General features: G+C 56.9%; 48 protein-coding genes, 1 pseudogene and 1 riboswitch (1 of these 50 cut by a window edge). Of the genes and pseudogenes, 25 read left to right on the top strand and 24 right to left on the bottom strand.

All coding sequences use genetic code 11. The features are described from left to right. The 7 genes in view from B9Q17_RS12780 to B9Q17_RS12750 are tightly spaced (at most 40 nt apart) and all read right to left on the bottom strand, a layout consistent with a single transcriptional unit that may run on beyond the window. Positions 1-883 carry the 5' portion of a WavE lipopolysaccharide synthesis family protein gene (locus B9Q17_RS12780; RefSeq protein ID WP_232901511.1) on the bottom strand. The gene continues 125 nt to the left of window position 1, outside the view, so 883 of the gene's 1,008 nt are visible here — the first part of the coding sequence; the start codon lies at positions 881-883; the stop codon falls past the left edge of the window. A 20-nt stretch (positions 884-903) separates the two neighbouring features. Further along, entirely contained in the window at positions 904-1,980 is a 1,077-nt protein-coding gene (locus tag B9Q17_RS12775) for a hypothetical protein (protein WP_094625502.1), read from the bottom strand. Continuing rightward, positions 1,981-2,844: an aminoglycoside phosphotransferase family protein gene (locus tag B9Q17_RS12770; RefSeq protein ID WP_094625501.1), complete on the bottom strand. Its 864-nt coding sequence runs from the start codon at positions 2,842-2,844 to the stop codon at positions 1,981-1,983. It abuts the gene before it with no gap. A 40-nt stretch (positions 2,845-2,884) separates the two neighbouring features. Beyond that, positions 2,885-3,439 carry a D-glycero-beta-D-manno-heptose 1,7-bisphosphate 7-phosphatase gene (gene gmhB / locus B9Q17_RS12765; RefSeq protein WP_094625500.1) on the bottom strand — a complete coding sequence of 185 codons (555 nt, stop codon included), beginning with the start codon at positions 3,437-3,439 and terminating at the stop codon, positions 2,885-2,887. Next, a complete protein-coding gene (locus tag B9Q17_RS12760; protein WP_094625499.1) occupies positions 3,436-4,479 on the bottom strand; it encodes a glycosyltransferase family 9 protein in 1,044 nt (347 codons plus the stop codon). The genes gmhB and B9Q17_RS12760 overlap by 4 nt, the downstream gene beginning before the upstream one ends. A 1-nt stretch (position 4,480) precedes the next feature. Then, positions 4,481-5,929: a bifunctional D-glycero-beta-D-manno-heptose-7-phosphate kinase/D-glycero-beta-D-manno-heptose 1-phosphate adenylyltransferase HldE gene (gene hldE / locus B9Q17_RS12755; RefSeq protein WP_413771526.1), complete on the bottom strand. Its 1,449-nt coding sequence runs from the start codon at positions 5,927-5,929 to the stop codon at positions 4,481-4,483. Continuing rightward, the gene (locus B9Q17_RS12750; protein WP_022989915.1) at positions 5,926-6,510 is read right to left on the bottom strand and encodes a D-sedoheptulose-7-phosphate isomerase; all 585 of its coding nucleotides are present in this window, start codon (positions 6,508-6,510) and stop codon (positions 5,926-5,928) included. Before B9Q17_RS12750 ends, hldE begins: the two co-directional genes overlap by 4 nt. A 264-nt stretch (positions 6,511-6,774) precedes the next feature. Here B9Q17_RS12750 and rfaD point away from each other — a divergent pair, with 264 nt between their 5' ends. Genes rfaD through B9Q17_RS12735 form a run of 3 tightly spaced genes read left to right on the top strand, consistent with a single transcriptional unit; the run spans position 6,775 to position 9,466 of the window. After that, entirely contained in the window at positions 6,775-7,716 is a 942-nt protein-coding gene (gene rfaD, locus B9Q17_RS12745) for an ADP-glyceromanno-heptose 6-epimerase (protein WP_022989914.1), read from the top strand. Next, positions 7,713-8,720, top strand: coding sequence for a lipopolysaccharide heptosyltransferase II (waaF, locus tag B9Q17_RS12740; protein ID WP_022989913.1), 1,008 nt, complete (start codon positions 7,713-7,715; stop codon positions 8,718-8,720). Before rfaD ends, waaF begins: the two co-directional genes overlap by 4 nt. Beyond that, positions 8,717-9,466: a glycosyltransferase family 2 protein gene (locus B9Q17_RS12735; RefSeq protein ID WP_022989912.1), complete on the top strand. Its 750-nt coding sequence runs from the start codon at positions 8,717-8,719 to the stop codon at positions 9,464-9,466. Before waaF ends, B9Q17_RS12735 begins: the two co-directional genes overlap by 4 nt. Here the strand turns inward: B9Q17_RS12735 and B9Q17_RS12730 are convergent. Further along, positions 9,450-10,544, bottom strand: a complete 1,095-nt coding sequence (locus B9Q17_RS12730; protein WP_036219916.1) for a glycosyltransferase family 4 protein — start codon at positions 10,542-10,544, stop codon at positions 9,450-9,452. The genes B9Q17_RS12735 and B9Q17_RS12730 overlap by 17 nt on opposite strands. A gap of 70 nt (positions 10,545-10,614) precedes the next feature. On the opposite strand from B9Q17_RS12730, the gene B9Q17_RS12725 reads away from it, so the two are divergent. Beyond that, positions 10,615-11,649 carry a glycosyltransferase family 4 protein gene (locus tag B9Q17_RS12725; RefSeq protein WP_036219914.1) on the top strand — a complete coding sequence of 345 codons (1,035 nt, stop codon included), beginning with the start codon at positions 10,615-10,617 and terminating at the stop codon, positions 11,647-11,649. A gap of 7 nt (positions 11,650-11,656) precedes the next feature. On the opposite strand, the gene B9Q17_RS12720 is transcribed toward B9Q17_RS12725, so the two are convergent. Both B9Q17_RS12720 and B9Q17_RS12715 read right to left on the bottom strand, forming a co-directional pair. Continuing rightward, positions 11,657-12,565: a lysophospholipid acyltransferase family protein gene (locus B9Q17_RS12720; RefSeq protein WP_022989908.1), complete on the bottom strand. Its 909-nt coding sequence runs from the start codon at positions 12,563-12,565 to the stop codon at positions 11,657-11,659. Beyond that, positions 12,562-13,980, bottom strand: coding sequence for a mannose-1-phosphate guanylyltransferase/mannose-6-phosphate isomerase (locus B9Q17_RS12715; protein ID WP_094625535.1), 1,419 nt, complete (start codon positions 13,978-13,980; stop codon positions 12,562-12,564). Before B9Q17_RS12715 ends, B9Q17_RS12720 begins: the two co-directional genes overlap by 4 nt. Positions 13,981-14,099: 119 nt before the next feature. On the opposite strand from B9Q17_RS12715, the gene B9Q17_RS12710 reads away from it, so the two are divergent. Then, positions 14,100-14,903, top strand: coding sequence for a glycosyltransferase family 2 protein (locus B9Q17_RS12710; protein WP_227498357.1), 804 nt, complete (start codon positions 14,100-14,102; stop codon positions 14,901-14,903). A gap of 16 nt (positions 14,904-14,919) precedes the next feature. Here the strand turns inward: B9Q17_RS12710 and B9Q17_RS12705 are convergent, their stop codons facing one another. Genes B9Q17_RS12705 through lpxL form a run of 4 tightly spaced genes read right to left on the bottom strand, consistent with a single transcriptional unit; the run spans position 14,920 to position 18,962 of the window. Beyond that, positions 14,920-15,927 carry a glycosyltransferase gene (locus tag B9Q17_RS12705; RefSeq protein ID WP_022989905.1) on the bottom strand — a complete coding sequence of 336 codons (1,008 nt, stop codon included), beginning with the start codon at positions 15,925-15,927 and terminating at the stop codon, positions 14,920-14,922. Further along, positions 15,924-17,033: a glycosyltransferase family 4 protein gene (locus B9Q17_RS12700; protein WP_094625498.1), complete on the bottom strand. Its 1,110-nt coding sequence runs from the start codon at positions 17,031-17,033 to the stop codon at positions 15,924-15,926. Before B9Q17_RS12700 ends, B9Q17_RS12705 begins: the two co-directional genes overlap by 4 nt. Further along, positions 17,030-17,995 carry a mitochondrial fission ELM1 family protein gene (locus B9Q17_RS12695; protein WP_022989903.1) on the bottom strand — a complete coding sequence of 322 codons (966 nt, stop codon included), beginning with the start codon at positions 17,993-17,995 and terminating at the stop codon, positions 17,030-17,032. The genes B9Q17_RS12700 and B9Q17_RS12695 overlap by 4 nt, the downstream gene beginning before the upstream one ends. A gap of 4 nt (positions 17,996-17,999) precedes the next feature. Then, a complete protein-coding gene (gene lpxL / locus B9Q17_RS12690; RefSeq protein ID WP_199452536.1) occupies positions 18,000-18,962 on the bottom strand; it encodes an LpxL/LpxP family Kdo(2)-lipid IV(A) lauroyl/palmitoleoyl acyltransferase in 963 nt (320 codons plus the stop codon). 102 nt (positions 18,963-19,064) lie between these two features. Here lpxL and waaA point away from each other — a divergent pair, with 102 nt between their 5' ends. Further along, the gene (gene waaA / locus B9Q17_RS12685) at positions 19,065-20,318 is read left to right on the top strand and encodes a lipid IV(A) 3-deoxy-D-manno-octulosonic acid transferase (RefSeq protein WP_094625497.1); all 1,254 of its coding nucleotides are present in this window, start codon (positions 19,065-19,067) and stop codon (positions 20,316-20,318) included. A 46-nt stretch (positions 20,319-20,364) separates the two neighbouring features. Here waaA and B9Q17_RS12680 read toward each other — a convergent pair whose 3' ends face one another. Continuing rightward, a complete protein-coding gene (locus B9Q17_RS12680; protein WP_094625496.1) occupies positions 20,365-21,729 on the bottom strand; it encodes a TolC family outer membrane protein in 1,365 nt (454 codons plus the stop codon). A 137-nt stretch (positions 21,730-21,866) separates the two neighbouring features. Then, positions 21,867-21,980: riboswitch (TPP riboswitch) on the top strand. Positions 21,981-22,060: 80 nt separating this feature from the next. Here B9Q17_RS12680 and thiC point away from each other — a divergent pair. From thiC to cpdA, 4 genes are all read left to right on the top strand, one after another. After that, positions 22,061-23,938, top strand: coding sequence for a phosphomethylpyrimidine synthase ThiC (gene thiC, locus B9Q17_RS12675; protein WP_094625495.1), 1,878 nt, complete (start codon positions 22,061-22,063; stop codon positions 23,936-23,938). 465 nt (positions 23,939-24,403) lie between these two features. Continuing rightward, positions 24,404-25,024, top strand: a complete 621-nt coding sequence (locus B9Q17_RS12670; protein WP_094625533.1) for an NUDIX domain-containing protein — start codon at positions 24,404-24,406, stop codon at positions 25,022-25,024. Then, entirely contained in the window at positions 25,021-25,506 is a 486-nt protein-coding gene (locus tag B9Q17_RS12665) for a DUF1249 domain-containing protein (RefSeq protein ID WP_094625494.1), read from the top strand. Before B9Q17_RS12670 ends, B9Q17_RS12665 begins: the two co-directional genes overlap by 4 nt. Before the next feature lie 165 nt (positions 25,507-25,671). Further along, positions 25,672-26,478 carry a 3',5'-cyclic-AMP phosphodiesterase gene (gene cpdA / locus B9Q17_RS12660; RefSeq protein WP_094625493.1) on the top strand — a complete coding sequence of 269 codons (807 nt, stop codon included), beginning with the start codon at positions 25,672-25,674 and terminating at the stop codon, positions 26,476-26,478. Positions 26,479-26,561: 83 nt separating this feature from the next. Here the strand turns inward: cpdA and metE are convergent, their stop codons facing one another. Then, positions 26,562-28,832, bottom strand: a complete 2,271-nt coding sequence (gene metE / locus B9Q17_RS12655) for a 5-methyltetrahydropteroyltriglutamate--homocysteine S-methyltransferase (protein WP_094625492.1) — start codon at positions 28,830-28,832, stop codon at positions 26,562-26,564. A 111-nt stretch (positions 28,833-28,943) separates the two neighbouring features. Between metE and B9Q17_RS12650 the strand changes: the two genes are divergently transcribed. The 3 genes from B9Q17_RS12650 to B9Q17_RS12640 are packed head-to-tail and all read left to right on the top strand — an operon-like array spanning position 28,944 to position 31,477. Next, positions 28,944-29,834, top strand: a complete 891-nt coding sequence (locus B9Q17_RS12650; RefSeq protein ID WP_094625532.1) for a LysR family transcriptional regulator — start codon at positions 28,944-28,946, stop codon at positions 29,832-29,834. A gap of 47 nt (positions 29,835-29,881) precedes the next feature. Beyond that, positions 29,882-30,274, top strand: a complete 393-nt coding sequence (gene gcvH / locus B9Q17_RS12645; protein WP_094625491.1) for a glycine cleavage system protein GcvH — start codon at positions 29,882-29,884, stop codon at positions 30,272-30,274. Between the two features lie 6 nt (positions 30,275-30,280). Further along, positions 30,281-31,477 (top strand): class I SAM-dependent rRNA methyltransferase, encoded by a 1,197-nt coding sequence (locus tag B9Q17_RS12640; RefSeq protein WP_058341514.1) that lies wholly within the window; start codon positions 30,281-30,283, stop codon positions 31,475-31,477. Between the two features lie 92 nt (positions 31,478-31,569). Here B9Q17_RS12640 and B9Q17_RS12635 read toward each other — a convergent pair whose 3' ends face one another. Next, positions 31,570-32,226, bottom strand: a complete 657-nt coding sequence (locus B9Q17_RS12635; protein ID WP_094625490.1) for a histidinol-phosphatase — start codon at positions 32,224-32,226, stop codon at positions 31,570-31,572. A 171-nt stretch (positions 32,227-32,397) separates the two neighbouring features. Here B9Q17_RS12635 and B9Q17_RS12630 point away from each other — a divergent pair, with 171 nt between their 5' ends. The 3 genes from B9Q17_RS12630 (at position 32,398) to B9Q17_RS12620 (ending at position 36,575) form a co-directional block, all read left to right on the top strand. Further along, on the top strand, positions 32,398-32,910 hold the full coding sequence (locus B9Q17_RS12630; protein ID WP_022989890.1) for an RNA pyrophosphohydrolase: 513 nt from the start codon (positions 32,398-32,400) through the stop codon (positions 32,908-32,910). A gap of 29 nt (positions 32,911-32,939) precedes the next feature. Next, positions 32,940-35,246, top strand: coding sequence for a phosphoenolpyruvate--protein phosphotransferase (gene ptsP / locus B9Q17_RS12625; protein ID WP_022989889.1), 2,307 nt, complete (start codon positions 32,940-32,942; stop codon positions 35,244-35,246). Between the two features lie 87 nt (positions 35,247-35,333). After that, positions 35,334-36,575 carry a patatin-like phospholipase family protein gene (locus B9Q17_RS12620; protein ID WP_094625489.1) on the top strand — a complete coding sequence of 414 codons (1,242 nt, stop codon included), beginning with the start codon at positions 35,334-35,336 and terminating at the stop codon, positions 36,573-36,575. Between the two features lie 77 nt (positions 36,576-36,652). On the opposite strand, the gene hslU is transcribed toward B9Q17_RS12620, so the two are convergent. Both hslU and hslV read right to left on the bottom strand, forming a co-directional pair. Beyond that, entirely contained in the window at positions 36,653-37,984 is a 1,332-nt protein-coding gene (gene hslU, locus B9Q17_RS12615) for an ATP-dependent protease ATPase subunit HslU (protein ID WP_094625488.1), read from the bottom strand. 11 nt (positions 37,985-37,995) lie between these two features. Then, complete coding sequence (hslV, locus tag B9Q17_RS12610) at positions 37,996-38,526, bottom strand: ATP-dependent protease subunit HslV (RefSeq protein ID WP_022990117.1); 531 nt, start codon at positions 38,524-38,526, stop codon at positions 37,996-37,998. 292 nt (positions 38,527-38,818) lie between these two features. Between hslV and B9Q17_RS12605 the strand changes: the two are divergent. Further along, positions 38,819-39,840: pseudogene (locus B9Q17_RS12605) on the top strand (IS110 family RNA-guided transposase). A 324-nt stretch (positions 39,841-40,164) separates the two neighbouring features. Here the strand turns inward: B9Q17_RS12605 and B9Q17_RS12600 are convergent. The 4 genes from B9Q17_RS12600 to B9Q17_RS12585 form a co-directional block, all read right to left on the bottom strand. Further along, entirely contained in the window at positions 40,165-40,800 is a 636-nt protein-coding gene (locus tag B9Q17_RS12600; protein ID WP_094625487.1) for an SPOR domain-containing protein, read from the bottom strand. 7 nt (positions 40,801-40,807) lie between these two features. Further along, positions 40,808-42,493, bottom strand: a complete 1,686-nt coding sequence (argS, locus tag B9Q17_RS12595; protein WP_094625486.1) for an arginine--tRNA ligase — start codon at positions 42,491-42,493, stop codon at positions 40,808-40,810. A 142-nt stretch (positions 42,494-42,635) separates the two neighbouring features. After that, positions 42,636-44,366, bottom strand: coding sequence for an Ig-like domain-containing protein (locus B9Q17_RS18075; protein WP_154707641.1), 1,731 nt, complete (start codon positions 44,364-44,366; stop codon positions 42,636-42,638). 179 nt (positions 44,367-44,545) lie between these two features. Next, positions 44,546-46,762, bottom strand: coding sequence for a primosomal protein N' (locus B9Q17_RS12585; RefSeq protein WP_244177388.1), 2,217 nt, complete (start codon positions 46,760-46,762; stop codon positions 44,546-44,548). Positions 46,763-46,951: 189 nt separating this feature from the next. On the opposite strand from B9Q17_RS12585, the gene rpmE reads away from it, so the two are divergent. Then, a complete protein-coding gene (rpmE, locus tag B9Q17_RS12580) occupies positions 46,952-47,173 on the top strand; it encodes a 50S ribosomal protein L31 (RefSeq protein WP_022990121.1) in 222 nt (73 codons plus the stop codon). 215 nt (positions 47,174-47,388) lie between these two features. After that, positions 47,389-48,654 (top strand): malic enzyme-like NAD(P)-binding protein, encoded by a 1,266-nt coding sequence (locus B9Q17_RS12575; RefSeq protein WP_022990122.1) that lies wholly within the window; start codon positions 47,389-47,391, stop codon positions 48,652-48,654. 78 nt (positions 48,655-48,732) lie between these two features. On the opposite strand, the gene B9Q17_RS12570 is transcribed toward B9Q17_RS12575, so the two are convergent. Further along, positions 48,733-51,264, bottom strand: coding sequence for a penicillin-binding protein 1A (locus B9Q17_RS12570; RefSeq protein ID WP_094625483.1), 2,532 nt, complete (start codon positions 51,262-51,264; stop codon positions 48,733-48,735). Positions 51,265-51,502: 238 nt separating this feature from the next. On the opposite strand from B9Q17_RS12570, the gene B9Q17_RS12565 reads away from it, so the two are divergent. From B9Q17_RS12565 to B9Q17_RS12540, 6 genes are all read left to right on the top strand, one after another. Further along, positions 51,503-52,567 (top strand): pilus assembly protein PilM, encoded by a 1,065-nt coding sequence (locus B9Q17_RS12565; RefSeq protein WP_094625482.1) that lies wholly within the window; start codon positions 51,503-51,505, stop codon positions 52,565-52,567. After that, positions 52,567-53,130 carry a PilN domain-containing protein gene (locus B9Q17_RS12560; RefSeq protein WP_094625481.1) on the top strand — a complete coding sequence of 188 codons (564 nt, stop codon included), beginning with the start codon at positions 52,567-52,569 and terminating at the stop codon, positions 53,128-53,130. Before B9Q17_RS12565 ends, B9Q17_RS12560 begins: the two co-directional genes overlap by 1 nt. Further along, positions 53,130-53,741, top strand: a complete 612-nt coding sequence (locus tag B9Q17_RS12555; RefSeq protein ID WP_022990126.1) for a type IV pilus inner membrane component PilO — start codon at positions 53,130-53,132, stop codon at positions 53,739-53,741. Before B9Q17_RS12560 ends, B9Q17_RS12555 begins: the two co-directional genes overlap by 1 nt. A 2-nt stretch (positions 53,742-53,743) precedes the next feature. After that, positions 53,744-54,286, top strand: coding sequence for a pilus assembly protein PilP (locus B9Q17_RS12550; protein WP_022990127.1), 543 nt, complete (start codon positions 53,744-53,746; stop codon positions 54,284-54,286). Between the two features lie 71 nt (positions 54,287-54,357). Next, the gene (locus B9Q17_RS12545) at positions 54,358-56,085 is read left to right on the top strand and encodes a type IV pilus secretin PilQ (protein ID WP_425268624.1); all 1,728 of its coding nucleotides are present in this window, start codon (positions 54,358-54,360) and stop codon (positions 56,083-56,085) included. A gap of 89 nt (positions 56,086-56,174) precedes the next feature. Then, a complete protein-coding gene (locus tag B9Q17_RS12540; RefSeq protein ID WP_011783528.1) occupies positions 56,175-57,428 on the top strand; it encodes an IS256 family transposase in 1,254 nt (417 codons plus the stop codon). The last annotated feature ends 29 nt before the right edge of the window (positions 57,429-57,457 follow it).

The following is a 57,457-nucleotide window of genomic DNA, read 5'->3' as shown; positions in this document are numbered from 1 at the left end:
CTTTAGGGAAATCCGGGTCGCAGTAACGGCGATAAATCTCTTGCCACTCCCAGTGTTGCCACTGGGCGCATTGCCCTTTGGTACGAGAGATTCGGGCGGTTCCGAGAAACTTCTGGCAAAGCCCCAAGCCGAGGTCGGCAGGGGAGGCTATTACCAGGTTGTTGGCGAAACAAAGATCAGACTGCTCCAGCCGGCTGGCTGATCGATCCAGTAACTCGTTGACATGTATTGAAGTGTCAAATTTCTGTAGGGCCTTTATCCAGAACATCTGAGTGCAATCGGGCGGATAACTTTTGTACAGGGCACCTTCATTATCGTGAATAGGGTCTTGGGCATCCTCAAAAAGATCGAGATCCCAAAGGGTTCGCAGATCTTCGGTTAAGCCAAAATAGAAAAAGTCAGAGAGATGGAAGGGTACCCGGAATCCTTTAGCGTACTGTCTGGTGAATACGTTTGAGACGACAACTCTCTCTTTCAGAAAGCAATGCGTTGAGGTTCTTTTGGGGTATTCACGTTGCAGAGCTACGAAGTTGTTTCCCGTCAGATAGTTGTCACTACGTAATTTGACCGCGTATTTCGTGGTGACCTCTCTCAAGCCCTCACGTGTTGATACTATCTGCCTGTTATTGTTGAAGCGATGTGGCGCGCCGTCCCTTCCAAAAAACCTGACATTAGACCCGGGATCTTCGGATATGACGAGCCGATCGTAATCGAGCCCAGCGAGTTCCTGGCCGGGCCATGTTGAGAGAATCAGCGTGCTACCAGGAAGGTGCTGCCGAACTGACTCCAGGCATTTCTGGGTAATGCCTGATTCTTGTTCGCGGTCCTGAAAGCTCTGCACGGGGCCTTGGACAACCACGCTAATGTCAGAAAAGTCGCTCATTCTCATGCTCGTACCAGGTTTCATATGCCAATATCAAAGCCAATAGACTCTTCAAGCATTTCTTTGAGGTCGTCGCTGTTGCGTTTGATATTTATTGCGTCACAGCTTTTGAACGGGTTTGTTCTTGCGTAATCATTGATTACGATTCTCCGGCCATGCACCAAGCCAAAAATAATATCATCGTAAGGAATATTTAGACGCTTAAGTTGCTTGATGGTTGCTTCTCGAAAGCTTTCCTTCCGCGATGTAGTGATAATTATCTGAACCTTTCCAGATTTGTGTAGTTTGTTCAGGACCTGAATATTCTTTGTTATGCCATTTGTTTCGCCCCAGTACGGTGAGTTGTACTGGGCCGAGTTCTCTACCAGGGTTCCATCAAGGTCTACGAAAAGCGTAGAGTATTGAGCCTTATATTGATTCCATTCGCGAATCGTTCCCCAGTCACAATAATCTTCACTATGCAGGGCGTTGAACGTATGGCCGTCCAGGAGCATCTGATAGATAATGTTAGATATGTAAAGGTCGGGAGAGTCGCTGCTCAGTTTTTCATAAGTGTCCATAAAGGTTTGGGCTGACTCAAAAACGTAGCCTCCCACACAGAATGTTGAGCTAACGATCTTTTTCTCAACAATATTTTGGACAAAGCCATACTCATCAATGTCTATATAGCTTTTGTTTCGTGCGTTAACGGTTTCTAGCTCGTGGAGATCCAGACAACAGACGTGGTTTCCCTCCCTCATGGGAGCAGAGAACTGGTTGTCAGAGTCTTTAATGAATATTGGACCGGTGATGCCCGCAGTCTTGAGTCCTTGATAAACCGTCTCGGGCTGGTTTCGTGTGCGTTCTTCCAGCATGATAAAACGAAGTTTGTCTCTGTGGCCAATTTCATCAAACTGAGTTTCAATCGCGATTCTTACGGAATGTTTGTCTTCATGCTCCTGTAAGCAGATCAAGTTGATACTTTCAAATTTATCCAGGTCCAGCTTCTTGATCGCTTCAACAATCATCATGTGGCCCCTGGGGTGAGTAAGGAGCCATTTTGGTTTCATGTCTGGGAACCGTGATGAGCTTCCAGCAACTGGCAGAATAAGGTGCATTTAGTCCTCCAGAGTCTTCAGGGATGTTTGAATGAAATTTAAAGTGGTTGTGTCGTTGGCGTACGGCAAAATTCTTAGAACGTTGACAGATTGGAGTATGTTGTACTCTTTCCCGGAGATTCCGAGAGCTGAAAGCTTACTTTTTGTAAATATATCCAATTGCCGGAGGCCTTGGCAGACTCGAAGATGAGAGAATGGCTTTTTGGACTTGGTGAGAGACCAGTGAAGGTGTGTATCCTGTCGAAGCTTGACTAGGTCCATGATTGGGGAGTCGATGTAGCTGTCCAGGAAATCGAATAGGCCGATGCAATTACCATTGGCAGAAAAAACGATGTTGGACAGGGTAAAATCGCCGTGACACCAACCATTCGGAATATTAATTTCTTTTTTTGTTAATCGGTCACGCAATTTATTCCCGAAGAGCTGGTCGATCTCTTGTTTGTGAGGCTCCCCTGAAACGTTGCGAGAGATTTCATCCAGCTTTAACAAAGCCGACGTATTAACTGTTTGGTATTCGGTTCGCAGGTTGTGATCGATGAAGCCTTCGATTGCTTTGATACTTTGCATTAACGCAGGCACGGAACAAACGCCAAGGAAGTCGATGAAGTTCAGGTAGGGTAGAAATTCCATTCGTGCGGAATAGAGGCCGGGATTATCCGCTTCATCATAGAGTTCTGGGACTATTATGGCAGGGTTCGTGAGTGCGTGTCGGAAGTTGTCTTGTTTGCGAATTTGTGCCTGGAGACGCGGAATATACGACGGGAGTGCGCATTCTTTTTCAACCATGATTCGCTGGTCATGAGTAAGCAGCCTTACGGTGCATCCCGAATTGCCAGAAATCTCAATTGAAGGCTGATGTGGCATTCCCGTTCCTTACCTTTCTATTTGGTCTTGTGTAATCACACTAGACCGATGATCTATCGTGGATAATCTGGCCAATATGCGTTAGCAGAGATAGTGATGCCTCGTTGTTCGGCAACGTCACAAGGAGGCTGCCAGTCAACACCCTTACCTTTGTGCCGATACCGGCTCGTTCCGCTGCTGCAACGTCACTTGGTTTATCCCCGACCATAATGCACTCCGCCGGGTCCAAATCAAACTCCTCAATCCCCCTCAATATCATCCCCGGCTTAGGCTTCCTGCAATCACAGTCTCGTTCATCAGCAGGCCCAAAGTCCGGATGGTGGGGGCAATGATAAACCTTGGTGATGGTCACACCCTGTTCCTTGAATCGTTCTACCATCCAGTCTGTTAGCTCCTGGAATTGAGCTTCTGAGTACATGCCTCGGGCAATGCCGGACTGGTTGGTGACGACAATCAGCAGATAACCCTGTTCCTGGAAGTGCCGGCAGGCCTCGAATATACCATCGACAAACTCGAAATCTTCTTTGCGATAAACATAGCCGTGATCCACGTTGATCACGCCATCCCGGTCCAGAAATACGGCTTTGTTGGTCATAGGTTCTGTTCCTGAATATAGCGGTCCAACATGTCGATAACGTGTTCCGTCGTGATGTTCTCCATCAGTTCTTTGCCCTTGAGCCTCTGGCCCCAGCGGCTTTGTTCCGGCGTTTCCCCTCGCACCTGTTTCAGGGCGGGGGTGTAGGCGTCTACCACGTAGTTTTGCCAAAGGTAGGGACCGGTACGTTTCGGGTTGCTGTGAGCATACAGGCCAATAACGGGCGTGCCGGCGGCAACGGCCATGTGGGCCGGGCCGGTGTCTGGTGCGAGCACAAGGCTGGCCTCGCCAATCAGGGCGAACAATTGCTTCAGGCTCGACTGGCCAACCAGGTTATGCAGGGAGTGTTTGGCCTGGCCCTGAATGTTGGCCGCCAATTGCTTTTCATGATCGGCCGGCCCGCCACACAGATACACGGAAAAACCCTGACTGGCGGCATGGTCAGCCACGGCCGCGTATCGCTCGGGCAGCCAGTTGCGCTCGGCGTTGGAGGCGGCGGGGGTGATAATAAGGTGTTTGCGGGTGCCCGGGTCGAGCTGGGCTTTGGCCCAGTCCCGCTCTTCCGCATTAACCGGAATGTTCCAGTCGGGTGCTTCGAGGGGGATGCCCAGCGTTTTCTGGAACTGCCGGAAATTGTCCAGCACGTGGACCTTGTCCGTTGGCTCGATCCGCTCGTTGATAAACAGGCTGTGCAGCTCTTTGCTCTTGGCTTTGTCGTAGCCGATTCGTCGTTTGGCGGATATGCACAAACTGGCGAGGTTCGCTCGCAGCGCAACTTGCATTAGCAGAAGGGCGTCAAATCGTTTGCCCTGGAGCTGGCGCCGAAGGTTGCGGAATGCGGCCAGGCCCTGTTTCTTGTCAAACACAACAAAGTTGACGCCGTCCATGCCTGTCATCAGCGCGGCTTCAGCCTTGCCGATCACCCAGGTGATCTCAGCTTCCGGGTAATGCTGCCGGATAGCATGAACCACTGCAGCGGCGTTGCAGGTGTCACCAATGGCCGACAGGCGCAGCAGGCAGATGGAGCGTGGCGCAGACAAATCAGCCTCGAACTTTCTTGATCAGCCCGGTGGTGGAACGGCCTTCAACTGTGGGCAGGATGGCAACCTCACCGCCGTTTTGCTGAACAAAGTCGGCGCCGACGATGGTGTCGATTGAGTAATCGCCGCCTTTGGCGAGCACCTGCGGATTCACCCGTTTGATGAGTTGCTCCGGGGTGTCGTTCTCCTCAGTGTTGTCGCCGAAGGGGATGACCCAGTCCACACAGGCCAAGGCGGATAGCACTTCCATCCGGTCTTCCAGTGAGTTTACCGGGCGTTCTTCGCCCTTCAGGCGACGCACGGAGGCATCGGAGTTCAGCCCGACAACTAGTCGGTCACCGAGCGCCCGGGCCTGGGCCAGGTAGCGCACATGGCCGGCGTGCAGAATGTCGAAGCAACCGTTGGTAAAGACAATCCGTTCGCCCTGTTGTCGGGCGTAATCAATGTGCAGCAGGCTCTGCTCGACACTGGGGTGGTAGCCGCTGGTTTTGGCCGACCACTGGTGGCTTGCGCGGGCTGCCAGCTCTTCCGGGGAAACGGTGGCGGCGCCTAGTTTGGCGACCACAATGCCAGCCGCAAGGTTGGACAGCCAGGCCGCGTCTTTCAATTCGAACCCGGCGCTCAGCAAGGTGCCCAGAGTGGCGATCACGGTGTCACCGGCACCGGTGACGTCACTCACTTCCAGGACTTCCGCCGGGAAATGGTGATGTTCAGTCTGGGTTATCAGGCTCATGCCTTGTTCGCTACGGGTCAGCAGCATGGTATCGATACCCGCTTCGGCCAGCATGGCGCGGGCAGAACTCAGCATCGCTTCATCGGATGAGGCTTCCCCACCGGCCGCCTTGAATTCGGTCAGGTTCGGGGTGATGACTGTGGCGCCCCGGTACAGGGAGAAATCCTTGCTTTTCGGGTCCACCAGCACTTGCTTGCCGGCCTTTCGTGCAGTCTGGATCAAGTCGCCAACACAGGCGAGGGTGCCTTTGGCGTAGTCGCTGATGATGACGGTATTGTATTGCTCAACCAGCTCGCCGTAACGTTTTTTGACGCTCTCGGCTTGGGCGACGGGGAAGGTATCTTCCATGTCGAGCCGAACCATCTGTTGATGGCGGGAGATAATACGGGTTTTGGATATGGTGCGTGCGTCGTCCAGTTCCAGAAGCTCGGAATGGACCTTTTCCTTGACCAGAAGATCCTTCAGCAAACGACCGTCTGTGTCGTTGCCGATGATGCCCAGAATGGCGGCCTGGCCGTCAAGGTGGGCAATGTTTCTGGCAACGTTGGCGGCACCGCCGGCCCGGTCTTCTGTGTGGGCGACACGTACCACCGGCACCGGTGCTTCCGGTGAAATGCGGTTGGTGTCACCGATGAAATAGCGATCGAGCATGACATCGCCAATCACCAGCACAGAGGCGTTCTGAAGTTGGTTCAGCCGGGCCAGGTCAAGCATCAGTCAAGGCCTCCGGACAGCACCACCTCATCCATTGCTTCACACAGCCAGTGGCCAATGAACATGTGGGCCTCCTGGATGCGGGCGGTTTCGTCACTGTTGATGATGATGGACAATTTGGCGATGTCTTTTACCTTGCCGCCGTCTCTGCCAGTGAGGGCAACGGTTCCGGCGCCAAGTTCGTTGGCGGCTTTCAGGGCCCGGTTGATGTTCTCGCTCTGGCCGGAGGTGGTCAGGCCGATCACCAGATCCTCAGGCTTGCCCAGCCCCAGCACTTGCCGCTCGAACACGGTTTCAAACTCGTAGTCATTGGGGTGCGCGGTCAGAATCGAGGTGTCTGTAGTCAGCGCGATGGACGCTAACGGGCCGCGCTCTTTCTTGTAGCGAACCATAAACTCGGCCGCCAAGTGCTGAGAGTCTGCTGCACTGCCGCCGTTACCCATAAAGATGACCTTGCCGCCGCTTTTCAGGCACTGCCGGGTAAGCTCGAGCAGTTGTTCCGCCACTTCTTGATACTCTTCCAGAATGGCAAAGGTTTTGCGGTGCCGTTCCAGAGTGGCGAGGTAGCTGCTTGGCTGGGACATGGGAGCCTCCGGTGTTAGCTTTCATCTGGGCGCGCCGGTGTTTCACGGCACCGGCTAGAAGGCGCAAAGTGTACCATGGTGGCTTAAGGCGTCCCATATGCTTTTTTCCGTACTAAACGGCTGTTAATGCAGTGTTCACAGTGTTCTTCGCCACTGATGTGAATGGTTTTGGCGGTTTTAGCTATGGGTAAAAGAGGTTAAGATGGCAGCCATATTCCGGGCCGTTGTCAGGCCCGCCCGCACGGAATTTTCAGGAGCCTTACCATGATTGTCGTCACTGGCGGTGCCGGTTTCATCGGAGCGAACATTGTCCACGCACTTAATCAGCGGGGCGAGACAGACATTCTCGTTGTTGACGATCTGACCGACGGCACCTATTTCCGTAATCTGGCGGAACTGGATATCACCGATTACATGGACAAAGGCGAGTTCCTGGAGCGGGTTAAGGCGAATGACCTGCCGGTGGGCATCCGGGCGATCTTCCACGAAGGGGCGTGTTCAGACACCACCGAGTGGGACGGCAAGTTCATGATGGAGAACAACTACACCTACTCCAAGGTGTTGCTGCATTGGTGCCTGGACCACAAAGTGCCTTTTCTCTACGCCTCCAGTGCGGCGGTCTACGGCGCCAGCGATGAGTTCCGGGAAGCGCGCGAGTGCGAACGGCCACTGAACGTCTATGGCTATTCCAAGTGGCAGTTTGACCAGTACGTGCGCACGATTCTGCCGTCTGCCCGTAGCCAGATTGTCGGCTTCCGTTACTTCAACGTCTACGGCCCCAGAGAGCAGCACAAGGGCAAGATGGCGTCCGTGGCCTATCACCTGCACGAACAGATCAAAGCTGGCCAGAATCCCAAGCTGTTCCAAGGTTGGGATGGCTATTCTGACGGTGGGCAACAGCGTGACTTTGTATATGTAGACGACGTGTGCAAGGTGAACCTGTGGTTCTATGATAATCCGGACCAGTCCGGCATTTTCAACCTGGGCACCGGCCGTGCCCAGTCGTTCCTGGAGGTGGCGGAGGCAGTCATTCAGTACCACGGTAAGGGCAAGGTGGAGTTCATCCCTTTCCCGGATGAGCTGAAAGGCCGCTATCAGAGCTTCACCCAGGCGGATGTCAGTGCGTTGCGTGATGCGGGCTATACCGATTCGTTCACTGACGTTGCCAATGGTGTAGCGGCCTACCTGGCTTGGCTGGATCGATGAAATATCTGGTGGTTGGCCCGTCTTGGGTGGGTGACATGGTTATGGCTCAGGCGCTGTTCATGTCCCTCAAGCATCAGGACCCGCAAGCAGAAATCGACGTGTTGGCCCCCGGGTGGTCGCTTCCGATCATCGCTCGGATGCCAGAGGTAAACAAAGGTATTGCGGCACCCTGGAAAAGTGGTGAGCTGGCCCTGAAGGCCCAGTGGCGATTGGCCCGAACGCTGAAAGGGTACGATAAAGCGATTGTCCTGCCGCGTTCGTTCAAGTCCGCTTTGATTCCTTTCTTTGCAGGCATTCCCGAGCGGGTTGGCTTCAGCGGGGAAGGGCGTTCGATTCTGCTGACCGATGCCCGGCGCAGACACCCAACCCGAGACGGCTCTACCATCACCGACAAAACCGTGTGGCGTTACATGGGGCTTGGGGCCAGCAAGGCGGATTACGAGAACTATCAGTTTGATGTGCCACAACCGTCACTGACGATCGACAAGGCGAACCTGAAAGACGTGATGGGCAAACTGGGCCTGGACCCGGAATGTCCCGTCATTGCGATCTGCCCCGGTGCGGAGTTCGGCCCGGCAAAGCAGTGGCCCCTTGAAAACCACCGGGCGCTCGCTGAAAAACTGGTGCAGCAGGGCTTTCAGGTCTGGATTATGGGTGGTCCGAAAGATGTTGAGTCGGGTGACGAGATTGCCAATGGTCAGGAAAGCGTGTTCAACCTTTGCGGTAAAACCCGCCTGGAAGATACCGTGGACCTGTTCAGTCATTGCCGCAAAGTGGTCAGTCACGATTCCGGTTTGATGCATGTGGCTGCGGCCTCGGGTGCTGAAGTGGTTGCCATCTACGGTTCCACCAGCCCCGATTTCACTCCGCCGCTGACGGATAAGGCGACGATTGTCCGGCATCCGGTGGAGTGCAGCCCCTGCTTTGAGCGCACCTGCCGTTTCGGCCATTACAACTGTCTGACGGGCATTTCGGTGCAGCGGGTTCTGGAGGCGTGCCAGTGAAACTCAGCGCGGTACTGATCACCAAAAATGCCGGGCCTGAATTCGCCAAGTGCCTGGAGAGCCTGGCGTTCGCCGATGAGGTTGTGATTCTGGATTCCGGTTCGACGGACGATACGCTGGCCATCGCGGAGCAGTTTGGCGCGCGCATTTTCCGGTCTGACGACTGGCCAGGCTTTGGTCCGCAGCGCCAGAGAGCTCAGGGCCACGTGCAGGGTGAGTGGTTGTTCTGGATCGATACCGACGAAGTGGTCACCCCGGAACTGGCCTCATCCATTCAGCGCGCCATCGAACAGGCTCCGGCGAAGAAGGTGTTTCAGGTAAAGCGGTTGTCGTGGTTTTTTGGCCGTTTCATCCGGCACTCTGGCTGGTATCCCGATAAAGTAGTCCGGTTGTACCGCCGTGAAGAATACGGGTATGACGACGCTCTGGTGCATGAAAAGGTTCACTGCCCCGATGCCAGCGCAGAAACGCTTGACGGGGATTTGCTGCACTATACCGCCACTAATTTCCCGGACTACATGGCGAAATCCGTTCGATATGCGGAGGATTGGGCTGAGGGCCGGGCCCGTCGTGGCAAGAAAGCCTCACTGTTCTCTGCCTGTAGCCACAGCCTTGGAGCGTTTGTCCGGAAGTATCTGCTTCAAAGAGGGTTTTTGGACGGCCGGCATGGGTTTTTGCTGGCCGTCACCACCGCCATTTATGCCTTCAACAAATACGCAGCGCTCTGGATTAAAACTCGCCGCTGACGGTTTCGTTCAGCACCTTCAAAAGGGCTTCAGACGACTGCTGTACATGAAAGTGCGAGGCGATCCTTTTTTGGGCGCTTTCGCCCATATTGGCGCATAGATCTGGGGATTCATGCAGCCGCTGAATGCCGGCAGCAATTTCTTCAGCGCTACCGGGCGTTACGCGTATGCCGGAAACGCCATCTTCAATGAGCTCCGCACTCCCTCCGGTATCACTGACGATTGGTGCAACACCATAGGCCATAGCTTCAATTACCGTTTTAGGAAGCCCCTCTCGTTTGGTTGACGCCAGCACGGATACCTGACAGGACGCAATGATGGCCGGCGCGTCTTTTCTGAATCCAGTCAGGTGAATCCTGTCGGCCATCGGGCTGGCCTGGATTAGCGCCTGAACCTCTGGATTGTCCATTCCCCGTCCCACGAGAAGTAAGTGGATGTTGCTGTCCCGGGGTAACATGTGTGTGGCTTTCAGCAGAATTGGCAGTCCTTTTCTGGGGCGGATGTTTGCCACCGACCCAATCACAAAGGCGCCATCCGGTACTCCAAATTGTTTGAGGTCTACCGGCGTATCCTGGTACCAGTCGAGATCGTGGCCTTTATAGACCGTGCACACTTTGTTTTTGTTGCCCCAGACGTGCTTTTGAAGGTCATCGCGGGTTGCTTTGGAAACACAGATAATCCGATCCACTCTCGGGCTGAGATGGGTGAGGTAGCCGCTTGGGTCCCAGCGGCTGATATTGCCGGTTTGGCCTCGATAGGTCATAACTTTGACTGGCAGGCCGATGGCCGCAAGGTTGGTGTTGGCGATGGCTTTGTTGTTAAAACAGTAAACGGCGTCGAACTCGCCTTCTTTCAGAAGCTGGCGGATTCTGCGAATGGCTTCAGGTTCAATTTTCTTTCTCGGATGGAAACCGTGTACCTTGATTCCGTTGGTTTCAAAGCGAGAGCGATACTCTGCATCGGGTTGTGTCATCAGCTCAACTTCGACACCGAGCTTTGCGAGCCCGATAAGCATTTCGGCTTCCGGACGAACCGAATTCCAGGTGTCTACATAGGAGCTGATTACGAGTAGCTTCACGGTGTTATGTCCTTTTTAAGGTCGATCTCTTACACTGCCGCCATTAAAACATCGACTGGGCCGAGTTGGTATGCACATTTGCCATGTAAATCTGGCCGGGGGCTTCTCCGGTGGCGAACGACAGACGGTTAACCTGATCCGGGAGCTCGCTGGTCAGAATATTTGTCAAACGCTGATAGCGCGGCCGGGAAGTCGTCTTTTCAGTGAGCTGAAGGGCACCCCTAATCTCGGGGTTCGGGAATGCTCCCACTTTGTTCTCGGGCATAGTGGAGGTGGCTGGGACCTGGTTCATTGTCACGATGGCAAGGCGGTATACTGGGGCTGGATTGAATCCGTCGTTCGCGGAACGCCTTATATTATTACAAGGCGCGTTGACAACCCTATTGGCAGTGGTCGGCTGACTACCAGTGCCTATAGTCGGGCGCAAACAGTGGTGTGCCTGAGCTCCGCTATCCGGCGCATTGTCAGCCAGCGCTTGGAATCTGCCAATACCGTTGTCATCCCATCAAGTTTTTCCGCATTTCCTGCAGAGCCTCGGCGTGTGAGAGCAATACGAAGCCAATATCCTGGCAAGCGGCTCGTGGGGCAGGTTGGTCGATTGCTGAAGCACAAGGGATATCAGGTCACGATTAACGCTGCACGAAAGTTGCTGGACTCCGCCCCGGACCTGCATTTTGTGTTTCTGGGTGAGGGCCCTGATGAAGATTGGCTCAAAGAGCTCGCGGAGGCCTTGCCGAACATCAGCTTTCTGGGTCATCGGGACGATGTTGGGGACTGGTTGGCTGCGCTGGACGTTTTTGTGTTCCCGTCGCTCTCAGAGGGGCTGGGTTCCACCATCCTGGAAGCCATGCAACATCGGGTGCCTGTGATCGGCGCGAGCGCCGGAGGCATACCGGATCTGATCAAGGATCGCGAAAATGGGCTTTTAGTACCTGCCGGCGACTCTGAAGCTTTGGCCTCTGCCATTCAGGAATTGCTTGAAGAGCCAGCTCTGGCGGAAGGCTTGGCGACCAAGGCACTTGAGGGCCTGAAAAACTTCAGCCCTGAAGCTATCGGTCGTCGCTACTGTGAGCTCTATCGCAAAGTTCTGGCCGAGCGCAACTGATAGCTGGTTACTGACAAATCTGTCCGGGCTTATAAGGATTCGGATTCCCCGGTGGCCGGTGCCGCATACGTTTGTACTCCCACTGGTACTGCTCAGGGGCCATTCGTACCACCTTTTCCACGGATTGATTCAAGGCGGTGGCGCCGGCCACTGCATCATCGGCACCAATGCCAGGCTCCGCCGGAGTGACCAGAATCTTGAAGCCTTCGCCGTTGGGCAGGCGTTGGGCGTAGGTAACCAGCACGTTGGCTCCGGTTTTCTGAACCAGTTTCCCTACCAGTGTCATGGTCATCACCTCCATGCCGAAAAAGGGCGCGTAGGCGTTGGTTTTGCCACGGGGTGACTGGTCCGGGAGAATGCCGGCTACACCGCCTTCCTTCAAAATGCCCATCAGTCGCATCAGCCCTCTACGGTCGCCGCGCACCAGTTCGGAACCAAGGCGTCCTCTCACCCGAATCATATAATCCTCGAATTCCTTGATGTGCGGAGGGCTATAGAGCGCTGCCATTTTGTAGCGGGAGGAGAAAAACAGGCCGGTCAGCTCCCAGTTGCCCAGGTGCGGCGCGAGCAAGATTAAGCCTTTGCCCGTCGCCAGGGCTTCGTCAACCAGTTCCAGACCCTCGGTTTCCTTGATCAACCCAAGGCACTTCTCTACGGGCCATTCCCACATCAGGGGAATTTCCAAAGCTGTCATGCCTGTGTGAGCCAGAGAAGCCCGGGATAGTTCCTGGCGTTCCTTTTTCGTAAGTTCGGGCAGACAGATTTCCAGATTGATGTCGGTAATCTTCCGTGGCCTGCCGCCTAGTTTCCACGCCAGGAGCCCAGCCCAGTTGCCGATGAATTGAGCGGTTCCCAGCGGTAGAAGACTGACAAAACGTAACAGGCCAGCGATCAGGTAATACTTAAGTTTGCTCATGCTTTGCCGTACCGATCCTTAAATCTCACAATATCGTCTTCACCCAAATAAGATCCGGATTGTACTTCGATCAGTTCCAGATCGATCACACCGGGGTTTTCCAGGCAATGGATCTGGCCGACCGGAATGTAGGTGGATTGGTTTTCCGTGACCAGATAGGAATCGTCGCCGTTGGTGACTTTGGCCGTGCCGCTGACCACAATCCAGTGTTCTGCCCGGTGGTGGTGCATCTGGACAGATAGCTTGGCGCCGGGCTTCACGGTGATGCGTTTCACCTGGTAGCGGTGGCCGTTATCGATAGAATCATATACACCCCAGGGCCGGTAAACTTCCCGGTGGTTCATGTGTTCGTGCCGGCCATCGTTTTTGATGGCTTCCACGATTTTCTTCACATCCTGAACCTGGTCTTTGTGGGCAACCAGTAGGGCGTCTTTGGTTTCGATGATCACCAGGTCTTTCACGCCCACGGTCGCCACCAGGCGGTTGTCTGCCCGCACCAGAGTGCTTTCAGTGCTGTGGGCGATCACGTCGCCGGAGAAACAGTTGCCATTGGCGTCTTTCTCACTCACTTCCCACAGGGCAGACCAGGAGCCGATATCACTCCAGCCTGCATCCAGAGAGACCACGGCGGCGTTGTCGGTTTTTTCCATTACGGCGTAGTCGATGGAGTCTTCCGGGCATTCGGCGAATACACTCTCGTTCACACGGGTGAAGTGCAGGTCTTCACTGGCATCATCCAGCGCAGCCTGGCAGATGGCGAGGATATCCGGGCGGTGTTTTTGCAGTTCCTGAAGGTAGGTGCGGGCGCCGAAAAGGAACATGCCGCTGTTCCAGAGGTAATCACCGGATGCGAGGTATTTTTCCGCAGCTGTCTGGTCGGGCTTCTCTACAAACCGGCTGACGCTGAAACTGTCGTCGGCCAGTATTGGGCCTTGCTGAATGTAGCCGTAAGCGGTTTCCGCATGACCGGGTACTATGCCGAAAGTCACCAGCTTGTTCTGCTGAGCCAGGGGCACGGCCTTCTGGATGCAGCTCTGGAACGCGGCGATGTCCCTGATCAGGTGGTCTGCGGCCAGGACCAGCATCAGCGGGTTCTGGTTTTCATCGATGCTTTTAACCACTTTCAGTGCTGCCAGAGCGATGGCCGGTGCCGTGTTGCGCCCACAGGGCTCCAGGATAATTCGGGCATCTTTGTAGCCCGCCTGGCGCATTTGCTCAGCCGCCAGAAATCGGTGCTCTTCGTTGCAGATCAGGAGTGGGTCGGCCGACTCCATGCCGTCCAGCCGGGCTACGGTCAACTGCAACATGGATAGATGTTGGTCCGTCAGTTTCAGGAACTGCTTGGGGTTCAGTTGCCTGGATAACGGCCAAAGGCGCGAGCCCGTCCCTCCGGCCATAATGACGGGGTAAATCATGTGTTTGCTCCACGCGTAGCTTTCGGTCAGCATTAGCCTTTTCTGATGGCCAAATATTATCATAGGTGCGCTAACTCGGCAGTGTTTGGGGCCGAGTAGGGGCCAGTTTGCGGGTGTTTATGATGAAACTGCCGTTATCGGTTTACTACATCACGTTGAATGAAGAGGAAAGGCTGCCGGAATCTCTTGAGAAGGTGAAGGAATGGGCTGGTGAAATCATCGTTGTTGATTCGGGAAGCACAGACCGAACCTGTGAGCTAGCGGAGGCCGCAGGCGCCCGGGTGGTTTATCGGGAATGGGAAGGCTTTGCGAGCCAAAAGGCCTTTGCCGCCAGCCTTTGCGTGAATGACTGGGTGCTTGATCTGGATGCTGATGAAGTGCTTTCCGATACGCTGGTGCGCAACATCAAGCAGCTGTTCTCCAAGCCGATCTCTCCGGATGTCGCTGGCTATCGTATGCGCTGGGTTTTGTCGTCCCCCAACCCGAGGCACCCTTTTCGGCATGACAAGTCCAAGAAGATCCTGCGGCTTTACAACCGGAAACGGGCTGCGATCCATGCCGAAAAACACAGTAACGATGACCGGCCTAGAGTGCATACGGGTAGTGTGTTGGAGCTCAAAGGCGATGTCTTGCACAAGACATTGATCTCTCTGGAGCAGATGGAAAGAAAATACACTCAACTGTCCAGCGAGCAGGCCCGGTTCCTGTATGGGAAGGGCCGGCGAATTTCGACCCCGCGTTTGATGGTCGAATTTCCTTTGAAGTTTTTGAAGTATTACCTGATTCACCGCCAGGTATTGAATGGCTGGTTCGGGTTCAGTGTTTCTGTTGTGGCCGCTAACCGTAATTTCATGCGATTGGCGAAGGCAAGGGAGCTGCAGATGCTTGAGGGAATCAGTCGTTCCGGTGGCGAGGAGCGGTAAGACGCTCTCACAGGTACTATTCGGCTTGATACACTCTGACGGTTGCCTCTGCCATGCCCCTGAGCGTGAGATGTGTCTGCGCATAGTCAAATGCGGATTGCTCAGATTCTTGAAGACCACCCAGGTTGTTCAGTGCGCTAGCGATCACGTCGGCGATAGCCTGAGCGGAAATGTCCCTGGCGAGCGCGTTGTCTGGAAGCAGGTCGACACTGCCTGACACCGGGGTTGAGACAACCGGCAGCCCGGCCATCAAGGCTTCGATCAACACGTAAGGAAACCCCTCCCGCCTTGAGCTGATGATCATCATGTCGGCGTGGGACAATGTCGACGCCAGTGTTGTTTGGTGCCCTGCCATCGTCACAGCGTGTCTCAGGCCTTCATCGTCAATCAGCCGCTGCAGGTTTCTGGCTTCAGAGCCATCACCAAAGATGGTGAGGCGTGCCGTCGGAAAACGGTCATGTATCATGCTCCATGCCTGAATTAGCATATCGAAGCCCTTTACTGCCTCCAGTCTCCCAGCAGCAATGACGTTCGTTGTTTCGGGGAGTGGATAGTTGCCTTGAGGCGATTTAGGAGTTTCCTTCCGGATTCCATTGTAAATCAGATGACGGGACGGGTGACTCAGGCCCTCGTAGATCGACCCGCTGACGGCAATGACTTTGTCCAGCAGAAGGAAAGGGCGAAGGTTTGATTTGCTTCCGTGAATAGTCCCTACGGTTTGCCAGGTCTGACGAGGCAACCTGCCCAGTATGAGGGCAGCTTTATTGCCGTGGGCGTGGGCGACATCAGGAGAAACCCGCTTCAATATCCGGGAAACGCACCAACGAAGCCAAGGGTTGTTTCGGCTCAGCTTCATCGGGCACGGGTGAAACTCGGCGAATGGGAAGTGCGAGCGGTAGTCGGGATGGGCGATTATGTGCACCTCGTGTCCGATGCCCGTGAGGGCTTCCGCCAGGTCCGCCACATGTTTTTCCATGCCCCCCCAGGCACTACCAGGCGTTGCGAATATCAGGGCGACCTTCAAACCGGTTTTCCGTTCAGGGTTTGTTGATAAACCCGAAGCGTAGCCTCCGTCTGCGCCCGCAACAAAAACCGCTCCGGCAATTCAATCTCCGGCCGGGGCTTATCCAGCAGGCCCAGCACCGCACTGGCGAAGGCCCCGGTATCATCCGGCGTAACCAGTCCCTCGCGGAAACAGGCCTGCAGGGTTTCAGCCGCACCGCCCCGGTTGTAAGCCACCACCGGTGTGCCGGACGCCAGGGCTTCGGTTACCGTCCGCCCGAAGGGTTCAGGCTTGGTGGACATATGGCAAACCACGTCGGCCAGCAGGTAAAGATTAGTCATGTCGTTGCGCTGCCCCAGGAAGGTGACCTTGCCGGTCAGGTCCAGGCGGCTGCGTTCTTTTTCCAGCTCTTGCAGAAATCTTTCCTTACCGGGCTCTGCGCCGCCAACGATGATGCCGTGACAGTCCGGCCGTTGGCGCACGATTCTGGTCATGGCTTCCATGAAATGCAGCTGGCCTTTCCAGCGGGAAATCCGGCCGGGCATCATGATGATCTTCTTGCCAGCCAGTTGTGGAAAACGCGATAGCAGGATATCCAGCCACTGGTCGTTGATGGCGCGGTTACGGAAGGCGTCGATGTTTACGCCGCGCTGGATTACCGTCAGTTTGTCGTCCGGAACATGGAAGTTTGTCTGCACGTAATCCCGCACGCAGTTAGACACTGCAATCACCTGGTCTGCCTTGGCCATGATGGCGCTGTACGGATTGACGGAATACATGCCGTGGAAGGTTGAGACTATGGCCGGGTGTTCGTTCCGTGGCAGTGTTTTCAGGGCCAGGTGGATAATCCATGCGGGCATCCTTGAGCGCACGTGCACGATATCTGGCTTGAGCTCTTGCAGCAGTTTGCGCATTGGTAAAACCTGCCCGAACGAGGCGGGTGTTTTACGGTGAATTGGCATGTGGATATGGGTCGAGCCCTGGCCGCGAACCTGTTCGGCCATTGGTCCACCGTTGGAGACCACGAATGACTGATGGCCGCGTTTGACCAGTTCTGCCGCAAACTCTACGGTGCCACGTTCCACGCCACCGCTGTACAAGGCGGGCAAGGCCTGCAGTATTTTCACGGTCGTTGCTCCTTGTCTTGTCTGGGCTGGAGAAGGCGGGGAAATCGTTCGATGATCCAGCGCGCTGCTCTGTCGGCTTCCCATAGCCTCGGGTGTTGTGGCCGGTGTTCTGCCATTACGCTGGCATGGTCGCTCCAGTGGGCGACCAGCCCCAGCCGGGCTAAGCGGCTAATGCCATTAACCACCCGGCTGCTAGCCCGGGGGGGCAGGTCGAAAATGCCGGTAGGAACGCCAGAGGTGACGGCTTCACACACCATGGACATGCTGTCTGGCGTTACCCAGACAGCCCGGGAGGTTGCCAGTTGGTGCTTCAGCCAGTCGTCGTAGGTCTGGCTGTGGTGAACAACCAAGATGTTTTCGTTTTGAAGTTCCGTCAGTCTCCGGTAAAAAGCCTCCGGTGTGCGCCGGGAATCGCTGATGGTCCAGTGCCACCGGGGGTATCGGGCAATCAGGTCGCTGATCTGCGAGGTGATTGTGTCGTTGTTCCAGTCAAAGTGTTCCGAGGGACCACCGACGAGTATGAGTGCGTTGGGCTTGCCGGTCAGTTCGGACAGCGGCGTGATTGCATTGATGACGCCCTCCGTGTTCAGCACGGTTTTTGAAGGTTTTACGTCGTCGTGGGCGGGAATGATGGCGCCATCTACCCAGTTAAGGGGAAAGGCTGGTTTCATCAGTACCAGTGTTTTTGCCTTGCGGTACCGGCGCAGGGCCAGTAGCAGCCGGTGAGTGCCGGAACCCGCCGCAACAATCAGGTCAGGTTGGGGCAAGGCCTTGTCCAGAGTGGGAGCGAGCCCGAGCAAAGCCCGCCAGAGCGGCACGGTGTAATCCGCAGCGTTTAACCAATACAGCTTTGCGCCCGTGAGTGCGCGCAAACGCCCGGCAAGGCCTCGCAACTGGTTGCGGTGGCCGGGTTTGTTGTCGGTAATCAGCCAGATGACCGGCGCCTGCGCATCGTCTTCCAAGGGACTAGCCTTTTTTCTTGCGTTTGCGGCCGTAGAAGCCGGGGTCGTCTTTGTCCGGCCGGGTTTTGAAGCGGCGGTGCATCCAAAGGTACTGATCCGGCGCCTTGCGGATTTCCTGTTCGATAATGGCGTTGATGCGTGTAGCATCTTGCAGGTCATCGCCGGTCGGGAAATTTTCCAGCGCCGGCTGGAAATAGATGTCGTAGCCCGGTTTGTCTTCGCGGCGGAAGTGGCTGAACGGCACTACCTTGCATTTGCTGCGCTCCACAATCCGGGACGTGGCGGTAATGCTGCCGGCCGGAATGCCGAAGAAAGGGGCAAAAACGATGTCTTTGCGGCCGTAATCCTGGTCGGTGGCGTACCACACCGCGTGATTCTGCTTCAGGCACTTGAACAAGCCGCGCAGGTCCTTGGCGCCCAGCACCGTGCCATAGCGCCGGCCCCGGGCACGGGTCATCACCGCGTTCATCAGCGGGTTGTTGTGGTCCCGCTGCATCACGTCCGCTTCAATAAACTCGGTAACCAGGCTGCCCCCCAGGTCCAGCGTGCTGTAATGGCCGCCCAGAAGCAGCACGCCGTGGCCGCCTTCCAGCGCTTTCTCAAGATGCTCCACGCCATGAACCTGCGTGATGCCAGTGAGTTTTGCCGGGTTTCGGAACCAGGCAATGCCCAGTTCCATCACGCCAATGCCGTTGGCGATAAAGGCATTGCGCACCAGTGCGTCCTGTTGGTGCTTGTTCAGCTCCGGAAAACACAGCCGGATGTTGGTTTCGGTAATATGTCGCCGGCTCTTCGCCAGTTTCCAGGCAACCAGGCCGATCATCTTTCCCAGCCACCACTGAAAACGAATGGGTAACTGCGCAGCCAGCCACATCACCGCAATGCCCAGCCAGGTTGGCCACCAGCGGGGATGGCGGTAAGCTGAGTAGTCGGTGTTTCTGGGGAGTTTGCGGTACTTCTTTTTCAAAATCGTGAATCCTGCATCGACAAACGTTTTACCGGGGGGCAAGATGCCCATCCACAGCAAATTTATCCCTATGATAACGCACTGTTTTGCCGGGAGTCCTGCGTGTTCCAGTTTATCTATTCCCTGCTGATCCGGCTCGCCCTGCCGTTTATCCTTGTCCGGCTCTGGTGGCAAGGCCGCAAGGCGCCGGCGTTGCGGCAAGACTGGCAACATCGCCTTGGGCTGGCGCCCCAACTGCACGGCCCGGTGATCTGGGTGCATGCGGTTTCGGTCGGTGAAACCATTGCTGCCGGCCCAATGGTACGGCGCCTGTTGGCCCGAAACCTGGGTGCGACCATTCTGATGACCGCCATGACCGACACCGGGTTGGCCCAGGCCCGTAAGATGTTTGGTGACAGGGTAGCCTATGCCTACGCCCCTTACGACACGCCGGGAGGTATTCGGCGTTTCCTTAATCGGGTTAACCCCCGCATTCTGGTGATCATGGAAACGGAAATCTGGCCCAATATGATCCGCCAGTGCCGACACCGTCGGGTGCCTGTTTTTCTGATCAATGCCCGCCTGTCTGAACGATCTGCCCGGGGGTATGAACGGGTTCGGGGCGTGGTAGCACCTATTATCAAAAGCATCAGCTGGGTGGCCGCGCAGGCCGAAAAAGACGCGGAGCGGTTTCGTCGTATCGGAGTGGCTCCGGGCAATGTGGAAGTTACCGGCAGCGTAAAATTCGATGTGGATATTCCTGATGATGTCCGTGCGGCCTCCGTCAGCTTCCGGAAATCCCTGGGTGAGCGCCCCGTCTGGATTGCCGGCAGCACCCACACCGGAGAAGACGAGCAATTGCTGGCGGCTCATCGCCAGATTCTGGTTCAGCACGCCGATGCCTTACTCATCATTGTGCCCCGGCATCCGGAGCGGTTTGATTCGGTAGCTGAGATGGCTCAAGGCGAGGGCTTTTCCGTGGTTCGCCGGTCAACAGGAGCATCTCCCGCTGGTGCGGAGGTGTATCTTGGCGACACCATGGGAGAGCTGATGATGCTTTACGGGGCCAGTGACCTCGCCTTCGTGGGTGGCTCACTGATCGAGCGGGGAGGGCACAATCCGTTGGAGCCTGCGGCCTGGGGTATTCCGGTGTTCTCCGGTACTCATGTGTTTAATTTCGAGACAATCTATCATCGCTTACTGGATGATCAGGGTGTCCAGTTGGTCGGAAATGCGGATGAGCTGGCGCAGGCGATCTGTTCACTGATGGACGATCCGGAGGCGCTGAAGGCATACGGTGAGAGGGCGCTGGGGGTTGTTAACAAGAACCGGGGTGCGCTGGATAAAGTCGTGGAGGGTATTACGGAGCGGTTGTAACTCCGGGCGCCGCAAGGGCACCCGGAATTTTGCACGGTTAGCCCGCTTACTGCATCGGGTCGCCCAGTGTTTTTCCTTCTTCGGCCAAGGCTTCAATGCCCCGGGCGCCTTCGCTGAGCCAGTTGTTCAGATCAATCAGGTCCTGCGGGCTCAGGGTGCCTGCCGCCTGCTTCAGTTGCAGGGTGTTGATCACGTAGTCATAGCGGGCGTTGGCGTAATCCCGCAGGGCCACGTAGTACGCACGTTCTGCATCCAGCACTTCCACAATGTTCCGGGTACCTACATCATAGCCGGCGCGGGTTGCATCCAGTGCACTGCGGCGGGAGATGATGGTCTGCTCAAGGGCAGAGGCTGTCTCCACGTTGTTGTTCACGGTCAGGAACAGGCTGCGGGTGTTCACCTGTACATCCCGGCGTGTAGTGTTCAGGTCCTGCTCGGCCACGGTTACCAGGGAGCGCTGTTGGCGCACGCCGGCTTCAGTGCCACCGCCCATGTACAGGGGAACGTTCAGCTGCAGGCCGATGACGCCTTGTGATCCTTCAAACTGGCTGGCGTTTTCCCGGCCATGAATGTCGGTTTCACTGTATGACGCAGTAAGGTCAAGAGTCGGCAGATGGCCGGACTTGGCCACTTTGAGGTTAGCCTCACTGGCGTTTAGCTGCGACATGGCCGCCTGAATCGCCCAGTTCTGGTCGAGCGCAGTATTTTCCCAGTCATTCGGGTTCATCGGCTCCGGGCGGCCCAGCGGGAAGTTCTCCCGCAGGTTTTCCAGGTCTTCCGCGTATTCACCGGTCAACCGGGCCAATTGTTCGCGCGCCACGTTCAGCAGGTTCTCGGCGGCGATGCGCTGGCTCTTGCTGTCGTCGTAGCTGGCGCGGGCCTCGTACACTTCGGTGATCGCAATCAGGCCTACGTCGAAACGCTCCTGGGCCTGTTCGTACTGGCGCTGGATGGCGGCTTCGGTAGCGCGCGCGGTGGTAACGGTATCCTGGGCGCGCAGCACGTTAAAGTAGGCGGTGGCCACGTCCAGAATCAGTTGCTGCTGGGCCAGGTTGTACTGGGCCTGGGCGGCTTCGGTCTGGAACTGGCTGGCGTCGTAGCGGAACCAGTTGTCAGCCCGGAAAATGGGTTGAGTAAGCTGTACGCCGTAGCTGAATGGGCGGTTGTTTGTGGCAGAGCCCCTTTTGGGATCTGCAGAAACATGGCTGCCCTCAGCAAACGCACCAATCTGCGGCAACAAAGAACTCTTGCTCACATCACTGGCGGCCTGCTGGGCCTGGAACTGTGCCATGGCAGAGGCAATGCCGGAGTCGTAAGACAGGGCTTTTTCGTAGGTTTCCATCAGATCCAGAGCAAGCGCAGGCTGGGCTGCGAGCAGGGTGATCAATCCTGGAAGTAAACGTTTTTTCATTGGTTCTCCTGAAATGCTGACTCCGGGAATCTGCCCGGCAATGACCCAAAGGTATTGGTTGACCATTATGGACAATAATCGTTCCCGTCTCTAGACTTGCTAAGTCCACGTATTTTGTGGACAAACGAATTCAGAATCGCGTCTTGACGGGGTGCTGATCTGCCGGAAACCGGCAGTCGGCTGAGATTGCAACGCAGAACCCGCGACCTGATCCGGATAATACCGGCGTAGGGATTAAGGCCAGATGAACCGCGACACTAAGCCTGTAGGGCAATTTGTCGCAACTCCGTCATACGCGACCCGATACCACAAGACCATCCGGGAGCAGATCATGACGGACTTACCAGCATACCTCAGCGACTCCGCAAAAGTAGACTCCGCAGCAATCAAACCATTACCAAGCTCACGAAAAATATACGTGCAGGGTAGCCGACCCGATCTGCGGGTGCCAATGCGGGAAATTACCGTGGGCGACACCCCCACTGAAATGGGTGGCGAAAAGAACCCGCCCGTGGTGGTGTACGACACCTCCGGGCCCTACACAGACCCGGAAGCCACTATCGATCTGCGTAAGGGCTTGCCGCCGGTTCGCGCCGCCTGGATTGCCGAACGGGGCGATGTAGAGCAACTGGACGGCTACACCTCCGAATTCACCCGCCGCCGCATGAAAGACCCTCAGCTTGATCCCCTGCGCTTTATGGACGAGCGAAAGCCACTGCGCGCCAAGCCCGGAAGAAGCGTATCCCAGATGCACTATGCTCGCCAGGGCATTATTACGCCGGAGATGGAATACGTTGCCATCCGGGAAAACATGAAGCTGCAGGAGGCCCGGGCCAACGGCTTGCTGGCGGACCAGCACCCCGGCCAGTCCTTCGGTGCCAACCTGCCGCCTGAAATCACCCCCGAGTTTGTTCGGGATGAAGTGGCCTGCGGCCGCGCCATCATCCCCGCCAACATCAACCATCCGGAAACCGAGCCGATGATCATCGGTCGCAACTTCCTGGTGAAAATCAACGGCAACATCGGCAACTCGGCGGTGACCTCGTCCATCGAAGACGAAGTAGAAAAACTGACCTGGGGTATCCGCTGGGGTTCCGACACGGTGATGGACCTGTCCACCGGCAAGAACATCCACGAAACCCGCGAGTGGATCATCCGCAACTCCCCGGTTCCCATCGGCACCGTGCCTATCTATCAGGCGCTGGAAAAGGTGGGCGGCGTTGCGGAAGACCTGACCTGGGAAATCTTCCGGGACACCCTGATCGAACAAGCCGAGCAAGGCGTGGATTACTTCACTATCCACGCGGGTGTTCGTTTACACCACGTGCCCCTCACCGCCAAACGCACCACCGGCATCGTCTCCCGGGGTGGCTCCATCATGGCCAAGTGGTGTCTGGCGCACCACAAGGAAAGCTTCTTGTATGAGCACTTCGAAGACATCTGCGAAATCATGAAGGCCTACGACGTCTCCTTCAGCCTCGGTGACGGCCTGCGCCCGGGGTCCATTGCCGATGCCAACGACGCGGCACAATTTGGCGAGCTGGAAACCCTGGGAGAACTTACCAAGATTGCCTGGAAGAACGATGTTCAGTGCATGATCGAAGGCCCCGGCCACGTGCCCATGCACCTGATCAAGGAGAACATGGACAAGCAGCTGGAATGCTGCGACGAAGCCCCGTTCTACACCCTCGGCCCGCTGACCACGGATATTGCCCCGGGCTATGACCACATCACCTCCGGCATCGGCGCGGCGATGATCGGCTGGTATGGCTGCGCCATGCTTTGCTACGTCACCCCGAAAGAGCATCTGGGCCTGCCCAATAAAGACGACGTGAAAACCGGCATCATCACCTACAAAATCGCCGCCCACGCTGCCGATCTCGCCAAAGGCCACCCAGGCGCCCAGATCCGCGATAACGCCCTGTCCAAGGCCCGCTTCGAGTTCCGCTGGGAAGACCAGTTCAACCTCGGCCTGGACCCGGACACCGCCCGCGCCTACCATGATGAAACCCTGCCAAAGGAATCCGCCAAAGTGGCCCACTTCTGCTCCATGTGCGGGCCGAAGTTCTGTTCCATGAAGATTTCACAGGAAGTGAGGGATTACGCAGCAGAACAGGGCATTGACGAAGTTTCGGCGATTGACGCCGGCATGGAGGCCAAGTCTCGGGAGTTCGTGGAGTCTGGCTCCAAACTTTACGACAAGGTTTGAGGTTGGAGTTTGTGAGCACCTAGCCTTTTGGTTGGGTGCTTAGAGCCGGGGTGGTGGGCCGGTTCAGAAAACGCTCAAGCCATCCGTGGGCGCTTCTGCTCCGCCATCCATGGCTCCGCAAATTTCTGAACCGGCCCACCACCCCGGCTCAATCGATCTCCGGAAGTAAGCGCTCTTGAGCGATGATCAGGTGATCCAAGATGGTCGATGGTTCGCAAATAATGTACTTAATGTTCAGCGGACTGTAAAAATGCTCGAGGCGGGCCTTGGGACGTCCTTTCCAAAAATTTGCGGAGCCATGGATGGCGGAGCAGAAGCGCCACATGGACGTGCCGCAAGGAGCGGTTTTTGGAAAGGACGTCCCAAGGACCGCCAAACTTCGGGCTAGAAGGCTGGGGCCGTAACTTGCAGCTTCACCATCATTACCGCTATCGTTCCAAGCCGAACACCAAACCGGAAACCCGAATGCCGAAACCGTTCCAGTTCAACGCCAGCGACGTCAAAATCGAAAAATGCGAAACCGTCTTCCAGGGCTTCTTTCGCATGGACAAACTCTGGCTGACCCACCCGCGCTTTGACGGCCGCGACATGCCCACCTTCACCCGCGAACTCTTCATCCGCGGCGACGCCACCTGCGTGCTCCCCTACGACCCGCAAAGGGATGAAGTCGTACTGCTGGAACAATTCCGCCTCGGCGCCCTGGGCCGCAACCAATCCCCCTGGTTGCTGGAGCTCGTAGCTGGAATGAACGAAGAAGGCGAAAGCCCGGAAGACGTGGCGCAGAGGGAAGGGCAGGAAGAGGCCGGGTTAAATTTCAGCCGGCTGGACAAGATCTGTGATTACCTAGTTTCCCCCGGCGGCACCACCGAGATGATCCACCTTTACTGTGGCCAGGTCAGCACTGCCGAAGCCGGTGGTATTTTCGGTATGGAGCATGAACACGAAGACATTCTCAGCCACGTGGTCAGCGCCGACGAGTGCTTCGCCATGATTGCCGATGGCCGCATTAACAATGCCGCTGCGATCATTGCTATCCAGTGGCTACAGCTGAACCGCGACAGGCTGCGCCGGGAGTGGTTGGCATGACTGAGTGGGTGAAGCGTCCCAAGTCCTATGTGCCGGATTTACGCCAGCTGGGTGCGTTGTGTGATGGCAACTATCAGCGGCTCCGCAAACTGCGGCAGCTGGAATCCGATGGCAAGCCGGTGTGCGAGTTTGAATTGCACCGGGAGAACCAGTACCTGGGGCGAGTGCGGATTGAAGCGCTGCAAACGGCAAAGTTCACCGAAACCCTGTTGCTGGAGCAGGTGCACAACAGCGGCCGCTGGTTGAATAATCCCCAGATGACCGTGCGGGTCTACCACGATGCAATGATGGCGGAAGTCATCAGTTGCTACCGGCAGCGCCAGATCGCGCCGGTGAACGATTACCCGAACCGTTTTATGCATCACCCCGATGAAAAGGTTCAGGTGAATGGTTTCCTGGCCGACTGGCTGGACTACTGTTTGCGCTTCGGGCACCTGCCTATGGAGAATGCCGTCTGGTCGGCGGGTGAGGGGATCGACTAGACAGCATCTCACTCTGCCTGTGGTGAAGTTGTCAAAAACTGCAAAAATTTTGTGTCTGCGGGCCAGAATGTGAACAATCTACGATTTTACATTAATCAAAAGGAACCCGGCCATCGTACACTCGTTGTAACTTCAACCGTTTGCCCCGAACAGAACAGGTCCTGAATGTCTGACCACCAATCTGCCCGCCCGCTAAAAGTCTTACAGCTGACAGACCCGCACCTGATGGCACGGGAAAATGGTGCCCTGCTGGGGGTGAACACCCGCGAAAGCCTGTCGGCCGTCATTGAAGAGGCTCTGCGCAGCCATGGCCAGCCGGACCTGGTGCTGGCCACCGGCGATATCAGCCAGGACGCTTCCGTGGCTTCCTACCATTATTTCGGGCAGAAACTGGAGGTTTTCCAGTGCCCGTCTGCATGGATTGCCGGCAATCACGATGATTCAGCCACCATGTACGCCGTTGCGGATGAATTCGACGCCCGGCGCCGGCAGTTTGTGCTTGGGGGCTGGCACTTCGTTATGCTGGATTCCTCCGTACACGGGAAAGTGCATGGAGAACTTTCGGCGGACGAATTGGCGTTCCTGGACCAAACCCTGTCGGAACACCCGGGCTTGCCCACCATGGTTTGCCTGCACCATCACCCCGTCGATATCGGCTCGGACTGGATGAACCAGATAGGCCTCAAAAACCGTGAGGCTTTCTGGCAGGTGATCGACCGGCACACGAACGTCAGAGGCGTGCTCTGGGGGCACATCCATCAGGAGCTTCAGCAGCAGCGCAACGGCGTGCAGCTAATGGCCTCTCCGTCGACCTGTATTCAGTTTACGCGAGGTTCCACTGATTTTGCGGTAGAACCGCTAGCCCCGGGCTACCGTTGGTTTGAGCTCGATCCTTCCGGCAACATCACCACAAAAGTCTGCCGCGCAGAGCAGTTCCGGTTCAACCTGGATGAAGGTAGCGCCGGCTACTAGCCGATCAAGATGTCCCTATATATTCCCAATGGCTGACCTGCACGCCGGTTTGTAACATATAGGGACAAAACTGTGCGCGAGTGTCAGGCCCGCAGTGCTTGCGCAGCCGCCACCATCGTCTCCAGGGCCGGGGTTACTTCCTCCCACTTGCGGGTTTTCAATCCGCAATCCGGGTTAATCCACAGCCGCTCTGCCGGGATGCGCTCTGCCGCCAGGGTCATCAGGTTGATGATGTGGTCCTTGTCCGGAATGTTGGGCGAGTGGATGTCATACACGCCCGGCCCGATATCGTTCGGGTATTCAAAGTTCCGGAAGGCATCCAGCAGTTCCATATCTGACCGCGAGGTTTCAATGGTGATCACATCGGCATCCATGCGGGCGATGGCTTCGATGATGTCGTTGAACTCCGAATAACACATGTGGGTGTGGATCTGGGTGCCGTCTTCCACGCCATTGGCAGCAATGCGGAAGCTGTTGATAGCCCAGTCCAGGTAGTTTGCCCAGTCTGACTGCCGCAGTGGCAGGCCTTCGCGCAGGGCGGCTTCGTCGATCTGGATGATGTTCACGCCGGCTTTCTCCAGATCCTGCACTTCCTCGCGAATGGCCAGGGCCAGTTGCAGGCAGGAGTCTTTTCGGGGTTGGTCGTCCCGCACGAAGGACCAGTTCAGAATGGTCACCGGGCCGGTCAGCATACCCTTCACCGGTTTGTCGGTGAGAGACTGGGCGTAGCGGATCCAGTCCACAGTCATTGCCCTGGGCCGGCGAATGTCGCCAAACAGAATGGGCGGTTTCACGCAGCGGGAGCCATAGGACTGTACCCAGCCGAAGCGCGTAAAGGCGTAGCCATCCAGCTGTTCACCGAAGTATTCCACCATGTCGTTGCGCTCGGGTTCGCCGTGCACCAACACATCCAGCCCCAGTTTTTCCTGCTCTTCGATGCAGCGGGCGATTTCTGCCTGCATCTGCTCGGTGTATTGCGTGTCGCTCAGCTCGCCTTTGCGGAACTGCAGGCGGGCCTGGCGGATTTCCGGGGTTTGCGGGAAGGAGCCAATGGTGGTGGTCGGGAATGCCGGCAGGCTAAGAATTTGCCGTTGTTTGGCGATTCGCTGGGGGTAGGGGCTTTGGCGATTACCCAGCTCTGGCGTTACCGCAGCAACGGCTTTTTGAACGGTAGGGTTGGTTACCCGGCTGGATCTGCGACGGCTTTCGATGGCGATACGGTTTTCAGCCAGTTCGCTGCGCACGGCGGTGCGACCTTCGTTAAGTGCTTTTGCAAGCGTTTGCAGCTCATCGAGTTTCTGCACTGCAAAGGCCAGCCAGCTACGGATTTCGGTATCCAGCTCCTGCTCACGGGCCAGGTCGACCGGCACGTGCAGCAGTGAACAGGAGGGCGCCAGCCACAGGCGCTCGCCCAGCTTTTCGTTCAGTGGTTCGAGCCAGTCCAGAATATTGTTCAGGTCGGATTTCCAGATGTTGCGGCCATTGATCACGCCCAGCGAGAGAATCTTGTGGCTCGGCAGCCAGTCCGCCACCCGGCTGACTTCTGCCGGTGCGCTCACGGCATCAATGTGCAGCCCGGCCACCGGCAGTTCGCAGGCCAGTTGCAGGTTGTCCCGGAGTTCTCCGAAGTAGGTGGCCAGCAGCAGTTTCGGGCGATTGGCCTTGAGCTGGTGATAGGCCAGGTTGAAGGCATAGCGCCAGTTGGCGTCCAGGTCGGTCACCAGGGCCGGTTCATCAATCTGTACCCAGTCAGCGCCGGCATCGGCCAGGGCTTCCAGCAGTTGCGAATACGCAGGCAGCAGGCGTTCCAGCAAATCCAGTCGGTTACTGCCATCGGAGGTTTTGCCCAGCCAGAGATAGGTCACCGGGCCAATGATCACGGGTTTGGCCTTAACGCCCTGTGCCTGCGCCTCGGCCAACTGGCTTAGCAAGCGTTCGGGGTTCAGTTCAAAGCGCGTGTCGGCGGTAAATTCCGGCACAATGTAGTGATAGTTGGTGTCGAACCACTTGGTCATCTCGCCCGCCGCGGTGGCGCAACAGGGGCTGTCATTGGCGCCCCGGCCCCGGGCGGCGCGGAAATAGGCGTCCAGCTCCGAGCCTTGCTTGCCTGCGGCTCTCTCAGGCAGGTTGCCCAGTGTCACGGACATGTCTAACACCTGGTCGTACAGGGAAAAATCTCCCACAGGTACGAAATCCAGCCTGGCCTGTTGCTGCCAGTGGTGCCGACGCAGGTCAGTGGCGGTGATTGCCAGCTCCTGCTCGGTTTGCCGGCCGGCCCAGTAATCTTCCAGTGCAAATTTCAGCTCCCGCTGTCCGCCAATGCGGGGGAAGCCCAGGTTGTGTGTGGTTGCCATGATCAAATCCTTGAATCTGTGTGTTGAATCAGGAGCTAAGGTTAGGCGGGTGATTGCATGAATAAAAATGGTATTATTTCAGCATTCAATGAAAAAAATTCACGGATGGTCATGATCGAACGAAATCACCTGGAGATTCTGCGCGCTGTTGAACGGCAGGGTTCGCTGACGGCTGCGGCCGAACAGCTGCACCTTACCCAGTCGGCGTTGTCCCATGCCATGCGAAAGCTGGAGCAGCAGCTGGGTACGCCTGTCTGGCTTCGGGAAGGCCGCCAGTTGCGGTTTACCCAGGCCGGCAATCAGCTGCTGGGGCTGGCGAATCGGTTGCTGCCACAGTTTGAGCATGCAGAAATGCAGATCCGCCAGATTGCCAAAGGCCAGCGAGGCAGCTTGCGGGTGGGTATGGAATGCCATCCCTGTTACCAATGGCTGTTGAAGGTCGTCGGCCCCTACTTGCAGCAATGGCCGGATGTTGATGTGGATGTAAAACAGGAGTTCCAGTTCGGTGGCATGGGCGCGTTGTTCGGCCATGACATCGACCTGCTGGTGACCCCGGACCCGCTGCACAAGCCCGGCGTGTGTTTCGAGCCGGTATTCGATTATGAGCAGGTGCTGGTCGTCCCCGAAACCCATCCGCTGGCGGGCGAGCACTGGGTAGAACCCCATCAGCTCGAGCAGGAAACCCTCATTACCTATCCGGTTGCGGTCGAGCGCCTGGACATTTTTACCCGGTTCTTCCTGCCCGCCCATACTGGTCCGGCTCGGCATAAAACCATTGAAACCACTGACATCATGTTGCAGATGGTGGCTGCAGGGCGGGGCGTGAGTGCGCTGCCCCGCTGGCTGGTGGATGAATACGCCCGCAACCTGCCTATAAAAGCCCTGAAACTGGGCCAGCAGGGCATGCCCAAACAGATCTTTCTGGGCTTCCGGGAGCGCGACGAAGCCGTGGATTACCTGAACGCGTTCGTGAAGCTGGCCCGGAGCATTCGCTGGAACTAATCTCTTCGGTTAAACTGCGCGGAAAATTTCAACAGGACACACAAATCATGAGCGACATTCCTGCAGATCTGAAATACATCGAGACTCACCAATGGGTGCGGGTAGAGGCTGACGGCACGGCTACTGTGGGCATCACCGACTTTGCCCAGGAGCAACTGGGCGACGTGGTCTACATCGGCGTGCCCGAACTGGGCGTGACTGTAAACGGTGGTGAGGAAGCCGGTGTGGCAGAATCCGTTAAGTCAGCGTCTGACGTATTCAGCCCGGTGACCGGTGAGGTTATCGAGATCAATGAAAAGCTTGAAGACGAGCCGGAAATCGTCAATGAAGACCCGTATGGCGATGGCTGGATGTTCAAGGTGAAGCTGGCCGATGAAGGCGAGCTTGACGGCCTGATGGATGCTGCGGCGTACGCAGAACACGTGGCCGCTGAGGAATAAGCATTGATGGACTTTCCCGTTCTCTACCTGCGCAAAGGCGCAGAGCGCCGTCTCCGTGCCGGCCACTTGTGGGTTTACAGCAATGAAGTGGACACCCAGCGCAGCCCGCTGCCCGGGTTTGAGCCCGGCTCGCAGGTGCAGGTGCGTGCTTCGAATGACAAGCCCATGGGTATCGCCTTTGTGAATCCTCATGCGTTGATTTGCGGCCGGCTGATCAGCCGGGATGCGGACCATGGCATGACGCCGAAGCGCTTAACCGACCGCATGGAGGCAGCACTGAGTCTGCGGGAAAGATTGTTTCACAAACCGTTCTACCGCTGGGTCTTTGGCGACAGCGATGGCCTGTCTGGCCTGGTGGTTGACCGCTTTGACGACGTAGTCGTGGTGCAAATCTCCACCGCCGGCATGGAGCAAATGAAAGACGCCATCGTACGAGCCGTTCAGCGCCTGGCCCATGCCCGCATTATCGTGCTGAAAAACGATGGCAAGATGCGCAAGGTGGAAGGCCTGGATACCTACGTGGAATTTGCTCATGGCCCGGAAGCCGACACCGTTCTGGTAGAAGAAAACGGCGCCCGCTTTGAAGTGCCATTGGCTGGCGGCCAGAAAACCGGCTGGTTCTACGACCACCGCATGAACCGCCAGCGCCTTCAGGCCTATGCGCCCGGCAAGAAAGTGCTGGATGTGTTCAGCTACGTGGGTGGTTGGGGTATTCAAGCGGCTTGTGCGGGTGCATCCCAGGTGACCTGTGTAGACGCGTCTTCATCGGCCGTGGATGCGGTGCATCACAATGCCAAACTGAACGGGCTGGAGAATGTAGACACGATTGAAGGCGATGCCTTCGACGCCCTGAAAGCCCTCGCAGACGAGAAAGAAAAGTTCGACATCGTAGTACTGGACCCGCCCGCACTAATTCCCCGCCGCCGTGACCAGAAAGCCGGCGAGCAGGCCTATGCTCGCCTGAATCAATTGGGGCTCAGGCTGCTGGAGCGTGATGGACTGCTGGTATCCGCATCTTGCTCCATGCATTTGTCCCAGGAAAAGCTGATCGACATTATCCGGGGCAGCGGCCGCAAGATCGACCGGTTTGTGCAGCTGCTGGAGCAGGGCCACCAGGCGCCTGATCATCCGATCGTGCCGGGGATTCCGGAGACCGACTATATCAAGTCGTGCTTTGTGCGCTCTCTTACCGGGTTTTTGTGATCGCCGCCAGGGGAGAATGGCGGTAGAGAAGGGTGGGGTCTGACCCGTAGGGTCAGACCCCTTTGTATCCGTCAGGGTTGGTGCACCAAGCCTTACCCCCGCAGCGACATAACCTGCCAGCCATTCGCAATAGCCGTCTTCTCCAGCGTCGGGTCCGGGTCTACGGCCACCGCATTCGCCACCTGTTTTAGCAGCGGCAAATCATTGTGGGAATCGCTGTAGAACCATGCACCGTCCAGGCTCTCGTTATGGGCGGCCAGCCAGTCATTCAGCCGCACCACCTTGCCTTCCTGGAAGCTCGGCGTACCTGCCACTTCGCCGGTGAACTTGCCGTTTACCAGCTCCGGTTCCGTGGCAATCAGGTGGTCTACGCCCAGTAACTCGGCAATCGGTTCGGTAATAAATCGGTTAGTGGCGGTGATGATCATCAGCGTATGACCCTGCTCGCGGTGATCTGCCAGCAGTTTCGCGGCCTTGTCTTGCATCATCGGCTGAACTTTCTTGGCCATAAAGGCTTCGCGCCAGCTTTCCAGCTCATCCATGCTGTGCCGGGTTAACGGAGCCAGTACAAAGCGCTGATAGTGGAAAACGTCCAGCTCGCCGTTCAGGTATTCCTCATAGAAGCGGTCATTGGCCCGCTTGTACTCTTCGGCATCCACCATGCCTTCTTCCACCAGAAACTCACCCCATGCGTGGTCGCTGTCACCATTGAGCAGGGTGTTGTCCAGATCAAAAATTGCGAGCGTCAAGCCGTTTCCTCCCATCGTTACAGGCTTCGTAGCAAGGCGCACAGTCTAGCATGACCTGCCGCCAACGGCTCCGTTTGCCGAACCCTTGGGATTCTGTAAGAATGAGAGCAACTTGGACAATTTCCGCCGGTTACAAATTAACCGGCAGCCGACTTTAACGAGGACTGTGCCGTGATCGACTCAGACGGTTTCAGACCCAACGTCGGAATCATTCTGGCCAACCACAGGGGCGAAGTTCTCTGGGCAAGGCGAATAGGGCAGGACTCCTGGCAGTTTCCGCAGGGTGGTATCAAGCACAATGAATCACCGGAAGACGCGCTGTATCGGGAGCTTGGAGAGGAAATCGGCCTCAGTGCCAGCGATGTGGAAATCATCAGCTGCACCCGGGGCTGGCTGCGATACCGTCTTCCGCGAAGGATGGTACGCCACAACTCGCACCCCGTTTGTGTGGGGCAAAAACAGAAATGGTTCCTGCTGAGGATGTTATCGCCAGACGCGCATGTACGCGTGGATGGCACGGATTCACCGGAGTTCGACGGCTGGCAGTGGGTAAGCTACTGGTATCCGTTGGGGCAGGTGGTCTCATTCAAGAGAGAAGTATACAGACGTGCGCTGAGAGAACTGGCTCCCAGACTGTTCCATAACATGGAACAGTGGCATCGGAGTGAGCAGAACCGGCGTTGAAGGAACATCAGAAATGACGGACTGACTCCATGCTGAGCATCCTGCGAAGTCTAGTACAAGAGGTGAACAGCGCCCGCGATCTGAACGAGGCGCTGGAGATCATCGTATCGCGGGTGCAGAAAGCCATGAACACCGAGGTCTGCTCCGTTTACCTGCTGGACCCGGCCTCCAACCGTTACATCCTGATGGCCACAGAAGGCCTGTACAAGGATTCTGTGGGCAAGGTCAGCCTGGCCTATTCCGAGGGTCTTGTTGGCCTGGTGGGTTCCCGCGAAGAACCCATCAACCTGGAAGACGCCCCTTCCCATCCGCGCTACCGCTACTTTCCTGAAACCGGTGAGGAACGATTCCGTTCCTTCCTCGGTGTGCCCATTATCCACCACCGCCGCGTACTTGGAGTGCTGGTCGTCCAGCAGCGGGAAAGCTCCCGGTGCTTTGATGAAGGGGAAGAGGCATTCCTGGTCACCGTATCAGCCCAACTGGCCGGGGTGATCGCCCACAGTGAAGCCACGGGCGCGATCAGTGGCTTGTCGCTTACCGGTGAAGAAACCCAGGACGTCAGCTTCAACGGCGTGCCCGGCGCTCCGGGTGTGGCCATTGGCACTGGCGTAGTTGTGTATCCGGCGGCAGACCTGGACCTGGTGCCCGAGAAGCCCACCGAGGAGATCGAGCAGGAACTGGCGCTGTTCCAGTCCGCCGTGCAGGCAGTACGGGAAGACATCGAACGGGTAGCGAACCGGCTCGCGTCCCAGCTGCGCCCGGAAGAGCAGGCACTGTTCGACGTGTATCTGCGCATGCTCAGCGATGAAGCGCTGCCCGGCGAGGTGGTCAACAAGATCCGCGAAGGCATCTGGGCTCAGGGCGCCCTTAAGCAGGTGGTTCAGCAGTACATCCGGCATTTCGAGATGATGGACGACCACTACCTGCAGGAGCGGGTGGTGGATATCCGGGATCTCGGCCGCCGCCTGCTGTCACATTTGCAGGAAGGTGAGCAGAAGCATCTGGAATATCCCGAGCATACGATACTGGTCAGTGACGAAATCACTCCGGCCATGCTCGGGGAAGTGCCCAAAGGCCAGCTTGTGGGGCTGGTATCTGTAAAGGGCTCCAGTAACTCCCACGTGGCCATCCTGGCCCGGGCCATGGGCGTACCCACGGTGATGGGCCTGGTGGACATCCCGGTGAACCAGCTGGATGGCAGGGAACTGATTGTCGACGGTTTCGAAGGGCAGATTTTCGCCTCGCCCTCGGCGGATCTGCGGGCCTTCTATCAGGCTATTTGCGATGAAGAAAACGAGCTGATTCGCGGCCTGGAAGCCCTGCGGGACAAACCCTGTGAAACCACCGACGGCCACCGGGTCGCGTTGCTTGTAAATACCGGCCTGATGACCGATGTATTGCGGTCGCTTTCCCATGGCGCCGAGGGTATTGGCCTGTACCGCACCGAAGTGCCGTTTATGATCAAGGATCGCTTCCCCTCCGAGCAGGAGCAGCGGGAATACTATCGGGAGCAGTTGGAGGCATTCGCGCCCAACCCGGTTACCATGCGTACCCTGGACATTGGCGGCGACAAGGCCCTGACCTATTTCCCCATCCAGGAAGAAAACCCGTTCCTGGGCTGGCGTGGCATCCGGGTTACCCTGGACCACCCGGAAATCTTCCTGGTGCAGGTGCGGGCCATGCTCAAGGCCAGCGAGGGCCTGAACAATCTGCAGATCATGCTGCCTATGATCAGCAATATCTCCGAGGTGGAGGAGTCTCTGCACCTGATTTACCGGGTCTATCACGAGGTTCGGGAAGAAGGTTACGACATTCACATGCCCAAGGTGGGCGTGATGGTGGAAGTGCCGGCTGCGGTGTACCAGATTCGCGAACTGGCCGAGCGCGTCGATTTCCTGTCGGTAGGCTCGAACGACCTTACCCAGTACCTGCTGGCGGTGGATCGCAACAACCCCCGGGTGGCCCAGCTTTACCACTCCTATCACCCGGCTGTGCTGCAGGCCCTGGTGCGGATTGCGCAAGACGCCCACTCCGTTGGCAAGCCGGTGGGAATCTGTGGCGAGCTGGCCGGTGATCCGGGCGGTGCCTTGTTGCTGATGGCCATGGGTTACGATTCGCTATCTATGAACGCAGCCAGCCTGCCCAAGGTGAAATCGGTTATTCGCAGTATCGACCGGGAATGGGCGATCCAGTTGCTGGAAGATGTATTGCTGCTGGATTCTCCCCATGTGATCAAGAGCTGCGTTGACCTGGCCATCCGAAATGCTGGTTTCGGCCGCTACCTGCGGCCGGTGAAGTCCTCCCCCGTTGCGCTGGCGGAACAGGCCGTTTCCTGATTTTCCGGTGGTTATAGGGTGCGCACTCTAAAAACCGTTGTTAGGTTAGTAGGGTAAATTCGCTGCAGTAACCGTGAAGGACAGCCGATGAAGCAGTCGACCGAGCTTAAATCCGCACCACGCATAGGCCTCGCCCTTGGTGGCGGCGGTCCGTTGGGCGGTATTTATGAAATCGGTGCCCTGCGGGCGCTGGATGAAGCGCTGGACGGCCTCGACTTCAACAATGTGGACGTGTACGTAGGTGTGAACTCCGGCTCCTTTGTGGCCGCCAACCTGGCCAACCAGGTGACCACCGCCCAGCTGTGCCGGATCTTTGTGCGCAGCGAAGCCGAGGTGCATCCCTTCCATCCGGAAGTGTTCTACCGCCCGGCGCTCCGGGAGTACGGTAACCGCTTGCTGGCCGTGCCGAAGCTGATTTCCACCGCTATCAACCGTTTCGTCAACAATCCCTACGACCAGAGCCTGCTGGAAGCCATGACCATCCTGGCCCAGGCGGCCCCGGCGGGGCTGTTCGACAACGAAGGTCTTCATGATTACCTGCGCCGGGCGTTCACCATGCTGGGGCGCACTAACGACTTCCGGCAACTGAAGCACCGGCTGTACGTGGTGGCTGCAGATGTAGAAAGCACCGAAGCCGTGTGTTTCGGAGCGCCGGGTTTCGACCACGTGCCCATTTCCAGGGCGGTACAGGCCAGCACGGCGTCTCCAGGCTTGTATGTGCCGGTAGACGTAGACGGCCGTTACTATGTAGACGGCACCCTGAGAAAAGGTCTGCATGCATCCGTCGCTTTCGAGGATGGTGCGGACCTGGTGCTGGCGGTTAATCCGCAAGTGCCCATCGATGCCAGCGCTGCCGTGCGGGCCGGCACCATGCAGCCGGGGGACCTCACCCGCTCGGGCATGCCCAACCTGTTGTCCCAGATGTTCCGCACCATGGTCTATTCGAGAATGCAGTCGGGCATTGCCCAATACGCCCGGGATTACCCGGACAAAGACATCCTGCTGTTCGAACCTACCCGGGACGATGCCAAGCTGTTCTTCTCCAACGTATTCAGCTTCCAGAGCCGCCGCATGGTGTGCGAACACGCCTACCAGATGACCAGGCGGGACCTGCTCAGCCGGGCCGATGAACTGGAGCCAAAACTGGCGAAATACGGCATCAAACTGCGTCGGGACCGCCTGGAAGACGAACAGCGCACCATCTCCACCAGCCTGTATGGCGAACTGTTACCGCTGTACGTGGCCAAGGGCCGCAAGAAACAAGCCGAGAAGGGCAAGCTGGCGAGCGGGCTGAGTAACGTTACCCATCTGTTTTCCCGGGCCCAGTAGGGCCGGGTCAGCGTTCGGGCACAAAAAAGGCCGGACGGGATAACTCCCTCCGGCCTTTTGCTTACCTGGCTGTCGGCTTACAGGATATACCGGCTCAGGTCTTCGTCTTCGGCCAGCTCGCCCAGTTTTTCGTCGACATAGGCGGCGGTGACTTCGAACACGTCGGTTACCTTGTCGCCGGCATCGTACGACAGGCTTTCCAGCAAGCGTTCCAGCACCGTATGCAGGCGGCGGGCGCCGATGTTTTCGGTGGTTTCGTTCACCTTGTAGGCCACTTCCGCAATGCGGGCAATCGCATCGTCTGCGAACGTCAGTTTCACGCCTTCGGTGCCCATCAGGGCTTCATATTGCTGCACCAGCGACGCGTCTGGCTCGGTCAGGATGCGTTTGAAGTCGTCCGGTGTCAGAGCTTGCAGCTCTACCCGGATCGGCAGGCGGCCTTGCAGTTCCGGAATCAGGTCAGACGGCTTGGACAGGTGGAACGCACCGGAGGCGATGAACAGGATGTGATCGGTACGCACGGCACCATACTTGGTGCTTACGGTGCTGCCCTCGATCAGCGGCAGCAAGTCACGCTGTACGCCTTCACGGGAGACGTCAGACGAGGTGTTCTCGGAACGCTTGGCCACCTTGTCGATCTCGTCGAGAAACACAATGCCGTTCTGCTCAACGGCCAACAGCGCTTTCTGCTTGATCTCTTCCTCGTTCACCAGCTTGGCGGCTTCCTCGTCCTTGGCCAGTTTCAGGGCATCTGCCACCTTCATCTTCCGGGTCTTACGCTTATCGGACGACAGGTTAGAGAACATGCTCTGCAGCTGGTTGGTCATCTCCTCCATGCCGGGAGGCGCCATAATCTCAACGCCGGCGCCGCTGCTGCGCAGGTCGATCTCGATTTCCTTGTCGTCCAGCTCACCTTCGCGCAGTTTCTTGCGGAACATCTGGCGAGTGGCGGAATCGTTGCTGGTACGCTGGCTGTCTTCGTTGAAATCCCGCGCCGGCGGCAGCAGGGCATCCAGAATGCGGTCTTCGGCCGCGTCCAGGGCACGGTTTTCGTGCCGTTTCATCTCCTTCTCACGGAGCATCTTCACGGCCATATCCGCCAGGTCCCGGATAATGGACTCCACATCCCGGCCGACATAGCCCACTTCGGTAAACTTGGTGGCTTCTACCTTCAGGAAGGGCGCGTCGGCCAGCTTCGCCAGGCGGCGGGCAATCTCGGTTTTACCCACGCCGGTGGGGCCGATCATCAGGATATTCTTGGGGGTAATCTCGTCACGCAGGCTGCTGTCCAGCTGCATCCGGCGCCAGCGGTTACGCAGGGCAATGGCCACGGCACGCTTGGCTTCCTGCTGGCCCACGATGTGTTTGTTAAGTTCGTGAACGATTTCACGGGGAGTCATTGCAGACATGGTCGCTCCGGTCAGTCTTTGATGGGCAGCACTTCCAGAGTGCGGTTCTGGTTGGTGTAGATGCAGATGTCGCCAGCAATCTCCAGCGCCTTCTCTGCAATCTCGTGGGCGCTCATATCAGTGTTCTCAAGCAGTGCCCGCGCCGCCGCCTGGGCAAAGGCCCCGCCGGAACCAATGGCAATCAGGCCCTGTTCCGGCTCGATGACATCACCGTTACCGGTAATAATCAGCGACGCAGTCTTGTCGGCGACGGCCAGCAAGGCTTCCAGCTTGCGCAGGGCCCTGTCACTACGCCAGTCTTTGGCCAGCTCCACCGCCGCGCGGGTGAGGTTGCCCTGGTGTTTCTCCAGCTGGGCTTCAAAGCGTTCAAAAAGGGTGAAGGCGTCTGCAGTGCCACCGGCAAACCCGGCAATAACCTGGCCGTTGTACAAACGGCGCACTTTGCGGGCGTTCCCTTTCATGACGGTGTTGCCCAGAGAAACCTGGCCGTCACCTCCCATGGCGACTTCATCGTCACGACGGACGGATACGATCGTAGTCATTATGGCTCCAGTTGCCTGTATCAAATTTTCATTTTGGTTTTATGGAGACGTTTCGCGGTAATTCAAGTGGCGTTTGCCGGAGAGCGGGCTTGGGAGCGGTTTGTTTGAGCCGAAGGTCGCGCAAGAGTTTGCGGGCAGGTTTGGGGGAGGCTTTCCAAAAATGTGCGGAGCCATGGATGGCGGAGCAGAAGCGCCACATGGATGATGGGATGAACACCTCTTGTTGAGATCGGCGTCAAAGCGCCACTATTAGATGTGCGAAATCAATAGGTCAACAACAAGAGGTGTTCAGATGAACGTTACCCTAATCGGAATCGACTTGGCAAAAACTGTCTTTCAGGTTTGTGGTGTGAACCGAAGCGGCAACCCGGCGTTCAATCATCAAGTGCGCAGGAATAGGCTGATTGAGAAGTTGCTGCAGTATCCGGAAGCGACGATTGCCATGGAGGCCTGCAGTGGTTCGAACTACTGGGGTCGGGAGCTAAAGAAGCTGGGCTTTGAGGTGTTATTGATTCCGCCCCAGCATGTGAAGCCGTTTGTGAAGGGCAACAAGAACGATCGGAACGATGCCTTTGCGATTACAGAAGCTGCCCGGCGACCAAGGATGCGGTTTGTGGAACCGAGATCGCTGGAGCAAACAGACATACTGGTGCTGCATAAGCTGATCAATCGGAAGGTCCAGGCCCGGACCGCGTTGATCAATCAGATCCGGGGCTTTCTGAACGAGTACGGCGTCATCGTTGCGCCAGGCAAGGAACGATTACTCAAGGCGTTACCAGAGTTGCTGGAGGACGCGGAGAACCCACTGACCTGTGCTGCCAGAGAGGCCTTACAGAGTCTGTTGGAAGAGTGGAGAGAGGCCAATCGCCAGATACAGATGCATGAGGCGAAACTGAAGCAAACAGCCAAACAGCCAAACAGCTGGAGCCGGCACGGCGCCTGATGGGCGTGAAAGGGGTTGCGGAGAAAACGGCAACCGCGGTGGTGGCCTATGCCGGTGACGGTAAGGCCTTTAAGAGCGGGCGACACTTTGCAGCCAATCTGGGATTGGTTCCGAACGAACACTCCAGTGGCGGCAAGCAAAAGCTCGGAAGCATCACCCGTCGAGGGAATAACTATCTGCGCCGATTGTTGGTTCAGGGTGCCTGGTCGGTCATCCGATACACGGATAAAGCCACCGACCGGCTATCACGCTGGGCGGCCGGGGTTATTGAGCGCAGAGGCAAACACAAAGCGGTGATTGCCGTGGCCAACAAGTTGGCAAGAATTCTATGGGCAATGCTCTACCACCAAACGGAGTACCGGGCGGCGTAAAGCAGCACTCAAGGAGCAAAGGCACCCCACGCAAATGCGGTGAGCAATGAGTTAACAGGGTTAAACCGGCCCTTGTGAATGCTGGCGAGCACACGGAGCACCAACTCCGTACGGACGATAAGCGGCAAGGGCGCGGTTTTCATTGAGGCCAGAGTCACCGGAGTGACTCATCATAAAGGCCGGATATACGTGCGCAGTTTTACCCAGTTAACTTTTTACACCACCGAGAGCTTGGGAGGCTTGCGCAACAAGAGGTCTACATATATGTGCCGCAAGGAGCGGTTTTTGGAAAGCCTCCCCCAAACCTGCCCCATGCACCCGAGCTTAGCCTTCTTTGGGAACCTTACGCACCAAGGGCTGGATATTGATGGACACCAGCTTGTCCACAGCCGAATTCATCTGGCTGCGGGAAGTGAACGGGCCGACATTCACCCGGTACCAAATGCCGCCATTATCCTGTGTGATCTGCTGAACGTGGGCGCGAAGGCCCTGGAAGGCAATCTGGGCACGCTGGCGCTCAGCGTCTTCCTTGCTGCGGAAGGAACCGGACTGGAGGATGTAGTCGAACGCCGTTTTGGCCGGGCCCGGGGTGTACTCCTGTACTTTCGGAGGCACCACCTCAGATTCCGGCAGCATTTCATAGAAGCGGAAATTCTGCTCTTTTTGCCGGGCAGCGTCCTGCCTGGCCTTGGTGGCTGCAGGGCTTGCTTGTTGCTGGGCCGGCGCTGCCTGTTTCGGCGCTTCCGGGCCTGCAGGCAGGGTGTTCAGGTAAACAATAAAACCGATAAAGCCACCGACGGCGGCCAGAGACAGAACCCACTTCAAGGACAAACTCCCGTGCTGCCTGTGCGCAGGGGCGCTGCGCTTGGGTTTTGGCGCCTTGCGGGTGGCGGCTTTCTGCCTGGGGGCAGCGGCGCCTTTGCCCGCGGGGCGATCCTTTTTGGCGTAGTCTCTGGCCATGGCCGGCTTACATCTCTTCCGGTGCGCTCACGCCCAGCAAGTCCAGGCCGTTGGCAATCACCTGGCGTACTGCCAGGTAAAGGCTCACACGGGCGTCCCGCAGGGCTGTGTCTTCAATCAACACCTTGTGGGCGTTGTAGTAGGTGTGGAACTGGCCGGCCAGCTCACGCAGGTAGTGGGTGAGGTGGTGCGGCTCGCGCTGGGCGGCGGAATTGGCAATCAGCTCCGGGTACTTGGCCAGCTGGTTGGCCAGTTCTTTCTCTTCGTCCAGGGTCAGCAGGCTCAAATCGCCCACACATTCGTTCATGCCCCGCTGTACGCCTTCGGCCGCCAGTTTGCGCAGTACGCTGCAAATCCGGGCATGGGCATACTGGATGTAATACACCGGGTTTTCATTGGTCTGGGAGCGGGCCAGATCGATATCGAAGGTCAACTGGGAATCGACACGGCGCGCGGCCAGGAAGAAACGGGTAGCATCGCGGCCCACTTCGTCGATCAGGTCCCGAATGGTGACGTAGCTGCCGGCACGCTTGGAGATTTTCACTTCCTGGCCGGAGCGGGTCACCATTACCATCTGGTGCAGAACATAGTCCGGCCAGCCCTGGGGGATGTCGGCTTTCAGGGCCTGCAGGCCGGCGCGCACGCGGGTTACCGTGGAATGGTGGTCCGCGCCCTGTTCGTTGATCACGGTGGTAAAACCGCGCTGCCATTTATCCAGGTGGTAGGCCACATCCGGCAGGAAGTAGGTGTAGCCACCGTCTTTCTTGCGCATTACGCGGTCTTTGTCGTCGCCGAACTCGGTGGTTTTCAGCCACATGGCGCCGTCTTGCTCGTAGGTGTAGCCGTTGGCTTTCAGGCGCTCAACAGTGGCTTCTACCTTGCCGTCTTCGTACAGGGACGATTCCAGGAAATACACATCGAACTGAACGCCGAAGGCTTTAAGGTCCAGGTCCTGCTCGCGGCGCAGGTAGGCCACGGCGAATTCGCGGATGGCATCCTGGTCGTCCGGGTCGGCCTTGGCGGTTACTTCCCGGTCGTCGGCAATTACGGTTTCGCCGGCCATATAGGCGTTGGCCACGTCGACAATATAGTCGCCCCGGTAACCATCTTCCGGCCAGCTTTCATCTTCCGGCGTCAGGCCCTTAACGCGAGACTGCACCGAAAGGGCCAGATTGTTGATCTGGGCTCCGGCGTCGTTGTAGTAAAACTCCCGGGTAACGTTGTAACCGTTGGCTTCCAGCAAGCGGCACAGGCAATCGCCAATGGCGGCGCCCCGTCCGTGACCCACGTGCAGAGGGCCAGTGGGGTTGGCGGACACAAACTCGACCTGAACCTTTTCGCCGTTACCAGAGTTGTTGCGGCCGAACTGCTGTGCTTCGTTCAGGATAGTGTTCACAATGCCGAAGGCGCTGGCGGTGCTCATGAAAAAATTGATAAACCCCGGCCCGGCAATCTCCACTTTCTCCACGGCGGAGCTCTCTGGCAATGCCTCCACCAGGGCTTCGGCCAGCTTGCGAGGCGGGCAGCCGGCGGCTTTGGAGGCCACCAGGGCAATGTTACAGGCATAGTCCCCGTGGGACTTGTCTTTGGTGTTGCCCACCTGAGGGGTGAAGCTCTGGTCTGCCGGCAGTGTGCCGTCAGACTGCAGGGTCGCCAGTGCAGACTGGAGAAGCTCGGATACGGTCTCTTTCATGCTGTCGAATGACTCGGTTTGCAGAAGAATGGTTGTCAGGGCAGGGCGCCCGTTGAAAACAGAAGGTGCGTATTATCGCGGAAAGTTGGTGTGTAAGCAAAAAGCCCGGCGCTGACGCCGGGCTTTTTACTTCGTCGAGCGATTAGTCGGAAATGGTTGTCTGTAATGTGAATGCATCCCCGCCGTATGGGGCAGGTGGAGTCACCTCGACAGTGAATGTTCCTGTGCTAGGTGTGTCGTCGGCTTCAACTGTAACGCACTGGGTGACTGGACCCGTTCTATAGCTTCTTGTGGTTGTAAAGCTGCTCGGATTAACAATCGTGCCATTGGTTGTAGTGAACGCCACGTCAGTTCCGCCCGGAGGTGGGCCTGCAACAGGGTTTCCTTGCGAGTCTGAGAACATGCCCGCTATTTCCGCACAAACACTGCCGGGCGCCACAGGGGTGGTAAAGTTGATGGAGATGTTGTCGCTTGCCATGAACAGCTTTGCTGTTTGAGTAATTTCTAAAAGCGAGCTTGTGCAATTTGCTTGATTGATGCAGGCGGTTCCGTTGTATATCCCGTTCGCAACGTCGTACTGTCCGTTATCGTTGTAGTCGAAGTACTCTTCGCCACTGTCGTAAACGTTATTTCGATTTCTGTCTAGGTAGGCTTCCCCTAGGTCATCTTCTGCAACATTGAAACTATCGGTACCTGATGTGTAAATGCCATCGCTGTCCACGTCTCGATAGCTTTCTTCTCCCACAGTTCTAGCAAGAATTAATACGACCCCGTCATTGCTTCTAGGGTTTTGGCTTATCCATTCAATTGAACAAGCTCCGTCGGACAGTGTGCACTCGCTTTGCACGGAGCCAGCGTTCGTAAGGAAGTTTACGACAGCGTCGGTAATTCGATTGTTATTGCGGTCGGCCGCACGAATGGTGATGCCGACCGGAACGCCATCGTAGTTGCGAGCATTGGGAAGAAAGTTTTCTTCAATTGAAATTGAAAAACTGTCTTGGTCTGGAATTGTCGCGCTGATCGATATCGGAGCAGAAGTGGTTTGAATTGAAGAGCCCGCATCGGGGCTGTATGTGGCTGTTACGCTAACTACCGCTGGGACAGTGCCGGCATTTACACGAGTGGTCGCTAACCCGTTCTCATCAGTTTCAGTTGACGACTGGGAGAGTGTTATTCCCCCGACAGTTGTTGACAGCTCAAAGGTTACGGTTTCGCCAGTTGTAATAGGTTGGCCGTTATTGTCATTAAGTCTGAAGGTTACTTCGGATACGCTTGGTCTGCTGCTGTTTGAGTTTCCTGCAAGAGCGATGGAGTCTGGCTCAACGCTAACGAACTCGAGTCCTCCTATTACTGGAGGTGCTACCGTTATGGTTGCGTTGGCAGTTGCGCCATTTTGCAGCCTAGCGGTAATCGTATCTTGGCCAGCGCAGCCCGCTTCGTACGTTGTTGCAAACGTTCCCGAGGCGGACGTTACTTGGGGATCAAAGGAGGCGCTGGAGCACAAAGATGACAGTGTGACAGTAGTCGGTTCGGCATTGTAGATTGCGTTACTATTGTTAGCGTCAACAACATTGAACTCAAGTCTAGTGGTGCCGCCGGCGGAAAGGTTTGTCGCGGATAGTGTCATTTGTCCCGCTTGAAAGCTCGAACCACTGCCCGTTCCTAGCTCTAACGAGATCGTTTGATTGTTGTCACCACCTGTGCTGCCGTCCCCTGATGTGGAGTCACCTTGATTGGGGCCAGATGCCAGCGGCGTTGAGCTATCGTCCCCACCACAGGCGGTCAAGATTAAAGCCAGCGATAATGCCGACATACGCGCAAGGAATTTCCATGCCATTTTATTTCTCCAGTTTTCATCGACAGCAAAAGCCATAAACCTGCGCATTCCCGCACGAGAACCGCAACCTCAGGTTTTGATCCAAGAGTAGTGGTTATAGTGCTGAAAATCATAGCACAGTCAGTTCAAACTGAATGAGTATGAATGGTGAATTCTGAAAAAGATTGTAACGAATTGCAGAATATGGACTGTGTCACGATTCGGGATGATGATCTTCAGCCAGTCTCCTGAGGGTCAACATCAACAATCCATTTGGTGCTCGCTGGCAGCTTGCATTGGTCCAGGTACTGGCAAATGTGAGTAAGCAGATGGTTGAGTTGGCGCCGGTGGTTACTGCACAGGATCAGCTGCGCCCGGTGTCGGTCGGCTTTGCGTGCAATTACCGCCGGTAGCGGCCCCCAGGTTTCTATGCCGTTCGCGGCCGTCATTGGTTTAATGCTGTCTAACAGTTGCAGGCTTGCCTGCATGGTGTCGGCTTCCGCGCGGAGTATGGCCATGGCGCGGAATGGTGGCAGGGCGCCGGTTTGGCGTTCAGTCAGAAGTTGGTCTGCCAGAGCGGCATAATTACCCTGGCAGAGCGATTTCAACAGCGGGTGGTCGCTGTGGCAGGTCTGGATAAGCACTTTGCCGGGTTTTTCGCCCCGGCCAGCGCGGCCGCTCACTTGCAAAAGTGTCTGCACCATCTGTTCCGGCGCCCGAAAATCGACACTGAACAGGCCACCATCGGCGTTGACGACGGCAACCAGGGTCACGTTGGGAAAGTCATGGCCCTTGGCGAGCATCTGGGTGCCCACCAGTATGCAGGGCGCACCGCTGTTAACCTGAGCCAGTATATTCTGGATACTCCCTTTGCGCTGGGTGCTGTCCCTGTCTACCCGTACAATGGGGGTGTCCGGAAACTGTTCGGCCAGGGTTTCTTCGGTGCGCTCTGTGCCCTGGCCTACGGGTTTGAAATTTTCACTCCGGCATTTGGGGCAGCTGTGGCTTGCGGCCATCTGGAAGTCGCAGTGATGGCAACGCATGGCTCTGTCCCGGCGATGGTATGTCAGTCGGGTATCGCAGCGCGGGCATTCCTCCATGTGGCCACAATCGAAGCACATCATGATGGGGGCGAATCCCCGCCGGTTCACAAATACCAGTGCCTGCTCACCTCGTGCCAGCGTTTCCTTTATAGCGTTCAGGGTGGGGCGCGAGAGGCCGGCTTCCAGAGGGCGGCTGCGGATGTCGAGCAGCTCCACTTCCGGAGGTGAGGCATTGCCAGCCCGTTGTTCCAGGCGGATAAGGTGGTATTTGCCTTGCTTGGCGTTGTGCCAGGATTCCAGCGAAGGCGTTGCTGAGCCCAGGATGACGGGGCATTGATTCAGGTGAGCCCGATAGACAGCAACGTCCCGCCCCGAGTAGCGAAACCCTTCGCCCTGCTTGTAGGAGTTGTCATGTTCTTCGTCCACAACAATGGCGCGAAGGTTCGTGAACGGCAGCAAGACGGCGGAGCGGGTGCCGATCAGAATAACCGGTTCCCCATGTCGGATTCTCAGCCAGGTAGCCAGGCGTTCGCTGTCGTTCAGGGCCGAGTGCCAGGCCACAATCCGGTTGCCGAAGTAACGCCGGAAGCGCTCGAGGGTCTGGGGCGTGAGGTTGATTTCGGGAACCAGTACCAGAGCCTGTTGGTCGTCCCGCAGTTTTTGTGTCAGGTAATGAAGATAGAGCTCGGTCTTGCCGCTCCCGGTGATGCCATAAAGAAGTGTGGCACTGAAGCGATCTGTAACCTGTGGTAATTCTTTGGCCGCTGCCAGTTGCGCGGGTGAGAGTCTGGGGCCGTCTACTGTGGCGATGCTTTCGCTGGAAGTCGGATGCTGTGGATCGCTCAGTTCGATAAGGCCTTTATCGTGAAGGCTTTTGATCTGAGGGCGGTTGAAGCCGGCTTTAACCAGTTCGCCGGTCGATATGCCGGGGGCGCGCTGGATGGCTTCCAGCAAGGCTTTCTGTCGATGGGCGTTGGCCGGCAGTGGGGCGATGTTTTGGGTGCCTTGCCAGTGTTCATCCTGTTTCTGCTGTGACGGCCGGCCTCGGCGTAATGCGGGAGGCAGAGCGGTGAACAGGCACTCACCCAAGGGGTGCTGATAGTAGTCGCTGGCCCAGCTAAGGAGTTGGAAGGTGGCTGTGGGTAAGGCGAGCCACGGCTCCAGCACTTCCAGGATCGGCTTGAGGGTAATGCCGTCTGGTGGTGTCACGCCGGTTTCCACCACAAGGCCGGTCAGGGTTTGCCTGCCAAAGGGTACTTTCACGCGTTGCCCGGGTGAGACTGTCATGGTCTCCGGGATTCGGTAATCAAAGAGTCGCCGGAGCGGACGATTCAGGGCGATGCGAGCGGTTGAGGGCCGTGTCACGGTAACTGCGTATCCTGAAAGCGGGCAAAAGTAGGCTGGTTGCATGGTATCCGGACTGTTCCGGATGGCCAAGATACTTGCCTGTGGTCGGGTTTGTCAGTAAGATTTGCGGTCTGTTTCTGGCCGGGCTTGATTGTGCACGGTCTTTTCAATTGATTCAAACATGCGGTGCCTGGCTAAATCCGCCCTTTACGGCGGGTGATCAGGTAGCGGCATGACCGAAAGAGGTTCGCCATGAAAGAAGGTATTCACCCGAAGTACGAAGATATCACCGCTACCTGTTCCTGCGGTAACGTGATCAAGACCCGTTCTACTGTTGGTCACGACCTGCAGCTGGACGTTTGCTCCCAGTGCCACCCGTTCTACACTGGCAAGCAGAAGGTTATGGATACCGGTGGTCGTATCGATCGCTTCCAGAAGCGTTTCGGCAGCCGGATCGGCGGCAAGAAAGACTGATCATTGCCGCAATGCTGAAAAAAGCGCCTTCGGGCGCTTTTTTTGTGCCTGCAGATCAGGCCCCTTTGCTGCTGCATACGCAAAATGCCCTATTGACTGATTGTAAAATGTTCGATTTCGGCTTGTCGTTTCGGGTCGGGCGCGCCATAATGGCGCGCTCCGCTGGCTAGGTCCGGCGGTATTTACCTTTAAACGTGACAAACGGAACAGTGGCAATGTCTCAAGATCTGAAAGAAGCAGCCCTTGAATATCACGCCAAACCGCGGCCGGGTAAGCTGAGTGTTGAAATCACCAAGCCAACCGAAACTGCCCGCGATCTTTCCCTGGCGTACAGCCCCGGGGTTGCCGAACCGGTCCGCGAGATCGCGAAGGACCCCGAGAATGCATACAAATACACAGCCAAGGGTAACCTGGTAGCCGTTATTTCTGACGGTACTGCCATCCTGGGTCTGGGTAATCTCGGCCCCCTGGCGAGCAAGCCGGTAATGGAAGGCAAGGGCGTACTGTTCAAGCGCTTTGCCGGAATCGACGTATTCGATATCGAAGTCAATTCCGAAAGCCCGCAAGCGTTTATTGAAACTGTTGAGCGTATCGCAGATACCTTCGGCGGCATCAACCTGGAAGACATCAAGGCACCCGAGTGCTTCGAGATCGAGCGCGCTCTGATCGAAAAGTGCAATGTGCCCATCTTCCACGATGACCAGCACGGTACTGCCATCGTAACTGCAGCCGGCATGATCAATGCCCTTGAGCTGCAGGGCAAGAAAATCGAAGAAGCCAAGGTGGTTTGTCTGGGCGCCGGTGCGGCCGCAATCGCCTGTATGAAGCTGTTGGTCAGCTGCGGTATCCGCTCTGAAAACATCTACATGCTCGACCGTAAGGGTGTGATCCACTCTGGTCGTGACGATCTGAACCAGTATAAGGCGATGTTCGCGAACGAGACGGACAAGCGCACCCTGGACGACGCTATCGACGGTGCTGATGTATTCCTGGGTCTCTCCGGCCCGGACCTGTTGGGTGCCGAGCAGCTGGCCAAGATGGCTCCGAACCCGATCGTGTTTGCCTGCTCCAACCCGGATCCGGAAATCAGCCCGGCAGTGGCCATGGCTACCCGTGATGACCTGATCATGGCGACCGGTCGCTCTGACTATCCGAACCAGGTAAACAACGTACTGGGCTTCCCGTTCATTTTCCGTGGCGCGCTGGACGTTCGTGCAACCGCCATCAACGAGGAAATGAAAGTGGCCGCTGTTCACGCCATCCGTGAGCTGGCCAAGGAGCCGGTACCCCAGGAAATCTGTGCCGCTTACGGTGTAGATAGCCTGGAGTTTGGCAAGGAATACATCATTCCCAAGCCGATGGATGTTCGTCTGCTGGAAGTGGTTCCTGCTGCTGTGGCCCGTGCTGCGGTAGACTCCGGTGTAGCTGGTCTGCCTTACCCGGCCCACTACCCGCTGAAGTCCATGGACGACATCATCTGATTGCGATGTAGTCTGGCTTCATAAAAAAACCGGCGGAGATCCCGCCGGTTTTTTTGTGTCTGTATCTTCGCTTTTCGGTTAGAAAATCTGCCGTGACAAGCCTTCAGATTCTCCGTTCAGTCCGGAGCCGTTGTCGTCTGCAGAAAGCGGGGCCGGCACGTCTTCTTCCTTGAACAGCTCGAACACTCCGTCTTCTCCCGGCCGTGCCCGCTCACCGGTCTGCGGATTAATGCGGATGCTGGCAAGGCCGTTTGGCCGGTCCATAGTGGCGGCAGGCGCATCCTTCAGCGCGACTTTCATGTAATCCAGCCACACCGGCAGGGCGGTGCTGGCACCATATTCGGCGCGACCAAGCGGGGCTGGCTGATCAAAGCCGACCCATACGGTTGTTGCCATGTCGTGGTTGAAGCCGGCAAACCAGGTGTCTTTCTGCTCGTTGGTTGTACCGGTTTTGCCCGCCAGGTCACTGCGCTCAAGGGCCAGTGCGCGGCGACCGGTACCCCGGCGGATGACGTCCTGCATGATCGAATGCAGGATGTACACGGACCGCTCATCGGCCAGCCGGCGCATTACCCGTGGCCCTTCGGGTTCGTCTGCAGAGGCGGGCAGTGCCATGCCTTCGGTATCGGGAAGCTCGTCGGTCTGGATGTCTGTGGCGTTCTCGTTTTCCGCCAGCTGATCGCAGTTACTGTCGCACAGTATGGTTTCCGGTGCTTCGTATACCACGGTGCCGTCAGATTCCTCGATGCGTTCGATCAGGTACGGTTGTACATCGTAGCCCCCGTTGGCGATAACCGCGAAGGCCCTGGCCAGTTCCATCGGAGTCAGCAAGCCACTGCCCAGAGACAGTGACAGGTTGGATGGCATGTTGTTGGTCGGTACCTTCAGCTGGCGCAGGTAATCCAGGGTCGTCTGAATGCCCAGGTCCCGAAGCAGGCGAATAGATACCAGGTTCCGTGAGCGATAGAGGCCCTCACGCAAGGTGGTGGGGCCGTAGAATTGCCCTGATGAATTCTGGGGGCGCCAGGTGTCTTCCAGTTCCGAGTCATCGAAAACAATCGGCGCGTCATTATAAAGGGTGGCCGGTGTGCGGCCGTTTTCCAGGGCCGCCAGGTACAGGAACGGCTTGAACGTAGAGCCCGGCTGGCGCTGGGCCTGGGTGGCACGGTTGTATTTGCTCTGGCTGAAGCTGTAGCCGCCGGCCAGGGCTTCGATGGCACCGGTTTTTGCGGTCAGTGAGATCAGGGCGCCTTCCACTTTTGGTGCCTGGGCAAGGGCCGCTTTCAGGGTGCCGGCACCCGCGTCTTCGGGATCCGGCTGATCGTCATTGGCCTCTGGCAGTTCGGTGACCTGCGGCAGCTCCAGGATCTTCGTGTAAATCACGTCACCGACGCTCACCACGTCTGACGGCTTTTTCGGTTCCGGGCCGGTCAGGTTTTCGGTGCGGTACCGCTTGGCCCAGGTCATGGTGTCGAAGCCTATGATACCGGTGCCCAGTCTTCGCAGCTGGGCATGCACTTCACCGGCCTCATCGTCGATGCGGGTAACCACGGCGGGCACCAGTGACTCCACTTGCGGATAGTTGAGCAGTTGTCGGGAAATTTCGTCGCCTGACAGGTCGCTCACATCAATCTGGCCGATCGCGCCACGGAACCCGTGGCGGCGGTCATAGTCTTCCAGGCCCGCCTGCAGGGCTTCGGTGGCAGCCTGCTGCTTCTCACTATCCACGGTGAGGGTTACGCTGTAGCCGTCGGTGTAGGTTTCCTCACCAAATCTGCGAACCATTTCGGCGCGGGCCATCTCGGCCAGGTAGTCGGCGTTAACTTCGGTTTCCCTGGTGTTGTAGCTGGCTGTAATAGGTGCGTCTTTGGCAAGGGCCCAGGCTTCTTCGCTGATGTATCCCAGATCTTTCATCCGGCCAAGAATCCAGTCCCGGCGAATCAACGCCCGCTCTGGGTTTGCTAGCGGGTTATAGGCAGAAGGTGCCTTGGGCAGGCCTGCCAGCATGGCCATCTGGGCAAGCGAGAGTTCGTTAACCGGTTTGTCGTAATACACCTGCGCTGCCGCTGCGATACCATAGGCCCGGTTACCCAGATAAATCTTGTTCAGGTACAGCTCGAAGATCTGTTCTTTGTTCAGTTCACGTTCAATCTGAAGTGCCAGCAGTATCTCGTTGAACTTGCGGATGAAGGTGCGGTCCCGTGACAAAAAGTAATTTTTTGCAACCTGCATGGTGATGGTGCTTCCGCCAGACTGGATTTCGCCGGTGGAGATCAGTTCGATGGCAGCCCGCACCAGGCCTTTGATGTCTACCCCGAAGTGGTCGTAAAAGCGGGAGTCTTCAGCGGCCATAAAGGCTTGTAACTGAATTGTAGGGATCTGTTCTATTGTGACCGGTGCCCTTCTCTTTTCGCCGAATTCTGCTATTAATCTGTTGTCTTTGCTATACACCCTCAGCGGCGTCTGCAGCTTTACGTCCAGCAGCTGGTCAACATCCGGCAGGTTGGGGCGAAGGTAAAGGTAGAAGCTGGAGGCAACAATAACAGCGACACTCAGGCCGGTGAGAATGAACCAGGCTAAAACACGAGATGTACGCAGCAGATTAGACATTTTTTTCTGACAACAGTTGGATATAGGTCTATTATTTGAGAAATTGCTTTAGGAAGGCTTGGGTGGCCTTTCCAACCTGCAATCGCTCCTGAATAAATAAGAGAGTGCATTGTAGACGCAAAAAAAAAGAAATTCTCTTACATAAAAAACAGATAGCGCAATTCTGGGACAGCTACCGGAACTCAGGAGCTCCAGGGTTGCACAGCCGGGTGTATTCAACCAGGTATAGGGTGAGCGCGTGTTCGGATTACCAGGAAAAAAATCCAGTGCTGTGCTGGGCGTGGATATCAGCTCCAGTTCAGTGAAGCTGCTCGAGCTGTCGAAACATGGCAGTCGTTATCGGGTCGAAAGCTATGCCGTAGAGCCGTTGCCGGCTGATGCGGTAGTCGAGAAAAATATCACCAACGTCGAAGCTGTGGGCGAAGTGCTCAAGCGGGTGGCGTCCAAGTCCCACACCAGCGTCAAACAAGCTGCTGTCGCGGTGTCCGGTTCGGCGGTCATCACCAAGATCATCGAAATGGACAGTGGCCTTAACGAGTTCGAGATGGAAGACCAGATCGGCCTCGAAGCAGATCAGTACATTCCTTATCCGCTGGATGAAGTGGCCCTGGATTTTGAGGTTCAGGGGCCTTCCGAATCTAACCCGGACAAAGTAGAAGTGCTCCTGGCGGCTTGTCGGAAAGAGAACGTGGATGTCCGGGAAGATGTGCTTGAAATCGCCGGCCTGAAATCCAAGATCGTCGACGTTGAAGCCAATGCCCTTGAGCGCGCTTACACCCTGATCGAACAACAGCTCGATGGGCAGGGCGAGGAAATGGTCGTTGCCATTGTCGACCTGGGTGCCACCATGACCACGCTTAGCGTTCTCGCCGGCGGCACGACGGTTTATACCCGTGAACAAATCTTCGGTGGCCGCCAGCTGACGGAAGAAATCCAGCGCCGCTATGGCGTGTCGTTCGAGGAAGCCGGCCTGGCCAAGAAAAAGGGCGGGCTGCCGGACGACTACGAAGAAGAAGTACTTGGCCCCTTCCGGGAAGCCGTGGTTCAGCAGGCTGCCCGCGCACTGCAATTCTTCTTCGGTGCCAGCCAGTACAACTCGGTGGATTATGTGGTGCTGGCAGGTGGAACCGCTTCTATACAGGGGCTGGTTGAAATGGTTGAAGAAAAAACCGGTACCCGGACCCTGGTGGCCAACCCCTTCGCCGATATGTCGATCGGCTCCCGGGTAAACGCCTCAGCCCTGAGCAATGATGCCCCGTCGTTGATGATTGCCTGTGGTCTGGCAATGAGGAGTTTCGACTGATGGCAAAAATTAACCTCAGGCCCTGGCGGGAAGAACTGCGGGCTGAAAAACAGAAACAGTTCGTGGTGATGATTCTGGGCGCAGCGATTATCGCCGCAGGCCTGGCATTCCTCTGGAAGAGCGACATGGATAACCGGATTGCCTACCAGCAGTCCCGTAATGCCTACATCGAAACTGCCGGTAAGGAACTGGATAAGCAGATCAAAGAGATTGAAAACCTCAAGCGGCAACGCGACGAGCTGCTGGCTCGTATGCAGGTCATCCAGGATCTGCAGGGCAAGCGCCCTGTTATTGTCCGGGTATTTGACGAGCTGGTGCGCACGTTGCCCGATGGCCTGTTCTTTACGGACCTGAAGCGGTCGGGGGATCGGATCGATATCGTTGGCATGGCCGAGTCCAACAGTCGCATTTCGAACCTGATGCGCCGCTTTGACGAGTCTGACTGGTTTACCAGTCCGAACCTGTCCAACGTGGCTGTGGCAGACGATCGCCGTGCCGGATACAGCCAGTTCAACCTCTCTGTGCAGCAAAAAACTCCAGAGCCCGAAGGGGAGGATAAATAATGAGCCTCGCGGACTCACTTAAAAGCCTGAATGAATTCGATATCAATGACCTTGATATCAATAACGCGGGTATCTGGCCTGCGCCGGTCAAGGCGATTGTTGCGCTGATAGTCTTCGGCCTGATTCTTGGTGGTGGCTACTGGTTCTTTATCAAGGATCAGTATGCCCAGCTTGACCGCGTCGAAAAGCAGGAGCAGGAGCTCAAGCAGCAGTACGAGCAAAAAGCCTATCAGGTGGCGAACCTGGACGTGTTCAAGGCCCAGATGGCCGAGATGGAGGAAACCTTCGGAGCGCTGGTGCGTCAGCTACCCAGTGAAACGGAAGTTCCGGGCCTGCTTGAGGACATCACCAATACGGCGTTGGGTAATGGCCTGGCGCTGCAGGAAGTGAAGCTGCAGCCGGAACAGCGCCGGGACTTCTACTCGGAGCTGCCGATTAACATCCGGGTTTCGGGCGCCTACCACGAGCTTGCCTCTTTCGTCAGCAGTGTGGCCAGCCTGCCGCGGATCGTTACATTGCACGATTTAACCATCAAACCAATCAGCGGAGAGGGTGACCAGCTTGATATGCAGGTTGTTGCCCGTACCTACCGCTACCGGGCTGGAGAGTGAGCATGACAGGAAAGCATGCGGGAAAAGCCTGGCTGGGTGTGTGTCTGGCCTCTTTGCTGACGGCTTGTTCCCAGGGAAACGGTTTCTCTGATCTGGACAAGTTTATGGCGGATACCCGGGCCAAGCCCCGGGGCCACGTTGAGCCCCTGCCGGAATTCAAGGCCTACGAGGCATTCAGTTATTCGGCAGCCGATCGGAGAGCGCCGTTCGAGCCGCCCATCGATGTACAGCTGACCATGGCCGATGAAGAACCGGTGAGTGACGTAGAGCCGGACCTCGATCGACCGAAAGAAGTACTTGAGAACTTTGACCTTAAATCACTTGGAATGGTCGGTACTCTGCAAGGCGTGGATGGCAACCTGTTCGCGTTAATACGGGACAACGAAGGTGGGATTCACCGGGTCCGCACCGGTAACTACATGGGCCAGAATTATGGCCGGGTGGTTGGCGTGAGCGACACCCGGATCGAGCTGGTGGAAATCGTTCCGAACGGCCGGGGTGGTTGGGTCGAGCGCCCGCGCTCCCTGTCCCTGGATGAAGGATGAGGCAGGGGAGCGGCAAAAACATGAATGACAGAAACATGCACGAACAAAAAGTTGTGGGATCGAGGCTAGCGATGTTCAAAAAACTCAATGTCTGTGTCGGCGTGATTGCCATCGGGTTATGGAGTAGCCTGGCCGGAGCGGTCACGCTGGAAGGCGTATCGTTTACGTCGCTGCCGGGGGAAGGCCTCGAGGTGACCATGAAGTTCGATGGTGCCCCGCCCGAACCTAAGGGTTATACCATCGAGCGTCCTGCACGGATCGCCGTAGACCTGTCGGATACCACCAGCGGCCTCAATCAGCGCAGCATTCCGCTGGGTAGCGGAAATGCCCAGAGCCTGACGGTCGTGGAAACCAAGGACCGCACCCGGTTGATCTTCAACCTGGTGGAGCTGGTGCCTCATGAAACGGTTCGCAACAATAACTCGCTGGTGATGACCATTGGTGGAGGCGGTTCAGCGCCTGTGGCGAGCTCCCGCTCGGCACAGCCCCAGTCAGCGCCAGTTGCCTCAACCTCATCTTCCAATGCGCTGGCAGATGTGGATTTCCGCCGGGGCAAAGACGGTGAAGGCCGGGTGATTGTGGATCTCGGCAGCACCAAGGCCGCTGTAAACCTGACTGAGCTTGGTGGCCGTATCCGGCTGACCATGCCGGACCTGGAGGTGCCTGCCAACCTGCGCCGTCGCCTGGATGTTTCCGACTTCGCCACTCCGGTAACCCGAATCGATACCTTTGTTGAAGATGGCAATGCGGTGATCGAAATCCGTCCGGAAGGCGATTATGACTACATTGCCTACCAGTCTGGCCGGGAGTTTACGGTCAGTGTTGAAGAGCTTTCCCAGGAAGAAGCAGAAATCCGCCGTGAAGAGAAGTTCCCGTACACCGGTGAGAAACTGTCCCTGAACTTCCAGGATATTGAAGTGCGCTCTGTACTTCAGCTGATTGCCGATTTCACCGGCCTGAACCTGGTGGCCAGTGACACTGTGGGTGGCAGCATTACCCTGCGCTTGCAGAATGTACCCTGGGATCAGGCGCTGGATCTGATTCTTAAAACCAAGGGCCTGGACAAGCGCCAGATTGGCAACGTTCTTCTGGTAGCGCCGGCAGACGAAATTGCCGCCCGTGAAAAACTTGAGCTGGAAACCACCAAGCAGATCGCTGAGCTGGCCCCGGTTCGTCTGGATATTATCCAGGTGAACTACGCCAAGGCAGATGAAGTCGTTGAGCTTATTCGAGCAGACGCGGAGTTGATTTCTTCCAGAGGCTTTGTTTCGTCTGACAAGCGTACTAACACAATTACCATTCGAGAAACCGCTGACAAGCTGGAAGAAATCCGTCGCTTAGTAACGACTTGGGACGTGCCCGTGCGCCAGGTTTCTATCGAAGCGCGTATTGTTCGGGCCCAAACCAGTGTGGCCGAAGACATCGGTGTTCGCTGGGGTGGTGCGGCTTACAACGTCGACGGTGATGATGTTGTAACCATCGGCGGCTCGCTGGGCACCCTGCAGGAAGCTCGTGACGCAGCAAGCGGTGGTAGCAATACCATTTCCTTCCCGGGTGCCTTGGGTGTTGATCTTGGCGTCTCCGGTGACGGCGCATCCTCCTTCGCAATCGGCTGGGGCAGTGATGACTTCCTGGTAGATCTGGAACTGTCAGCCCTCGAAAGCGATGGCCGTGCAGAGGTGGTTTCCCAGCCGCGGGTTGTGACTGCGGACCGCCAGACTGCGTCAATCAAGTCCGGTGAGGAGATTCCCTACCAGGAAGCAACCTCAAGCGGTGCGACCAACGTAGAGTTATGGTGATTTCTGGTGTATGGAAGCAGGCTGAAAGGATGGCGTATCCTGTTGGTTGATCACCACCAAGATCACAACCAACAGAGGATGGATACGCCATGTCCAAGTCTAACCTGCATGCTCTTTCACAACCAGAGGCGACCACGAACGATCCCTTGCACGATCTGATCCGACAGGGTGCCCGTGACCTGATTGCGCGGGCTGTCGAGTCTGAGCTTCAGGGGCTACTGGATCAGTATGCCGATGTATTGACACCCGATGGTCGCAAGGCGGTAGTCCGAAACGGTCATTTACCAAAGCGAACCATTCAGACAGGCGTTGGAGATGTTGACGTTCAGGTGCCCAAGGTCCGGGACCGCAGCGGCTCCGGCATTCGCTTCAACAGTCAGCTCCTGCCACCGTATTTGAAGCGGGCCCAGAGTCTGGATGAACTCATCCCCTGGCTCTACCTGCGCGGTGTCTCCTCTGGCAATTTTCAGGAGGCCCTGAGTGCCTTGGTCGGCGAGCAGGCCAAGGGCCTGTCCGCCAACACGGTGTCACGGCTCAAGGCACGGTGGCTGAAGGAGCACGAGGATTGGCGTCGCCGTGACCTGGGCCAGAAGCGCTACGTCTACTGGTGGGCAGACGGTGTCTACAGCAATGTTCGTCTGGATGATCGACTTTGCCTGCTGGTGATTATCGGGGTCACAGAGCATGGCCACAAGGAGCTGGTCGCGGTGGAAGATGGCCACCGCGAGTCCGAAGCCAGCTGGCGAGAGCTGCTCACCGGCTTGCGTGAACGTGGCCTGGACAATGCGCCCAAGCTGGCCGTAGGCGACGGGGCTTTGGGCTTCTGGAAAGCGCTGAGCAAGGTGTTTCCGGATACCCGGCACCAGAGGTGCTGGGTTCACAAGACTGCCAACGTGCTGGACAAGCTGCCCAAGTCCGTACAGCCGAAGGTGAAGTCAGACCTGCATGAGATCTATCTGGCGGAGACCCGTGATGGCGCTCACAAAGCCTTTGACAGCACGTTAAGGCGATTCCGGGACAAGTACCCGAAGGCCATGGAAAACCTCGAAAAAGACCGGGATGAACTGCTGGCCTTTTACGATTTCCCGGCAGCGCACTGGATTCACTTGAGGACCACGAATCCCATTGAGTCCACCTTCGCCACAGTCAGGCTGAGGACCAAGCGAAGCCGGTCCTGTGGCAACCGCGACACTACGTTATCGATGGTATTTAAATTGCTCCAATCCGCCCAGAAACGCTGGAAGCGGATCAAGGGGTTTAACCAACTGAAGCTGGTCGTGAATAACGTTCAGTTTCGGGATGGAGAACGGGTGGATGATCAATCCGGCAGAGACGCCGCCTGATGCTCATACACCAGATTTGACAATAACTC

It is taken from the genome of Marinobacter vinifirmus, from assembly GCF_002258215.1.
In the GTDB taxonomy this organism is placed as follows: domain Bacteria; phylum Pseudomonadota; class Gammaproteobacteria; order Pseudomonadales; family Oleiphilaceae; genus Marinobacter; species Marinobacter vinifirmus.
Note: the sequence above shows the minus strand (reverse complement) of the source record. Positions and strands in the feature narration are given on the sequence as shown.

Bases quoted from the DNA above. Each gene is read 5' to 3' on its own strand.
- B9Q17_RS12775 (WP_094625502.1), bottom strand. From the start codon at position 1,980: ATGCACCTTATTCTGCCAGTTGCTGGAAGCTCATCACGGTTCCCAGAC.
- B9Q17_RS12770 (WP_094625501.1), bottom strand. From the start codon at position 2,844: ATGCCACATCAGCCTTCAATTGAGATTTCTGGCAATTCGGGATGCACC.
- gmhB (WP_094625500.1), bottom strand. From the start codon at position 3,439: ATGACCAACAAAGCCGTATTTCTGGACCGGGATGGCGTGATCAACGTG.
- B9Q17_RS12750 (WP_022989915.1), bottom strand. From the start codon at position 6,510: ATGTCCCAGCCAAGCAGCTACCTCGCCACTCTGGAACGGCACCGCAAA.
- rfaD (WP_022989914.1), top strand. From the start codon at position 6,775: ATGATTGTCGTCACTGGCGGTGCCGGTTTCATCGGAGCGAACATTGTC.
- waaF (WP_022989913.1), top strand. From the start codon at position 7,713: ATGAAATATCTGGTGGTTGGCCCGTCTTGGGTGGGTGACATGGTTATG.
- B9Q17_RS12725 (WP_036219914.1), top strand. From the start codon at position 10,615: ATGCACATTTGCCATGTAAATCTGGCCGGGGGCTTCTCCGGTGGCGAA.
- B9Q17_RS12720 (WP_022989908.1), bottom strand. From the start codon at position 12,565: ATGAGCAAACTTAAGTATTACCTGATCGCTGGCCTGTTACGTTTTGTC.
- B9Q17_RS12715 (WP_094625535.1), bottom strand. From the start codon at position 13,980: ATGATTTACCCCGTCATTATGGCCGGAGGGACGGGCTCGCGCCTTTGG.
- B9Q17_RS12710 (WP_227498357.1), top strand. From the start codon at position 14,100: ATGATGAAACTGCCGTTATCGGTTTACTACATCACGTTGAATGAAGAG.
- B9Q17_RS12680 (WP_094625496.1), bottom strand. From the start codon at position 21,729: ATGAAAAAACGTTTACTTCCAGGATTGATCACCCTGCTCGCAGCCCAG.
- thiC (WP_094625495.1), top strand. From the start codon at position 22,061: ATGACGGACTTACCAGCATACCTCAGCGACTCCGCAAAAGTAGACTCC.
- B9Q17_RS12670 (WP_094625533.1), top strand. From the start codon at position 24,404: ATGCCGAAACCGTTCCAGTTCAACGCCAGCGACGTCAAAATCGAAAAA.
- B9Q17_RS12665 (WP_094625494.1), top strand. From the start codon at position 25,021: ATGACTGAGTGGGTGAAGCGTCCCAAGTCCTATGTGCCGGATTTACGC.
- cpdA (WP_094625493.1), top strand. From the start codon at position 25,672: ATGTCTGACCACCAATCTGCCCGCCCGCTAAAAGTCTTACAGCTGACA.
- metE (WP_094625492.1), bottom strand. From the start codon at position 28,832: ATGGCAACCACACACAACCTGGGCTTCCCCCGCATTGGCGGACAGCGG.
- B9Q17_RS12650 (WP_094625532.1), top strand. From the start codon at position 28,944: ATGATCGAACGAAATCACCTGGAGATTCTGCGCGCTGTTGAACGGCAG.
- gcvH (WP_094625491.1), top strand. From the start codon at position 29,882: ATGAGCGACATTCCTGCAGATCTGAAATACATCGAGACTCACCAATGG.
- B9Q17_RS12640 (WP_058341514.1), top strand. From the start codon at position 30,281: ATGGACTTTCCCGTTCTCTACCTGCGCAAAGGCGCAGAGCGCCGTCTC.
- ptsP (WP_022989889.1), top strand. From the start codon at position 32,940: ATGCTGAGCATCCTGCGAAGTCTAGTACAAGAGGTGAACAGCGCCCGC.
- B9Q17_RS12620 (WP_094625489.1), top strand. From the start codon at position 35,334: ATGAAGCAGTCGACCGAGCTTAAATCCGCACCACGCATAGGCCTCGCC.
- hslU (WP_094625488.1), bottom strand. From the start codon at position 37,984: ATGTCTGCAATGACTCCCCGTGAAATCGTTCACGAACTTAACAAACAC.
- hslV (WP_022990117.1), bottom strand. From the start codon at position 38,526: ATGACTACGATCGTATCCGTCCGTCGTGACGATGAAGTCGCCATGGGA.
- B9Q17_RS12600 (WP_094625487.1), bottom strand. From the start codon at position 40,800: ATGGCCAGAGACTACGCCAAAAAGGATCGCCCCGCGGGCAAAGGCGCC.
- argS (WP_094625486.1), bottom strand. From the start codon at position 42,493: ATGAAAGAGACCGTATCCGAGCTTCTCCAGTCTGCACTGGCGACCCTG.
- B9Q17_RS18075 (WP_154707641.1), bottom strand. From the start codon at position 44,366: ATGGCTTTTGCTGTCGATGAAAACTGGAGAAATAAAATGGCATGGAAA.
- B9Q17_RS12585 (WP_244177388.1), bottom strand. From the start codon at position 46,762: ATGCAACCAGCCTACTTTTGCCCGCTTTCAGGATACGCAGTTACCGTG.
- rpmE (WP_022990121.1), top strand. From the start codon at position 46,952: ATGAAAGAAGGTATTCACCCGAAGTACGAAGATATCACCGCTACCTGT.
- B9Q17_RS12575 (WP_022990122.1), top strand. From the start codon at position 47,389: ATGTCTCAAGATCTGAAAGAAGCAGCCCTTGAATATCACGCCAAACCG.
- B9Q17_RS12570 (WP_094625483.1), bottom strand. From the start codon at position 51,264: ATGTCTAATCTGCTGCGTACATCTCGTGTTTTAGCCTGGTTCATTCTC.
- B9Q17_RS12560 (WP_094625481.1), top strand. From the start codon at position 52,567: ATGGCAAAAATTAACCTCAGGCCCTGGCGGGAAGAACTGCGGGCTGAA.
- B9Q17_RS12555 (WP_022990126.1), top strand. From the start codon at position 53,130: ATGAGCCTCGCGGACTCACTTAAAAGCCTGAATGAATTCGATATCAAT.
- B9Q17_RS12550 (WP_022990127.1), top strand. From the start codon at position 53,744: ATGACAGGAAAGCATGCGGGAAAAGCCTGGCTGGGTGTGTGTCTGGCC.
- B9Q17_RS12545 (WP_425268624.1), top strand. From the start codon at position 54,358: ATGTTCAAAAAACTCAATGTCTGTGTCGGCGTGATTGCCATCGGGTTA.
- B9Q17_RS12540 (WP_011783528.1), top strand. From the start codon at position 56,175: ATGTCCAAGTCTAACCTGCATGCTCTTTCACAACCAGAGGCGACCACG.